The following is a 57,671-nucleotide window of genomic DNA, read 5'->3' as shown; positions in this document are numbered from 1 at the left end:
TTCGTGACGTACTGCCATCACCATATCGCCGTAGCGGGCGTTGACGGTCAGTCCCTCAGGGATCTGGCTGCCGACCAGCGAGTGATAACGCGCCACCGGCAGTGGATTGTTCATACCGGCGAACATCGCTTCGTTGTCATGCGTAATAGAAGAGGCTTTGCCGTGCAGGATTTCACCGGCCTGGCCGACGAAACCGCCGTAGGTTTCCACAATTGCCTGATGACCGAGACAGATACCGATAATCGGCAACTGACCGCGCAGACGTTTGAGCAGCTCAGGCATGCAACCGGCTTCGGACGGCGTACCCGGTCCCGGAGAAAGCACCAGCACCGGTTTTTCCAGTTGGCTGAGTTTTTCGATAATCACGTCAGCCGGGATCTGATTGCGATAAATCACCACGTTATGTCCGCTCGAGCGCAACTGATCGACGAGGTTGTATGTAAAGGAATCGACGTTATCGATGAGTAAGATATCGGCCATCTTAAAATACCTCTTTCGCATTATGGGCGGTGGCGATGGCACGCAGCACTGCACGGGCTTTATTACGGGTTTCGTCGGCTTCGGCTTGCGGAACGGAATCGAGCACCACACCGCCCCCAGCCTGTACGGTGGCGATGCCGTCTTCGACATAGGCGGAGCGGATCACGATGCAGGTATCTAAATCACCGTGAGCGGTGAAGTAACCCACTGCGCCGCCGTAGCTTCCGCGACGGGTTTGCTCGGAGGCAGAAATCAGCTGCATGGCGCGCACTTTCGGTGCGCCGGTCAGTGTGCCCATGTTCATCACGGCCTGATAAGCGTGCAGTACGTCGAGGTCATGACGCAGCGTGCCAACCACGCGGGACACCAGATGCATCACGAAGGAATAGCGGTCAACTTTGGTCAGGTCGGCGACGTAACGGCTGCCCGGTTCGCAGATCCGTGCCAGATCGTTACGCGCCAAATCCACCAGCATCAGATGTTCGGCCAGCTCTTTATGGTCAGTCCGCATTTCCAGTTCGATGCGGCTGTCGAGATCCAAATCCAGTGAACCGTCAGCGCGGCGACCACGAGGGCGTGTACCGGCAATCGGATAGATTTCAATCTGACGGTTTGTCGCGTCGTATTTCAGCGCACTTTCCGGCGACGCGCCGAACAACGTGAAATCGTTATCCTGCATGAAGAACATATACGGGCTCGGGTTGTTGTTTTTCAGCGTTTCATAAGCGGCCAGCGGAGCAGGGCACGGCAGTGAGAAACGACGTGAAGGCACCACCTGGAAAATTTCACCGGCGCGGATCGCCACTTTCATCTTCTCTACCACGGCACCAAACTCTTCATCGCTCTGATTTACGCTCAGTTGCATTTCCGGCACGCTCTGGTGCGGAATGGCGTGCGGCGGTAGCTGTAACTGGTGCTGCAGTTGTTCAAGGCGGGCTTGCAGACGCTGTTTCTCTTCCGGCGACGGCGTAAACAGGCTGGCCTGCAAACGACATGAACGGTTCTGATGGTCGAGTACCAGCAGAGTTTCTGCCAGATAGAAGCAGAAATCCGGGCAACGCTGGTCAGACTCTAATGCCGGTAAATCTTCAAAACCGGCGACCAGATCGTAGGCAAACAGACCGCCGAGGAACATCGCTTCGCGCTCATCGGCAGGCGCTTCAACTGAGGTCAGGATGCTGCGTAACGCATCAAACACGGAGCGCGAACGCAGGCGGGCGTCTTCATCCTGCATCTGGTCGATGGACGGGAAACTCAGCTCGCGGCCATTCGGACGCACGTCGTTACGCATTTCAGCCGGTAACGCGGCGTCAATCAGTGAGAGTAATGACGCGCCGTTTGGCGTGAGTGCCTGAATCGAAACCCGGGAACCCAGCGCCGTGATGCGCAGGGCGCTGTCGACAATCAACAGGCTCTTCAGGTTTTCTTTGCTGGTCACTTCGGAGGACTCCAGCAGCAGGGTCGCCGGACGGGCGCCGCACAACTGATGGAAAATGGCCGTCGGGTCGCCGCGGTAACATCCTTCTGCGGTCAGCAATTCTAAACGTGGTTTCTGAATAGTCATTTTGCTTCCTGAAATTTTCTCAACGTTTGTATTAAACGGATTTCAAATTAGACGGCCACAAAAAAGCCCGCATTATGCGGGCTTCGGAAATCTTGCAGCGTCTGATGACAGCTATGCGTGATTACTCCGCCCGACAAGGGGAAGTACGCCACCAGCTGAGAACCGCCATCATGTAAGTTTTCATCATCAGACACTCTTGTTTGTTTATGAAGCTATCGTTTTTAAAACGTAAGCTTTCTGAATCGGTTTGTCACGGTGTTCATTACTGAGTTATTCCGTGAACTTGCGTACTAGTAAACTAGTTCAGAGATGTAAAGTCAACCCTCTTTTAGCGCAATTTCCCCCTTTGGTGCGGCGACGTTGTGCAAACAGTGTTGTTATAGCACTGTAACAGTGCGTAACGGCCGGGTGAAATCATCCCTAACGTGCAACGCACTAACGCGTTATGATATGTGCTGCATTCAGAAACAGGTTAATTCCCCACGTGACGATGACTTTACCAACAAACACTTCGCCTTCAGCAGACGACCAGATAACCCGCAACGCATTTACCCTTTACGATCTCCACAGCCATACCACGGCATCTGACGGCTATTTAACACCGGAAGCGCTGGTGGCGCGTGCAGTAGAAATGCGTGTCGGCGTACTGGCGATCACCGATCACGACAGCACGGAAGGGCTGGCGCGGGCAGCGCGGGCGATTGCTGACAATCAGCTGCCACTGCAACTGGTAAACGGTGTCGAGATTTCTACGCTGTGGGAAAATCATGAGATCCATATTGTCGGGCTGGGTATCGACCCGGGGCATCCGGCGATGGTGGAATTACTGAAAGTGCAGGCCGATTTGCGTCAGCAGCGTGCGCAGGAAATGGGCCGTCGTCTGGCGAAAGCGCGCATCGAAGGCGCGTGGGAAGGTGCGTTACGTCTGGCCGATGGCGGAGCCGTCACCCGTGCACATTTTGCCCGTTATCTGGTGGAATTCGGCGCGGCTGACAACATTGCGCAGGTATTCAAAAAATACCTCGCCAAGGGCAAGACCGGCTACGTTCCGCCACAGTGGTGTACAATAGAACAAGCGATTGATGCAATTCATCAGTCTGGCGGACAGGCGGTTGTCGCCCATCCGGGACGTTATGAACTGTCCACAAAATGGCTGAAACGCTTACTGGCGTTCTTTGCTGAACAGGGTGGCGACGCGATGGAAGTCGCGCAATGTCAGCAGGCACCCAATGAGCGTGCACAACTGGCGGCTTACGCCCGTGATTATCAGTTGCTCGCCTCACAGGGATCTGATTTCCATCAGCCTTGTTCGTGGATTGAGCTGGGGCGCAAACTTTGGCTTCCCGCAGGCGTAGAACCGGTATGGCAACACTGGCCGGTCGCCGGGAAACAGCCTGAAATTGAACCGGTCTGAAGCCCGACCGCAGAAGAAGAATTAAGAGGGAAAAATGAGTCAATATTTTTATATTCATCCGGAAAACCCGCAACCCCGCCTGATTAATCAGGCCGTAGAATTGCTGCGCAAAGGCCAGGTTATCGTGTATCCGACAGATTCCGGTTATGCACTGGGTTGCCGTCTGGAAGAGAAAAACGCCATGGAGCGTATTTGCCGGATTCGTCAGCTGGACAGCAACCATAACTTCACCCTGGTGTGCCGTGATTTGTCTGAGCTGTCGACTTACGCCTATGTGGATAACGCGGCTTTCCGCCTGATGAAAAACAACACGCCGGGCAATTACACGTTCATCCTGAAAGCGACCAAAGAAGTGCCGCGCCGTCTGATGAGCGAGAAACGTAAAACGATCGGCCTGCGCGTGCCGTCCAATCCGATTGCGATTGCCTTGCTGGAGGCGTTGGGCGAGCCGCTGATGTCGACCACGCTGATGCTGCCGGGCAATGACTTTGCAGAATCCGATCCGGAAGATATCAAAGATCATTTGGGCAAGGTGGTGGATCTGGTGATTGACGGCGGGTCTATTGGTCAGCAGCCTACCACGGTGGTTGATCTGACAGAGGCTGCGCCCGAAGTGGTGCGTGAAGGCGCGGGCGATCCGACACCGTTCCTCTGAGGCTTGTTTGAAAAATAACCGGACTGCAACGTTTTTTGCAGGATACAAATTGCATATAAATGTGTATAATGGCAGGCTGACTTTTTTCTAAGTCATTGTAATGATACGCAATAACTGAATTTTTGCGGGCAGATGACAAATCAGGTCATGCTGCCGGCTCCCCCCGACGCCTGTGAAGGCGACAAATGAGGCTGCTCAATGAGCGAGAAGTATAATTCCCAGAAGCACACCAGCGACAAATCCAAAGCATCACGTCCATCTGGTGACAAGCCAAAAAGTGGCAGGAATTCCGGCGCAGCAAAAAGCCGTCCGGAACCGTCGCGGGCTGAAAAGCGCGGCGAAAAGCCACGTACTGACAAACCACGCAGCGACAAACCGCGCAGCGACAAGCCACGTTCAGACAAACCACGTTCTGACGCAGGCCGCAGCGATTCGCGTTCTGAATCCCGTATCGACAATTCACGTATAGAAAAAGCACGCAGCGGCAAACCGGGTCGTCCGGAACATGCACGCGGTGAAAAGCCACGTACGTTGAAACCTCGCGGAACCAAACCTAAAGCTGAAGCACTGTTTGATGAAAACGGTGACGAAGAAGAAGTGAAATACCAGAAGCCGAAGAACGCACTGGACAGCACCGAAGGTCAAAGCGAAAAACTGCAAAAAGTCCTCGCCCGCGCAGGTCATGGTTCACGTCGTGAAGTTGAAGCGATGATCCAGGCTGGCCGCGTCAGCGTTGACGGTAAAATTTCTACGCTGGGCGACCGCGTGGAAGTCACCGGCGGTACCAAAATTCGTCTTGATGGACACGTTCTGTCAGTGATGGAATCTCAGGACACCGTTTGCCGCGTACTGGCGTACTACAAGCCTGAAGGCGAGTTGTGTACACGCAATGATCCGGAAGGCCGTCCGACCGTCTTTGACCGTCTGCCAAAAATGCGCGGTTCCCGCTGGATCGCCGTAGGTCGTCTGGACGTTAACACGTCAGGCCTGCTGTTATTCACCACCGACGGTGAACTGGCTAATCGCCTGATGCACCCGAGTCGTGAAGTTGAGCGTGAATATGCCGTACGTGTTTTCGGTCAGGTTGATGATGAAAAAATCAAACAACTGAGCCGTGGCGTGCAGCTGGAAGACGGTCCTGCGGCGTTCCGCTCGATCAAATTCCAGGGCGGTGAAGGTTTGAACCAGTGGTACAACGTGACCCTGACAGAAGGACGTAACCGCGAGGTTCGTCGTCTGTGGGAAGCTGTTGGCGTACAGGTAAGCCGTCTGATCCGCGTGCGTTACGGTGATCTGAATCTGCCTAAAGGCCTGCCTCGCGGTGGCTATAAAGAGCTGGATCTGCCAGACATCAACTATCTGCGCACACTGGTCGACATGACGGAAGAAACTGTCAGCAAACTGCCGGTTGAGCGTGATCGTCGTCGCGTAAAAGCCAACCAGATCCGTCGTGCTGTGAAGCGCCATACTCAGGTTGCACCGACGCGCCGCACTACCGGCCCGGCAAAACGGGGTTAATCGCTGACAAGCGAGGCACTTGCGTCTATGCTCATAAACCGCAGTCAGTGACTGCGGTTTTTTTTTGCTCAAAATTCAGGGCATAACATTATTCTGCATCCACCCTGTTCATGAATACTCTTCAGTAATACAACGCAAGGAGCTGATTATGATGCTAATCACCGGAGGTGCCCGCAGTGGTAAAAGCCATTTTGCTGAGCAGATAGCAGAGAAACGTGGCGGCGAGGTGCTGTATATCGCCACCTCGGTCGTTACTGATGCCGAAATGGCGGATCGCATCCGTTATCACCAGCAACAACGTCCTGCTCACTGGCATACGTTTGAAAGCTATCGTGATCTGGGGGATGTCGTACTCGCGCATCAGGCGCAGTTTCCGACCATTATTATCGAGTGCATCACGACGTTGATTACCAATCTTCTGTTTGATCTGGCCGGTGAAACACCGCCGGAACACATGGATTTTGACGCAATAGAACAGCATATTTTTGCGCAAACCACGAAACTGATGGAAGCTGCGCAACATCCTGAATCTGAAGTGATTATTGTCACTAATGAAGTGGGGATGGGCATTGTGCCGGATAACCTGCTGGCGCGGCGTTTTCGTGATATTGCGGGGCGGGTGAATCAGCAACTGGCTGCCGCGGCGGATGATGTGTACCTGATCGTATCCGGCATTCCGGTACCGGTGAAAACATCGGAATAAAACGACTCAGAACAGGGTGTTTATTATGGCTTTATGGCGGCTGTTTCTCGCGACATTGCAGTTTCTCACCCGCATCCCGGTCAGGGATCGCTGGTGCGATGGCATTGAACTGAAAGAGTATGCACGCGGCATTGTCTGTTTTCCGCTGGTCGGGCTGGTTATCGGTTTACTGACCGCGCTGGTGTGGCAGATTTTAATGCCGCATATCGGTGTGCTTCCGGCGGCGATTGCCGTTGTCATTGCACATATTATGCTGACCGGCGGTTTACATCTCGACGGGCTGGCCGACAGTTGCGACGGTTTATTTTCGGTGCGCAGCCGGGAGCGTATTCTCGAGATTATGCGCGACAGCCGGATCGGCACCAACGGCGCGCTGGCGCTGATTGTGGCTGTTCTGTTACGAACCGCACTGGTTTATCAGATGAACGCCGACGGATTGCCGGTGCTGGCGTTTCTTATCGTCACGCCGGTTGTCGGGCGGAGCATGATGGCGGTGATGATGTACCGTCAGGCTTATGCCCGCGAGTCAGGAATGGGCAATTTGTTTATTGGTAAGATCAGCGAAGGGCGCTTTGGTATCACATTACTGTTGATGGCAACGCTGGTGCTGCTCATCGGCGGGTTATTCTCCCTGTTTGCATTACTGGTGACGTTGCTGTTTGTTCTCGGTTTCCGGCGTTTTGTCGCCACGCGCATTGGCGGCCAGACCGGCGATACGCTGGGCGCGGCATGCGAATTGAGTGAACTGGTCTTTCTGTTTTTCCTGTTATGGCACTGAGACAAGGGACAAAATTATGAAACTGTATCTGATACGGCACGGACAAACTCAGGCTAACGTTAACGGCGTTTTTTGCGGCAGCAGCGACATTGCGCTGACCGCCGAGGGTGAGCGACAGGCGCAGCATGTGGCGCGTCAGCTGGCTTCTACTTCGCTTGATGCACTGATTCACACGGATATGCGCCGCAGCCGCGATACGGCGGGCATTATTGCTTACGGGCGCGAACTGGCAATGGAAACTCAGCCGCTGTTGCAGGAAATGGGGTTTGGTGAGTGGGAAATGCGTCATCACAAAGAACTCGAAGCCTCGCATGCAGAAGGCTATCAGGCCTGGTGTCAGGACTGGCAAAAGGCCGACGTACCGCAAGGTGAGTCATTTACAGATTTCACTCAGCGTATCCGGCAGGCGTTGCAGCAGTTGCATTTGCGTCCGCAGGAAAGCAGGCTGGCAATAGTCGCGCATCAGGGTTCACTCAGCCTGCTGCTGGCGATGATGCTGAAACTGGCACCGGCTGACATGTGGCGTTTTCCGTTTAAGCAAGGCTGCCTGTGTGAAATTGATCTCAGCCCCGGCGCTTGTGTCATTCAGCGTTTTAATGACAGCGGTATTTAACTTTTAAACTGGTAAGGACAACCCGATGGCTTCTCTGGCCAATATTATCCGTCAGATTGCTGAACCCGATGCACAGGCCGCACAAACGGCTGCTGCGCGGCTCGACAGTCTGGTAAAACCTTTAGGCAGTCTTGGCCGCCTGGAACAACTGGCGATTCAGCTGTCATCCATCCGGGGTGATCAGCCTTTGCATTTTCCGAGCAAAGAAGTGCTGGTGATGGCGGCCGATCATGGCGTGTGGCAGGAAGGCGTCACACCCTCCCCGCAGGAGGTAACGGCGATTCAGGCGGTGAACATCGTGCAGGGCAAAGCCGGGGTTTCTGTGCTGGCTCGGGTGGCCGGGGCGCAGGTGACGCTGATTGACTGCGGAATCATTGGGCCGGATATTCCCGGCACGCTGAATCACAAAGTTGCGCAGGGAACCGGCAATATTGCCACCGGCCCGGCGATGACGCGCGAACAGGCGGAATCTTTACTGATCTGGTGTGCGGAACGGGTGATCGCGAAAGCGGAAAACGGTTTATCCCTGCTGGCTGTCGGTGAGCTCGGGATGGCAAACACCACGCCGGCGGCGGCGATGGTGGCGGTGCTGACCGGCGCTGCGCCAGCGCAAACCGTCGGGCTGGGTGCGAATCTTCCGCCGGACAGACTGGCGCATAAAATCAGCGTGGTCGAAAAAGCCATTGCGGTAAATCAGCCGGATCCGTCAGATGCACTGGATGTGATGGCGAAAGTCGGGGGATTCGAACTGGTAGCCATGGCGGGTGCGATGATTGGCGCGGCGGCGGCGGGAATTCCGCTGGTGCTGGATGGCTTCCTTTCTTACGCGTCGGCGCTGGCGGCGTGTCAGTTAGCACCTGCGCTGAAACCCTATCTTATCCCTTCGCATATTTCAGCAGAGCAGGGCGCAACGCTGGCGCTTGAAGCGCTGGGCCTGCAACCGTATTTCGATCTGAATTTACGACTGGGCGAGGGCAGCGGCGCGGCGCTGGCGTTACCGCTGATTGATGCTGCCTGTGCTGTCCATAACGAAATGGCGACGCTGGCGGAGTGTCAGATAGCGCTTTAAAAGTAAAAGCAGGGCGTTACCAGTCAATGCCCTGCTGCGCCATAATTCCGGCGTCAAACGCATGTTTCACCGGACGGAGTTCGCTGACGGTATCGGCCATTTCCAGCAGATCACGATGGCAGCCGCGCCCGGTGATAATCACGGTCTGGTGCGCGGGACGGGCTTTCAGCGCATCCACCACGTCCTGCAAATCCAGATAGCCAAAACTGACCATATACGTCAGTTCATCAAGCACCACGAGATCTAATGATGCATCAGCCAGCATCCGTTTACCGTGCTGCCAGACAGCCTGGCAGGCTTCGGTATCCGTTTCTTTATTCTGCGTTTCCCAGGTAAAACCGGTCGCCATCACCTGAAATTCCACGCCATGAGGCTCGAGCAGATTTTTCTCGCCGTTAGGCCATTCACCTTTAATAAACTGGATCACTGCCGCGCGCATGCCATGGCCGACAGCGCGGGTCACCGTGCCAAATGCCGCCGTGGTTTTGCCCTTACCGTTACCGGTAAATACAATCAGTATTCCGCGCTGTTCTTTGGCGGCGTCAATGCGCGCATCAACCTGTTCTTTCAGCTTTTGCTGGCGCTGTTTATGGCGATCTTCAGTCATCAGAGACTCCGTGATTATTTATTCTGCCGGACCGGCTTTGCGCCCTGGCTGGGCATCAAAACTGATACCTGTTTTACGGCGGCTGTCATCGCCCATCAGATACAGATACAGCGGCATAATATCAGCCGGTGTCTTGAGTTTATCTTTGTTTTCATCGGGGAACGCGGAGGCGCGCATGCTGGTGCGTGTGCCGCCAGGATTGATGCAGTTGACGCGCAGGCCGGTATGCTTATGTTCTTCGGCCAGCACCTGCATCATACCTTCGGTGGCGAATTTTGACACGGCGTAAGCACCCCAGCCGCTGCGGCCTTCGCGTCCGACGCTGGACGTGGTGAACACCAGCGAAGAACTGGCGGATTTCAGCATCAGCGGCAGTAACGACTGAGTCAGCATAAACGTGGCGTTCACATTGACCTGCATGACGTTCATCCAGTCCTGCAACTTAATCTCAGCCATTGGCGTGATGTCAGTCAGCAATCCGGCGTTGTGCAAAACGCCGTCCAGATGCGGCACCCATGCAGCGATTTGATCTGCGACGCGCTGGCAGTCCTGCTGACTGGCGGTCTGTAAATCCAGTGCATAAATGAAAGCCGGTCGCAGATTACGTGCGGCAATTTCCTGCTGCACACTGGCCAGTTTACTCTCAGTACGGCCCAGTAAAATCACCTGCGCGCCGAAACGGGCATACGTCAGTGCGGCTTCACGGCCGATGCCGTCGCCGGCGCCAGTGACCAGAATGATACGGTTATTGAGCAAATCGGATTTAGGATGATAATGCACGGTCAGTCCTCTTAAGGGGGGCGGCGATGTGGCGGTAAATGACGTCATCACATCAGGCGCTCTTCATATCAAAAATGGCGGAAACGGGAGATATTGCGCTCAACCAGAGTCCGGCATTTTGGTGAAAATTTTAGCTTTTTCGGGTGCAATCACCGCTTATATGCCTCAAATGGGCATGAGTTTCAATGATTAACCGAAAAGCGGGCAGCTCTTTTGTAACAAAATTGGAACACAGACGCACTCTGTTTTACGTCTGAGTCATGATGTCATCTTCGAACAAGACGTCAGTGCGGCGATTGTTTAGAATGTTTAACATCTTTCTTACCACGGTTTTATTACCACGTTGAAAAGGCGGTATGTGTGGATTTACTTTCTCTTTATGGGCTATTTTTGGCCAAAGTCGTGACCGTTGTGATCGCCATCGGCGCGCTGGTCGTGTTGTTTGTCGGCCTTCGTCAGCGTAAATCTCACGGCAAAGGTGAGTTACACCTGGTCGATTTAGGTGAACAGTATCGCGAAATGCAACGTGAAATGCGCAGTGCGCGCATGAACCCTGCCGAACTTAAAATTCGCAGCAAGGAACTGAAGAAAAAGGATAAAGCGGAAGCAAAACAGAAAAAACTGCAAGCCAAAACCGGCAGTTCGAAAAGCAAACCTTGCCTGTATGTACTCGATTTCAAAGGCAGTATGGATGCCCACGAAGTCACCTCACTGCGGGAAGAAATCTCGGCGGTGCTGGCCGTTGCAACCCCGGAAGACGAAGTGTTGTTGCGCCTCGAAAGCCCGGGCGGTGTGGTGCACGGTTACGGCCTGGCGGCATCACAACTTGTGCGTCTGCGTCAGAGTGGTATTCGTCTGACGGTTGCGGTAGATAAAGTCGCAGCCAGTGGCGGTTACATGATGGCCTGTGTGGCGGACAGGATTGTCGCCGCGCCGTTTGCCATCATCGGTTCGATCGGCGTGGTGGCGCAGATCCCAAACTTTAACCGTTTGCTCAAACGAAATGACATTGATATTGAGTTGCACACGGCGGGCGAGTTTAAACGTACCCTGACGTTGCTGGGTGAAAATACCGAAGAAGGTCGTGAAAAGTTCCGTGAAGATCTGAATGAAACGCATGTGCTGTTTAAAGAGTTTGTTCATCAGAACCGGCCGTCGCTGGACATTGATGCGGTAGCCACCGGTGAGCACTGGTTTGGTACCCAGGCGCGTGAAAATGGCCTGATTGATGCTATTGGTACCAGTGATGATTTACTGATTGCAGAAATGAAAAATCATGAAGTGATTGCGGTGCGTTACAGCCGTCGTAAACGCATGATGGACCGTTTCACCGGCAGCGCGGCAGAGAGTGCTGATCGCCTGTTCCTGCGCTGGTTACAACGCAGTCAGAAACCGCTGCTGTAATCTATTTTTTTCGCAAGGCATAAAATAAAAAGGGACGAATGTCCCTTTTTAATCCTGCGGATTAAGCCCCGCCGTTTACCGGTTGTGTATACCTTTATTAGCGATTGTTTTATCTCAATCTTCGAGATGGTATTTTTCTGAAAAAAGATGAGCCAGGTGTTTAAACATATTAAATACCGCAGTGGTTTTTCTGGTCGGTAAACCGTCTTCATCCATGAAAAACTCCCCGCGGAAAACCAGCACATTGCCTTTCTGCTCAACCTCTGTCGCCAGCATTCCATGCATGTAATCTTCGTGCTCACGGATAACCTTATTCGCTTCGACCAGTAAAGCTTCGCGACTAATTGCCGATGTATTTTCGTGCATGATATTTACTCCCCACTATAATTGCTGACGTTATTGTAATCCTGACGCTGATAAAACCGCAAATCTGCTGGGGGTAATCTGCTTAATCGCTCTGGTTATAATTTGAGCGTCTTTATAAAAAACGGGCGCGTATTGGCGAAAAGGGCCTTTCCGTGTTAATTAGTTTGCGTGACGATTTTTATCAGGTAGAGTGTGGGATTTTGTGGCTTCAGGTGGAATGTTTTGTTTACGCTTGGTCATTATTTGACTTAAAAATGGGCGCATTCTGCTGAGCCCTGTCTGGTTAATCCCTCGCAGAATCAGTGTTTTGAACCTCTGGAAGTCAGTTCGCTCCTTCTTTTAAAGAAATCAGTTGACGTTCTGACTCACTGCCGCAATATAAAAAAAGACGTGATATTGTGCCGCGGCATAACTAGACAAAATCTTCTTCAGATGATGAAGAATCATTCAGGTAAAGGTAATTATGGGCAAAGCTCTCGTAATAGTTGAGTCCCCGGCAAAAGCCAAAACGATTAATAAATATTTAGGAAATGACTACGTTGTTAAGTCCAGCGTTGGTCATATCCGTGATTTACCGACCAGTGGATCCGCTGCTAAAAAGACCGCCGACTCAACCGAAGAAAAAACAAAGAAAAAAGTAAAAAAGGATGAGAAAACCGCGCTGGTTAATCGCATGGGCGTCGATCCGTATCACGGTTGGGAAGCACAATACGAAATACTTCCGGGTAAAGAAAAAGTTGTTGCTGAGTTAAAAGCGTTAGCGGAAAAAGCTGACCACATCTATCTCGCAACCGACCTTGACCGCGAAGGAGAGGCGATTGCCTGGCATTTGCGGGAAGTGATTGGTGGTGATGACAAACGTTTCAGCCGTGTCGTTTTTAACGAAATTACCAAGAACGCGATTCAAAACGCCTTTAAAGAACCGGGCGAACTGAATATTGATCGTGTGAATGCTCAGCAGGCGCGTCGTTTCATGGACCGCGTGGTGGGTTACATGGTTTCTCCGCTGCTGTGGAAGAAAATTGCCCGTGGTTTATCCGCAGGTCGTGTTCAGTCCGTTGCGGTGCGTCTGGTCGTCGAGCGTGAGAAAGAAATCAAAGCGTTCGTGCCGGAAGAATACTGGGAATTGCATGCGGATTTGCTGGCGAAGAAAGAAACCGCGCTGCAAATGGAAGTCACGCATCATCTCGAAAAACCGTTCAAACCGGTCAATAAAGAACAAACTCACGCGGCCGTTTCGCTGCTTGAAAAAGCGCGTTACACCGTGGTGGATCGTGAAGACAAACCGACCAGCAGCAAGCCGGGTGCGCCTTTCATTACTTCCACACTGCAACAGGCGGCCAGTACGCGTCTGAGCTTCGGTGTGAAGAAAACCATGATGATGGCCCAGCGTCTTTACGAAGCCGGTCATATTACCTATATGCGTACGGACTCCACTAACCTGAGTCAGGACGCCGTGGAAATGGTGCGCGGCTATATTGGCGAGAATTTTGGTGATAAATACCTGCCGAAAGCGCCGCTGCAATACAGCAATAAAGAGAATTCTCAGGAAGCGCACGAAGCGATTCGTCCTTCTGACGTGGCCGTGATTTCAGAACAACTGAAAGATATGGAAGCGGATGCTCAACGTCTGTATCAGCTAATCTGGCGTCAGTTTGTGGCCTGTCAGATGACACCGGCTCAGTACGACTCCACTACGCTGACGGTGAAAGCGGGCGATTACTCTCTGCGCGCCAAAGGTCGTACGCTGCGTTTTGATGGCTGGACCAAAGTCATGCCGGCGTTGCGTAAAGGCGACGAAGACAGAACCTTGCCGGCGATCGAAGTGGGTACGGATCTGGAGCTGCAACAACTGCTGCCCACCCAGCATTTCACCAAGCCGCCTGCGCGTTTCAGCGAAGCGTCTCTGGTTAAAGAACTGGAAAAACGTGGCATTGGCCGTCCGTCTACCTATGCGTCGATCATTTCGACCATTCAGGACAGGGGTTACGTTCACGTTGAAAACCGTCGCTTCTACGCAGAAAAAATGGGGGAAATCGTTACCGATCGTCTGGAAGATAACTTCCGTGAATTGATGAACTACGATTTCACCGCACGTATGGAAGACGGGCTGGATCAGGTCGCCAACAACAAGGCGGAATGGAAAGCCGTTCTGGATGAATTCTTCAGTGAATTCAGTAAGCAGCTGGAAACTGCTGAGAAAGACCCGGAAGAAGGCGGTATGCGCCCGAATCAGATGGTGTTGACCAGCATTGAATGCCCGACCTGCGGACGTCCGATGGGGATCCGTACCGCCAGCACTGGCGTGTTCCTCGGTTGTTCCGGCTACGCCTTGCCGCCGAAAGAGCGCTGCAAAACCACCATCAACCTGATTGCTGATGCCGAAGTGCTGAACATTCTGGAAGGTGATGAAGCCGAAGCCAACGCGCTGCGTGCGAAGCGTCGTTGCGTCAAATGCGGCACGGCGATGGACAGCTATCTCATCGATAATCAGCGCAAATTGCATGTTTGTGGTAACAACCCGGAATGTGATGGCTATGAAATCGAAGAGGGTGAGTTCCGCATCAAGGGTTATGACGGCCCGATTGTTGAGTGCGAAAAATGTGGCTCTGAAATGCACCTGAAAATGGGACGTTTCGGTAAGTACATGGGCTGTACCAACGACGAATGCAAAAACACCCGTAAGATTTTGCGAAACGGTGACGTTGCGCCGCCGAAAGAAGATCCGGTTCCGCTACCGGAATTGCCGTGTGAGAAATCAGACGCCTATTTCGTGCTGCGTGACGGTGCGGCAGGGGTATTCCTGGCTGCCAACACGTTCCCTAAATCGCGCGAAACCCGTGCGCCGCTGGTGGAAGAACTGAAGCGCTTCAAAGACCGCTTGCCGGAAAAACTCAGCTATCTGGCCGATGCGCCGGTGGCCGATCCGGAAGGCAATAAATCAATGGTGCGTTTCAGCCGTAAAACCAAGCAGCAGTATGTATCTTCAGAAAAAGACGGCAAAGCCACTGGCTGGACGGCGTTTTTTGTCGACGGTAAGTGGGTCGAAGGCAAAAAATAATTATCGCCGTCATACCTTAAGCTGTTAAGCCGTTGTAAAAAACCAGTCTTCCGGACTGGTTTTTTTATTGCATTAAGATCTATCATCGCGGAGTTATGCGTGTTTTTATTATCAGTCTGCGACAGTCCTCGATTATCGTTATGTTCTTCGGGTATACATGACGCTAATAATGGATATAATTGTTATATAAAATTTATTCTTATGCACTTAAGTAATAAGTTAATGCGTCTGGGGCATAAAAACGGTGCGTTCACAGACTTCCGGTAGTCGATAAAAAATCATTTCCAGACTGTTCAGCCAACGGATGAACAGGGATGGCGACAGGGTTTGAAACCAGGGTGGTATGAGATATGAAATTGCAGCAACTGCGCTACATCGTAGAGGTTGTTAATCACAATCTGAACGTCAGTTCGACGGCAGAAGGCCTGTACACGTCGCAGCCTGGGATCAGCAAACAAGTGCGGATGCTGGAAGATGAACTCGGGATCCAGATTTTTTCCCGCAGCGGTAAACATCTGACACAGGTCACGCCGGCAGGGCAGGAAATCATCCGTATTGCCCGTGAAGTATTGTCTAAAGTGGATGCGATCAAAGCTGTTGCTGGTGAGCATACCTATCCGGACAAAGGTTCGCTGTATGTCGCGACGACGCATACGCAGGCGCGTTATGCCTTACCGAATGTGATTAAAGGCTTTATCGAGCGTTATCCGCGCGTTTCATTGCATATGCATCAGGGGTCGCCGACGCAGATTGCTGAAGCAGTTTCAAAGGGCAATGCGGATTTTGCTATCGCCACCGAAGCGCTCCATCTGTATGACGATCTGATCATGCTGCCTTGCTACCACTGGAACCGTGCCGTGGTGGTTCAGCCTGATCATCCGCTGGCAGGTAAAGAGAAAGTCACCATTGAGGAACTGGCAGCTTATCCGATTGTGACCTATACCTTCGGCTTCACTGGTCGTTCAGAACTGGATACCGCGTTTAACCGCGCCGGTCTGACGCCACGCATTGTATTCACCGCCACCGATGCTGACGTCATCAAAACCTATGTCCGCCTGGGGCTGGGCGTCGGTGTCATCGCCAGCATGGCAGTGGATCCGGTTCAGGATCCGGATCTGGTGACCGTGGATGCGAGTGATATTTTCACCTACAGCACCACCAAAATCGGTTTCCGTCGCAGTACATTCCTGCGCAGCTATATGTACGATTTTATCCAGCGCTTTGCGCCGCACCTGACACGTGATGTGGTTGATACCGCTATTTCCCTGCGCTCCAACGAAGACATTGAAGAAATGTTCAAAGACATTAAGCTGCCGACAAAATAAGTCGTCATCCTCTATTTTTATCTCCCTGAGATCCCGCCGCATCCTCACCGAAGCGGCGGGATTTTTTTGCCTGATGATCAGTTTGAGCTGTTATCAAAATGTTAACGATAATTTGTGTTATCTTTAACTATGCACTTATAAGCCAGCGGGTTATTACTCATGGCCACGCTGAGCGCTAAAGGAGAAGCTATGTCGTCTATTCGCAAGAACAGTCTGGATAAGCTGGCAGTCCGGGAGAAAGAATTTTACTACTACAGCCTGCCACTCGCTGCCAAAACGTTGGGTGATGTTCAGCGCCTGCCAAAATCCCTCAAAGTTTTACTCGAAAATTTACTGCGCCACGTTGATGGTGACACTGTCACAGAAAGCGATCTACAGGAACTGGTCGAATGGCAGAAAACCGGTCATGCCGACCGCGAAATTGCTTATCGTCCGGCGCGCGTACTGATGCAGGATTTTACGGGTGTACCTGCCGTGGTGGATCTGGCCGCGATGCGCCAGGCGGTAAAACGCCTCGGCGGGAATGTCGAACAGGTAAACCCGTTGTCGCCTGTTGATCTGGTCATCGACCACTCCGTCACAGTGGATGAATTCGGTGATGATGAGGCGTTTGGTGAGAACGTTCGTCTCGAAATGGAGCGCAACAACGAGCGCTATCAGTTCCTGCGCTGGGGGCAAAAAGCCTTTAACCGTTTCCGCGTAGTGCCGCCTGGCACGGGTATTTGTCATCAGGTCAACCTGGAATATCTTGGACAAACCGTCTGGTACGAAGAGCAGGATGGCAAAACGATGGCCTATCCCGACACGCTGGTCGGAACGGATTCACATACCACGATGATTAACGGTCTGGGGATTCTGGGCTGGGGTTGCGGCGGTATCGAAGCCGAAGCCGCAATGCTCGGACAGCCGGTTTCCATGCTGATCCCGGACGTTGTGGGTTTCAAACTGACCGGTAAATTACGCGAAGGCATTACCGCGACGGACCTGGTGTTAACGGTCACCCAGATGCTGCGCAAACACGGCGTGGTGGGAAAATTTGTCGAGTTCTATGGTGATGGCCTTGCCGATTTGCCGCTGGCTGACCGCGCGACCATCGCTAATATGTCGCCGGAATTCGGCGCGACCTGCGGCTTCTTCCCGGTGGATGATGTGACACTGAGTTACATGAAGCTCAGTGGCCGCAGCGACGAACAAATCGATCTGGTAAAAGCCTATTCGCAGGCCCAGGGTTTATGGCGTAACGCCGGTGACGAGCCGGTCTTCACCAGTACACTTGCGCTGGACATGGGAGACGTTGAGCCGAGCCTCGCGGGGCCGAAACGTCCCCAGGATCGCGTTGCGTTGCCTGATGTGCCGAAAGCGTTCAAAGCGGCGACTGAACTGGAGTTGGGTAACAGCAAGCCGGGGCGCAGCGATAAAGAAAGTTTCACGCTGGAAGGGCAGCATTATGCGCTGACCACCGGCGCGGTAGTGATTGCGGCAATCACCTCTTGTACCAACACGTCAAACCCAAGCGTGCTGATGGCCGCTGGTCTGCTGGCGAAGAATGCCGCCGAAAAAGGTCTGGCCAGTAAGCCGTGGGTGAAAACCTCACTGGCACCAGGTTCCAAAGTGGTGACCGATTATCTTAATGCCGCCGGTCTCATGCCGCATCTGGAGAAGCTGGGCTTTAATCTGGTGGGCTATGGCTGTACGACCTGTATCGGTAACTCCGGGCCGTTGCCGGAACCGATTGAGTCGGCGATCAAGGCCGGTGATTTAACCGTCGGGGCCGTGCTTTCCGGCAACCGTAACTTCGAAGGGCGTATTCATCCGCTGATTAAAACCAACTGGCTAGCCTCACCACCTCTGGTGGTGGCCTATGCGCTGGCGGGTAATATGAACGTTGATCTGACGACGGATCCGTTGGGTGAAGGTGCTGATGGCAAACCGGTTTACCTGAGAGATATCTGGCCGTCGGCTAACGATATCGCCAATGCGGTTGCGCAGGTGACCACGGAAATGTTCCATAAAGAGTACGCCGAGGTGTTTAACGGCGATGCCAGCTGGCAGGCGATTCAGGTTGAAGGCACGCCGACCTATACCTGGCAGGAAGACTCCACCTATATCCGCCACCCGCCGTTCTTCAGTGATATGAAGGCGGAACCTGATGCGCTGGAAGACATCAAAGATGCGCGAATTCTGGCGATTCTGGCGGATTCAGTGACCACCGACCACATTTCACCTGCCGGGAATATCAAGGCCGAAAGTCCGGCTGGTTTGTATCTGACCCAGCACGGCGTCGAGCCCAAAGCGTTCAACTCCTACGGCTCGCGGCGCGGTAACCATGAAGTGATGATGCGCGGGACGTTCGCCAATATTCGCATCAAAAATGAAATGGTGCCGGGCGTGGAGGGCGGATATACGCGTCATATTCCGTCGCAGGACCAACTGGCGATTTACGATGCGGCGATGCGCTATCAGCATGAAAGTGTGCCGACCGCGGTGATTGCCGGTAAAGAATACGGTTCAGGTTCAAGCCGTGACTGGGCGGCGAAAGGGCCGCGTCTGCTTGGGGTACGTGTGGTTATCGCAGAATCATTCGAACGTATTCACCGCTCGAATCTGATCGGGATGGGGATTTTACCGCTCGAGTTCCCGCAGGGTGTGACGCGCAAAACGCTGAAACTCACGGGCGATGAACAGATCAGCATCAGCGGGTTACAAACCCTGACGCCGGGGCAGGATGTTGCAGTGCATATCACGTTTGCTGATGGTCATACTGAAACAATTGATGCACATTGCCGTATCGATACCGGCAACGAACTGACCTATTTCCAGAACGGCGGCATTCTGCATTATGTGATCCGCAAAATGCTGTAAAACCGCTTCTCCGGCCAATAAAAAAGGTTCATCGCGGTTAAGCGTGAACCAATAGAAAAGGGCGCCTTCTTAAGGTGCCCTTAATATTTGGATCGGACTATAAATCCTTACTTGTCGAGCAGATGGCCCATTTTGGCGGCTTTGGTCGACAGGTAGCGTTCGTTTTCCGGATTACGGCCGACGATCAGCGGGACGCGTTCTGTAATGTTAATACCGGCTTCAGTCAGAATTTCGACTTTCTTCGGATTGTTGGTCAGCAGGCGTACGGAATCGACACCCAGCAATTTGAACATGTCGGCGCACAGCGTGAAGTCGCGTTCGTCTGCGGCGAACCCAAGCTGATGGTTGGCTTCGACGGTGTCGTAACCTTTGTCTTGTAAGGCATATGCGCGGATCTTATTCAGCAAACCGATGTTACGGCCTTCCTGACGGTGATACATCAGGATGCCACGACCTTCTTCGGCGATATGATTCAGTGCGGCTTCGAGCTGGAAACCGCAGTCACAGCGCAGGCTGAATAAGGCATCACCGGTCAGACATTCGGAGTGAACGCGCGCAAGAACCGGCGTTTCACCGGTGATGTCGCCAAAAACTAACGCCAGGTGGTCGTGCCCGGTGGCCAATTCTTCAAAACCCACCATCAGGAAATCGCCCCAAGGTGTTGGCAGATTGGCTTCTGCCACCCGTTTCAGCTGCATTTTATGCTCCAAAAAAACCACAAATAGTCTTTATTTACAGTAAGTATTTTACTTGTTGATGCGCATCCTACTTTCTGATGCGGCCTCTGGATAGGGAATCGGTGCCTTTCCATCACGACAGGGCATCATTTTGCCACAGTTTGGGTCACATTTTAGCGGGAATATTTGAACGATTAGTTCATAACTTATGAATTATAACCGCTTCTTCAACAACTCACGCTAAAGGAATGTTAAGCAATCACAACGTTGATACACTCCAACTCTTTTTACGCATGACTGAAGGGACGACTATGTTTGATATCGCCAGGCGCACCGCTCTCGGGGCTGTTCTTTTGTTACTGATGCCCGCAGCGGTGTGGATAAGCGGCTGGACGTGGACACCGGGTGGTAATCCCGCCGTGCTGCGTCCGCTTTATTGGGTCACGGAAACGGTGAGTGAACCATGGGGAATCATGACGACTGTGATCCTCTGTGGCTGGTTTCTGTGGTGCCTGCGATTTCGGCTTAAACCGGCCATCGGGCTGGTGGTGATCATTACCTTGTCAGTGTTGGCCGGTCAGTATGTTAAAGACTTTATCAAAGCCGAAGTCCGCGAACCCAGGCCGTATGTCGCATGGCTGGGGACGGATCATCAGATGAACGTCGATGAATTTTATGCCCGGAAAAGTAAAGCGCGTGCCCGGCAGGTGAAAGAGGTGCTGGGCGACAACGTGCAAATCCCGCACTGGCTGAATAAAAGCTGGCAGAACGACACGGGATACGCATTCCCTTCTGGCCACACGATGTTTGCCGCAACCTGGGCTTTACTCGGTGTCGGGTTATTGTGGCGGCGTAAACACTATAAAACGGTCACCGTGCTGATGGTGTGGGCGGTGGTGGTGATGGGCAGCAGACTGATGCTCGGCATGCACTGGCCACGCGACCTGATGGCATCTGTGGGCATCAGCTGGATCCTGGTAATGCTGGCCTGCTGGCTGACGGAGCGCTATGTCGGGCCGCTAACGCCACCACCAGCAGAAAACCAGGAAATCAGCGAGCGTGAATAATCCCGGTTTTTTGATTTCTTACCGTCTGAAATCTCAGGGGGTTCCTGGTGAACCCTTTAATTCATGGTTTTCATCCCCATATACATTCCATAGCCTTAATTGTCGTGGTGGTCACGACACCACACTAAAGTCGAATGAAGTTGCTACAGACGGCATTTAAACCCTCCGCAATGTTTCCCTGCTTTGTTCGGAAATGCTAACTTATTAGGTCGGGACGCGAGTTTTTGGCATAATTCATCCGGTACACCCGGCATTACAGGAATGAATGTGAAATATCTGCTGATTTTTTTATTTTTGCTGGTCATCGTTGTGATTTCTATCACTCTGGGTGCCCATAACGATCAGACTGTGACCTTCAATTATTTGCTGGCACAGGGTGACTATCGTGTTTCTACACTGCTTGCTGTGCTGTTCGCTACCGGTTTTATTCTTGGCTGGATAATCTGTGGTTTGTTCTACCTGCGTGTACGTCTGTCACTGGGGCGCGCCCAGCGTAAAATCAAACGCCTGGAGCAGCAAATTGAACCCGCGGCTGTCGTTACGCCGCCAGCAGCATCTTACGATGTCAGCAAGGAATAACCCTCTATGTTAGAACTGCTGTTTCTGTTGTTGCCCGTTGCGGCCGCCTACGGCTGGTACATGGGGCGCAGAAGTTCTCAGCAGGACAAACAGGAAAATGCTAACCGCCTGTCGCGTGAATACGTCGCGGGGGTTAACTTCCTGCTTTCCAATCAGCAGGATAAAGCGGTCGATCTGTTCCTCGAAATGTTGAAAGAGGACAGCAGTACAGTCGAAGCGCACCTGACTCTGGGCAACCTGTTCCGCTCCCGTGGTGAAGTCGATCGTGCGATCCGTATCCACCAGTCGCTGATGGAAAGTGCTTCGCTGACTTTCGAACAGCGCCTGCTCGCCGTACAGCAACTGGGTCGTGATTACATGGCTGCCGGTTTCTATGATCGTGCGGAAGACATGTTCAACCAGCTGGTGAAAGAGCAGGATTTCCAGTTGTTTGCGCTGGAACAGTTGTTGATTATTCATCAGGCCACCAGCGACTGGCAGAACGCCATTGATGTGGCGGAACGTCTGGTCAAGCTCGGCAAAGAAAACCGCCGTAAAGAAATTGCGCATTTCTGGTGTGAACTGGCATTGCAGGCAATGGTGTCTGAAGATTTCGATAAGGCGACCGGCTTGCTGAAAAAGGCGGCGGCAGCGGACAAACTCTGTGCCCGTGTCTCCATTATGCAGGGGCGGATTTTACTGGCGCAGGGCGATTACCGCAAAGCGACAGAGGCCTTACAGCGGGTGCTGGAGCAGGATAAAGAGCTGGTCAGCGAAGCGTTGCCGATGCTGCAGGAGTGTTACCAGAATCTTGACGATACGCTGGCATGGGCCGAGTTTCTCAGGCGTTGTGTGGATGAAAATACCGGCGCCACAGCAGAACTGATGCTGGCCGAAATCATCCAGGATGAAGAAGGGCGTGAGACCGCGCAAAACTATATCAACCGTCAGTTGCAACGCCATCCGACCATGCGCGTGTTTCATCACCTGATGGATTACCATCTGGCGGATGCGGAAGAAGGCCGTGCAAAAGAGAGCCTGGTGTTGCTGCGGGATATGGTGGGTGAACAGATCCGGACGAAGCCACGCTATCGCTGTCACAAATGCGGCTTTACCGCGCATTCACTTTACTGGCATTGCCCGTCATGCCGTGGCTGGGCGACGATAAAGCCAATCCGGGGCCTGGATGGCCAATAAGTTTCCCCGTCATACTTCGGGTTGCAGATGCGTTTGTCGCCTTCCTGCAACGTGAATTATTTAGGGGAAACCGCAGGATATTTTAAATCGACTCTTACTTCTTCTTGCTGCTCGCCTTGCGGGCATTAAGCAACGTCCGCAATTTCTTGATTTCTTTGGTGGTCAGCGCGGGTTCAGTCTCTTCTGCAAGATGCTGATTATCAATTTCGTGTTCTGTGGCTTTAGCGGCTTTTTTACCTTTGGGCGCAGCAGGGTTAAAACTCTCTTCCAGGCGTGCCGCAACTTCTGCACTTAATGAATGTTCTGCTTCCGCAGCGGCGTTTTTGATCAGTTCTTTCAATTCAACCGGAATTTTAACGGTCAGGGTTGTTATCTCACTCATTTTTCTGCCTTTCCTTAGAGTAAAAGTAACAAGCTAAGCCAGCCTTGTTGCATCGTCTAGTGCATCACAAAAATTTAATAAAAATGTCACATTAGGTGTAGCTGTGAATTCAGTGGTTTGCCATGTAAAATATCGGCGGCAAAAATTATATTATTTCTTCCTGACGTAAAAACTGACAAGAGGCTGACGAGATGAAGTCCGAAAATAACACTAACAACAAAGACTTAAATACTTCACCGATTGTTGTCGCTCTCGATTATGCCGATAAATCCTCCGCACTGGCGTTTGCTGACAAAATCGATCCGCGTGATTGCCGTCTGAAAATTGGCAAAGAGATGTTCACTCATTTTGGTCCGCAGATGGTCAAAGATCTGCAGACCCGCGGTTTCGACGTCTTTCTGGATCTGAAATTCCACGACATCCCTAACACTACTGCGCGCGCTGTGGCTGCTGCGGCAGATTTGGGTGTCTGGATGGTGAATGTGCATGCCAGCGGCGGTGCGCGCATGATGACGGCGGCCCGGGAAGCGCTGGCACCGTTTGGAAAAGATGCCCCCTTACTGATTGCCGTCACGGTGCTGACCAGCCTGGAAGACAATGACCTGGCGGATTTAGGTATTGAACTTTCTCCGGCTGATTATGCTGAACGTCTGGCGCGCCTGACACGCGACTGCGGCCTCGATGGCGTAGTGTGTTCCGCGCAGGAAGCGACCCGTTTTAAATCTGCTCTCGGGCAGGCGTTCAAACTGGTGACGCCGGGTATCCGCCCGGCTGGTAGCCAAGCCGATGATCAGCGTCGCATCATGACGCCACAGGAAGCGCTGGCGGCGGGCGTGGATTACATGGTGATTGGCCGGCCGATCACGCAATCTGCCGATCCGGCGCAGACCCTGCGTGAAATTCTGGCATCACTGCGCTAAGAAGGAAAAACCATGAGCAATGACAGCAACAGCCGTTTAGTGTATTCGACCGACAGCGGCAGAATCGATGAGCCCAAAGTCGTGGCTGAGCGTCCGAAAGGTGACGGCATTGTGCGTATTCAGCGCCAGACCAGCGGGCGCAAAGGGAAGGGCGTGTGCCTGATCACCGGTGTCAGTCTTGATGATATTGAACTGGAAAAACTCGCTGCCGAACTGAAAAAGAAATGCGGTTGTGGCGGTGCAGTGAAAGACGGCGTGATTGAGATCCAGGGTGACAAACGCGATCTGCTTAAACAACTGCTGGAAGCGAAAGGCATGAAAGTGAAACTGGCGGGGGGCTGACCTGTCTGTAAACGATCACTGACCGTTAATAATAAGATGCTGCATCCGCAAAGGTGCAGCATCTTGCTTTAGCTTTTAGAGATATCACAACGCGAAAGCACGTTGTTTGTCATCCATCTGATGACAATAAAGTTGACCTGAAAAACAACCCAATCCTATTTTTAGCTTTATTCGTTGCTTAACGCTTACGTTTTTGATGCCAGTTAAATAGAACTTATCTCCCGGTTGTTTTACTTACTGACCTGATGTCCGATGATACCACCCACTGCAGCGCCACCTAATGTCCCTAGGGTACTGCCGTCAGTCAGAACTGCACCACCCAGCGCACCTGCACCCGCACCGATTGCGGTGTTGCGGTCACGCTTAGACCAGTTACCACAAGCGCTGACAGACATTGCCAGAGTCAGAACCAGTGCGATACTGGCAACACGTTTATTCACGAGCATCATAATTTTTCTCCTATCCAGACGCAGTTGTGCATCCGTTAATTAAAAATAGTGAAATTGATATACATTCACTAGGTGAATAATCTTAATTCACCAAGGATGCTCTTTCTCACCACACAAAAGACTAAAAAGCTGGACAAACATTCAACGGTTTGTGGAACAAATGGGCACTTTTACGTTTGCAGCAGATCTGTACGCACTCTTTAGCGATTTCCCCCATACCTGCACACACCCGTCACCCAGACAATAAAGCCTCGTAATAAGAGGAAACCAAGATGCTAAAGCAACTGAAAGAGCAGGTATTAGAGGCCAATCTGGCACTGCCTCGCCATAATCTGGTGACCTTTACCTGGGGAAATGTCAGCGCCGTTGACCGTAAACTTGGGCTGGTCGTGATTAAACCGTCGGGAGTGGAATACGACCACATGGGCGTGGACGACATGGTGGTGGTGGAACTGGAGACCGGCAAAATCGTCGAGGGCAGCAAAAAGCCTTCTTCCGATACCGATACCCACCGGGTACTGTACCTGAATTTCCCGGAAGCAGGGGGTATTGTTCATACGCATTCGCGCCACGCAACCATCTGGGCGCAGGCCGGTTTGGATATTCCCGCCTGGGGCACCACGCACGCGGATTATTTCTACGGCAACATTCCCTGCACGCGGCTGATGACCGAAGAGGAAATCGCCGGACGTTATGAATGGGAGACCGGTGAAGTCATCGTTAAAACCTTCGCGGAAAGACATCTGTCGCCGGCAGACATTCCGGCTGTACTGGTGCATTCGCACGGGCCGTTTGCCTGGGGGAAAGATGCCGATAATGCCGTGCATAACGCCGTCGTGCTGGAAGAGGTCGCCTACATGGGCATTTTCTCCCGCCAGTTAACGCCGCAGTTGCCGGATATGCAGCCGCAATTACTGGATAAGCATTACCTGCGTAAACATGGCAAGAATGCCTACTACGGCCAATAATCCCCTGAAACCCGAATTATCGGGGAGACAGATAAGGATAGGTCAGCCGACCAGGCTGACCTTAATCCCGGCAGCGGAAAGTTGCTGCTGATATTCAGGGGATAATTTGTCGTCAGTGATGACCCGGCTGAAGGCGCTGACCGGCCCCAGCGGGTTAAGATTTATTTGACCGAATTTCGATGAATCCGTTAGCACGATATTTTCCGCACCTTTAGCCACGACCGCATTCACCACATCAGCACGTAACATGTCCCGGCCGGTAAAGCCGGTGGTATCGGTGAAGCCGTCGATGCCCATGAACGCTTTACTGAAATTCATTTGTTGCAGACACATTCTGGTCAGCGGGCCGACCACCGTCTGACTGGTTTTCTGATACATCCCGCCGAGCAGAACCACGTCACAGGGCATACTTTTCAGCAAAGAGGCGACATAACCGCTGACGGTAATCACCGTCAGGTTCTTCTTATCGGCAAGATATTGCGCCAGCAAGGCGATGCTGCTGCCACTTTCGAAAAATACCGTTTCGCCGTCCTGGATCAGGGATGCCGCAAACTTCGCCAGTTTCTGCTTCTGGGCAAAATTCGACATCATGCGGGTATCCACGTCATCGGTCTGGATAGCGACGGCAAAACCGTGCGCACGGCGCAGATAATGTCGCTGTTCCAGTAGCGTAAGATCGTGGCGGATCGTCACTTCTGACACCTGACAAATCTGTGACAACGCACTGACGCTGATGCGCTGCTTATCGTTTACCCATTGCAGAATAACTTGTTGTCTGTCGTTCATAACCGCCCAAAATACGGGCAGCCTGCGCCGCCCGTTGAAAGTTAAATTCAGATGCGAATTTTAAAGTGAATGTTCTGTACGGGCGATAATATCATCCTGAGCCTCAGGCGATAAGGCCGTAAAGAATGCGGAGTAACCGGCGACACGGACAACCAGGTCGCGATAGTTCTGCGGTTCCTCACGCGCTTTCAGCAATGTCTCGCGGGAAACAATATTGTACTGAACATGCCAGCCGCGATGTTCCTCAAAGAATGTCCGCAGCATTAGCATTAACGTCTCGCGTTCGCTTTCATTTTCCAGCGATGCCGGATTCAGTTTCTGATTGAGCAGTACGCCGCCGAGAATCGCTTCTGTCGGTAATTTGCTCAGCGAATTAAAGACCGCTGTCGGCCCGAGATGATCGGTACCGGATGCCGGGCTGGCCCCTTCCGCCAGCGGCGTAAAGGCTTTACGTCCATCCGGCGTGGCGGTAGTTGCGGCACCAAACGGCACGTTGGCCGAAATAGACGATGTACCCGCGTAATACGTGCCACCGACCGGGCCGCGTCCGAAGCGGGTATTGTGATAATTCGACAGTTCATCGATATAGCACTGATACGCACGCACCAGCAGATTATCGACCTCGTCTTGATCATTGCCGTATTTCTCTGCGCCGTTAATCAGCCGCTGACGCAGTCGTTCACCGTCCAGTCCCTCATAATCTGAAGCCAGCGCGTTGGCCAGTTCCTGCTGGCCAATCACGCCCTGATCGAATACCAGCTTTTTCACTGCCGCCAGGCTGTTACCCAGATTGGCGATCCCGACCTGCAATCCTGAAACCCAGTCGTATTTCGCACCGCCTTGCTTGATGGTTTTCCCGCGTTCTATACAGTCATCGACCAGCGCCGAACACAAAATATCCTGCGCATTCTCTTCCAGAACCGTATCGACCACGCATTCGATTTCGATGGATTTGCGGGTGTAATAACGGATTTGTTCATCCCACTGCGCAAAGACCTGATCGAAATTATCGAAATTCCCCTGCGACAAACCGCGTTCCTGCGGCAGGAAGCGGGTATGACTTTTCGCGTCGTGCCCCTGTTCAAGCGCGGCGAGCATCACGCGGGCAAAGTTGATGAAACTCATGCCGGTACAACGATAGCCCCACTTGCCGCCGACTGCCGTTTCGATGCAGCCAATGGCGGCATAATCATAAGCATCCTGTTTTTCGACGCCCAGTTTGATGAATTCTGGAATAACAATTTCATCGTTATTAAAGGCGGGCATGCCAAAACCACAGCGGATCACCTGTACGCAGGCATCAAGGAAGTCACGGCTCATTCCGGCGTGATAGCGCACGCTCAGATTCGGCTGGGTGGATCGCAATTGTCCGCAGGATTCCAGAATGGCGTATGACAGCGGATTTACCGCATCGGATGCCACGTCATTATGCAAATTCTGACCGCCGATGGTGACGTTCTGGTACAACGGGCTGCCCGCCGACGCTTTGGAATGCGTACCGGAGCGGATCTTGTTCACTTCCAGCAATTTCAGCCAGCAGCTTTGCAGCAGTTCGATGGACTGATCACGCTCCAGCGTTTGTTCCAGCTCAACGTCACGACGATAAAACGGATACAAATACTGATCCATGCGGCCAAACGACACGGAGTGGCCGTTGGATTCAATCTGCAAAATAAGCTGAATGAAGTAACACAGTTGCAGCGCCTGCCAGAAGTTTTGCGGTGGCTGATGAGCAATGACGTCGCAGTTGGCGGCGATGGTCAGTAACTCGCTACGGCGCTGCTCGCGGGTTTCCGTGGCGGCCATTTCCCGTGCCAGTTGTGAGAAACGCATGACGTGGTCGCTGACCGCTGCCAGCGTGATATCAATGGCTTTCAGCAATTGCTCTTTATGCAAATCTTCCCAGTCAGTCAGCCGAATGCGGCTGCGACGCTCGCCCACTTTACTGCTTAATCCGTCCAGACCCAGTTCCAGCAGCAGCGGGAAATTCACCGCAAGATGGGCATCGCCGGAAGTCATATTGCCTTCGGCTTTTACGATACCGCTGTCGAGCAACGCTTTCTGCTCATCGGTAAACATACCGTAGCAGCGGTCCTGCACGGTCTGCCCGCGCCACCACGGGCAGAGTTCATGCAGGATTTTTTTGTTGGCTTCGCTGACGGCAAAACCTGCGCCCGGCCGGTCAGCAAGCGCGTCAATTTCACTTTCGATCCAGCCCACGGTGTATTCCGGGAAAATCGGTGCAGCGCGCACTTCGCTGGCCTGATTACCGACGATCAGCTCGTCATGTTTGATCCAGATAGTGCGTTTGCTCAGATGTTCAGCCAGCGCCAGCGCGCGGCGTACCGCCAGCGGTTTGTCAGCATGTTGCTGATAAACCTGCGTGTAATGCTGTGCGCGCTCGGTACATACCGGTGGCTTGACGATGTGGATCAGGGCTTCTTTATGAGACCGGATACGGGCGGAAAGGGTGTTCAGATTCAGTTGGGTCATTTTTCTTATCCTCTTAACTGTGCACAAAGTCCTTTTTCTGCGGCGTATTGTTCAGCGAACGTCAGCAGGTCAGGGTCATTTAACGGCTGGCGTGGCGCCAGATAAGGTTGCCCCAGCAGGACATACTTATTGATGCCCAGCGTGTGGTACGGCAAAAAGTGAATGGCTTCGCAGCCGGTTTCATCCGCCGCAAAATCAACGATCTGGCGGATGGATGCCCGGTCAGCATTAAAATCAGGAATTAACGGCACACGGACGATGAGCTTTTGTCCGGCCGCAGCCAGACGACGGAAATTATCCTTCACTCTTTTGGCGGAACCGCCGGTCAATCGGCGGAAAGGTTCATCGGCCACATGCTTGAGATCCGCCAGCAATAAATCCAGCGCCCCCAGCGAAGGCTCAATGTATTTCCACGGCACATGCAGACAACTTTCCACGGCGGTGTGCAGCCCTTCGTGACGGCAACGTTGCAGCAGTGTCAGCGCAATTTGTGGCTGCAGGAAAGGTTCGCCGCCGGAAAGCGTCACACCGCCGCCGGTACGGGTATAAAAAGGTTTATCCCGCAGGATTTGCTGCATCAGCGCGTCAATATCCGCGTCATTTCCACACACACTCAGCGCGCCGGAGGGGCAAACCTGTTCGATCAGACAGCGATCTTCTGCCTGAAATTGTTCATGCCGAATCCCGATGCGGTCATGTTCTATGCTGACAGCATGTGGAAAAGTCTTTGCGCAGTGCTGACATCCTGCGCTGCATACACGTGAATCGAACAGCACGTCAGGTGCCGCCGAACGACTTTCCGGATTCTGGCACCAGGTACAGCTCAGGGAACAGCCTTTCAGAAAAACCACCGTCCGGATCCCCGGGCCATCATGTGTGGAATAACGCTGCACATTGAAAATCATCTCGACGCTCCCTGGTGCTAAAAATCTTCTTTCGCAATTTAATAACTTTCATTCGAAAGTGATTTTGATGATGATCAACAAACCTTCTGCTTGCTGACGTACACTCTCTGAACTTTGCATTCACTCACAAGTTTCAGGGAGAAAGTTATGGAGCTGTATCTCGATACTGCCGATGTCACTGCGGTAAAACGTTTGTCGCGCATCCTGCCGTTGCAGGGGGTCACCACGAATCCGAGCATCGTGGCGAAAGAAGGTAAATCGCTGTGGGAAGTGCTGCCTGCCTTGCGCGATGCGCTGGGGGGTAACGGTAAATTGTTCGCACAGGTGATTGCTGCCGACGCCGAACAAATGGTTGCAGAAGCGTTGTTGTTGACGCAGCGGGTGTCCGGTTTGGTCGTGAAAGTGCCGGTAAACCGTGAAGGTCTGGCGGCCATTAAAAAGCTGAAGGGCATGAATATCCCGACGCTGGGCACGGCGGTGTATGGCGCAGGTCAGGGATTACTGGCGGCACTGGCGGGGGCGGAATACGTTGCGCCTTATGTGAACCGTCTGGATGCACAGGGCGGTGACGGCATCGCGATGGTCAAAGAGTTGCAGACCTTGCTCAGCCTGCACGCGCCGCAATCGAAGGTGCTGGCCGCCAGTTTCCGAACCCCACGTCAGGCGATGGATTGCCTGCTGGCGGGATGTCAGTCAATCACCTTACCGGTGGATGTGGCCGAACAGTTACTCAATACACCTGCCGTCGAAGCGGCGATTGAAAAGTTTGATACTGACTGGCGTCAGGCGTTCGGCACTTTATCGCTGAGCTGACATTTTTGTGTGATACCCGGCCCGCACAGGCAACTGTTGCGGGCTTTTTTGTTTTTGTGTGTTAAGTATTTTCGTACAAATAATTCGAAAATGTGATTTCTCTCCGAAATTAAATATTGACGGAGTAAATTATTAAAACTACAGATCTAAAAAATAGAAACATCGTTTCAATTTATGAGTTGAATCACTTTTATCACCCTGAGAAATGGATAACGTAGCGGCATCAGGTAGTCCGTGACTTTTAAATCAGGTGAAAATTATGCACATTAAACGAGCGATAGAAAAAATCCCCGGCGGGATGATGTTGGTGCCTCTCTTCATTGGTGCGCTGTGCCATACCTTCGCGCCTGATTCGGGCAAATATTTTGGTTCCTTCACCAACGGGCTGATGACCGGCACTGTACCTATTCTGGCGGTGTGGTTCTTCTGCATGGGAGCCTCCATCAAACTCAGCGCGACCGGCACGGTGTTGCGTAAATCCGGCACGTTGGTGGTCACCAAAATCGCGGTGGCGTGGATTGTGGCGGCGATAGCATCACGGTTCATGCCGGAAAATGGTGTGGAATTCGGCTTCTTCGCCGGACTTTCCGTGCTGGCACTGGTGGCTGCAATGGACATGACCAACGGCGGCCTGTATGCCTCGGTAATGCAGCAATACGGCACGAAAGAAGAAGCGGGCGCATTTGTGCTGATGTCTCTGGAATCCGGCCCGCTGATGACTATGGTGATCCTCGGCACCGCAGGCATCGCGTCTTTTGAACCGCACGTCTTCGTTGGCGCCGTGTTGCCGTTCCTGGTCGGTTTCAGCCTGGGCAATCTCGACCCGGAACTGCGCGAATTCTTCAGCAAAGCGGTACAAACCCTGATCCCGTTCTTCGCCTTCGCACTCGGTAACACCATCAACCTGAACGTCATCGCACAAACCGGTCTGTTAGGTGTGTTGCTGGGGATGTCGGTTATCGTCATCACCGGTATTCCGCTGATCCTCGCCGACAAATTCATCGGAGGTGGCGATGGTACCGCCGGTCTCGCTGCCTCCAGTTCTGCGGGGGCCGCGGTGGCAACCCCGGTCCTGATTGCTGAAATGGTGCCGCAGTTCAAACCGATTGCCCCGGCTGCAACCGCGCTGGTTGCTACCTCGGTTATCGTCACCTCAATTCTGGTGCCGATCCTGACCGCAATGTGGTCGAGAAGAGTGAAGAACAAAGCAGTGAAAGGCAAAGTGGCGATGGATCCGCCGATGGCGAGTATCAAATAACGCCAGATTTGGATTACTCCTCCCCTTCGCAGGGGAGGAAGCAGTCCGGAATTATCCTCACAGTCCTGGCGCTTTCCACATCGATGTTGTCAGTTGCCGGTCCACCAGCCCCAGTTGATCCGCATACACTTCCTGCCAGTTGGCTTTCTGCACCAGATATTTTGCGTGGTTCGCCACATCCGGCTGATATTCCCGTTCCCAGCGCACCAGCGCTTCACCGGTGTCTGCAAGCGACGAATACACGCCTGCCGCGACACCCGCTGCAATCGCACAGCCCAGCGCGGTGGCTTCTTTGACCACCGGCACATTGACCGGAACACCCGTCACATCACTTAAAATCTGACACCATAATTTGCCCTTCGAACCGCCGCCGGAGAACACCAGCGACCTGGCGCGTACACCGGAAAATCGGGCGATCATATCCAGATTACACGCCGATACGATGGCGGCGTTTTCTTCTAACGCGCGGAACAGCACCGGTTTGTTGCATTTTTCCGGGTCGATGGACAGATTGATGAACGACGGGGCGGCGTGATACCAGTTCTTGAAATGCATCGCATCCGAGAATACCGGCGTGACGCCCCAGGCCCCCACAGGCACGCGGGCGGCCATGTCTTCCAGCAAGCTGTAAGCATCCACGCCAAGACGCTGCGCCATGGTTTTCTCTTCGGTACAGAATGCGTCACGGAACCAGCGCATGGTCAGTCCGGTAAAGAAACTGATGGATTCGGCCTGTGCCATACCGGGGATGACGTGCGGATTGACGCGGATATTCATTTCGGGGTCGGTGACCGCTTCCGGCAGGTTGACGATTTGCTGCCAGAATGTGCCGCCAAGGACGGCGGTCTGGCCGGGACGCACCAGACCCAGGCCGAGCGTGCCAAGTTGCGCGTCGCCGCCACCCATGCCGACCGGCGTTCCGGCTTTCAGTCCACAGGCATCGGCCGCGCTGGCCGTGACATAACCGAGGCGTGTACCCGTTTCAGCCACCGGAGAAAGCATATCGGCGCGCAGCCCTGCCATATCCAGCAACTCAGGTCGCCAGTTGCGGGTGGTTAAATCCAGCATGCCGGTGGTACCGGCGTTGGACGGATCCACCGCCAGTTCGCCGCTGAGCATGTAGGCCAGCCAGTCGCTGATCATGGTAATAGTGGCAGCCTGACGGTAAATATCGGGGCGGTGATGGGCCAGCCATAGCAGGCGCGGCATGGCGCTGAGGGCCAGTGTCTGACCGGAGCATTCATAGACTTCGCGTTCAAATTCGAAATCGTGGATCTCTTTTAATTCGGAAACTTCACGGCTGGCGCGGGCATCGACGTTGGCGCAGGCCCAGACAGGTTCGCCGGATTTGTCGTACAGCACGATCCCTTCGCGCATGGAACAGGCCGCCACTGCGCGGATCGCAGAAGCGGGGAGATGTGCTTCCTGCAATGCCTGACGAATACACTGACAGGCCAGTTGCCAGTTTTTTTGCAGATCAAATTCCATTGAACCGGGCACATCCGGCACCGCCAGATGGATCCATTCGGCCTGTCCGGCGGCTATCTGCTCGCCTTCGAGATTGAAAATCACCGCGCGGATACTGCCGGTACCAGCATCCAGCGCCATCAGATAGTTGCGGTCGCGGTCAGAGTTCAGGGTAGAGGTCATCGCAATGTTCTCTCGTGCCAGTTTATCGGGCACCGTGTACCTGACCGCCACGCCCCTTACACCCTGCGGGTCAGTCGAGCAGCGCCAGCATGGCTCTTGCTGTGCTCTCTTCAGTTACCAGTGCATTAATTCGTCTGCCTTTCAGCGCCGCGACGATGGCTTCAGCTTTCTCGACCCCACCTGCGACGCCTAACACGGTCGGAATGCTGGCCAGTTCGTCCGGCGCGACGGCAATCAGCTCATCGTGGATTGCCATGTTTTCTGCCAGCTCGCCGTTGCGCTGCATAAAGAAACCGAGAATGTCGCCGACTGCGCCTTTACGGCCAAACAGCAGCTGCTCACCTTCGCTGATATAACCGGAACGCAAAATAGTCGCGTCCTGTTTCTGGTTCAGCGAGCCAATGCCGACGACCGCAATATCTGCCGCGCAGGCGGCCAGCATGACATCGTGTACATTACGTTCCTGACGGAAAATAGCCGCTACGCTGGCTGATGACGCCCGCAGCGGAGCCGGAATAATGCTCACTCCGCAGGCTGCATCAAGCTGACCAATCCCGGTCATATAGGGCCCGACGCCGCCGGAAAGCGTGACCATGCGGATTTGTTGTGAGGAGATGAATCCGCTCAGATGTTGCAACGTACTCATCGCTGTTTCGCCAAAACCCACAGCCAGCAGTTGTTCCGGCCTGAGCAATGTCATCAGCATGTGTGCTGCGCCGACCCCCAGCCGTGTGCTCAGCGAGCCGTCGGCCAGCTGTGGAAGCACGCGGATCTGCTGTAAACCAAAGCGTTCGAGCAGGGTATTTTCCAGCGTCAAACAACCCTCAAAACGCGAGTTAATTTGTACGCGGATCACTCCTGACTGCCGGCCTTTTTCCAGCAGGCGTGACACTTTCAGCCGCGTCAAACCAAGCCGTTCACCAATTTCATTCTGGGTCAGGCCGTCGTGGTAATAGAACCACGCGGTGCGCGCCAGCAGTTCCTCTTCGCCCATGCTGAATTCCGGATGGTTAGTCAAATCGGAAAGCGTTGTCTTCTCATTCATAGTGAACACTTATCAAAATGTAGATCAATTGTTCGTTAACAAAATGTTGTTAACTGTGATGTGTTTTGCAAATTTCAAATGATTACTGCCTGAATCATAACGCAGAGTATATGAGTTGAACAAACTGTGATCAGCACAAAAGTTTTCCCTGCCACCTCGGTCTAGTTTTATGAACAATGTTAAATGATAAATACATTTGTTCAATTAATGTATCAAGCCAGAGGCCGGTGTATGCAGAGCAGCAAACAGTTATCAGCAGACCTGCAAACCACGAACCTGCTGTTGCAGGTCAGCGGTGTCAGTAAAAGCTTTTCCGGCGTGGCGGTGCTGAAAGACATCGATTTCAGCCTGCAAGGCGGAGAAGTCCACGCGCTGCTTGGCGGCAATGGAGCGGGTAAATCGACACTGATGAAAATCATTGCCGGTGTCGAAATAGCCGACAGCGGCACGTTACTGCTCGGCGGCGAGCCTTTACTGGCGCTGTCACCAGCAAAAGCGCACCAGGCGGGGATTTATCTGGTACCGCAGGAGCCGATGCTGTTTCCCAGCCTGACCGTGCGCGAAAACATCCTGTTCCGCCTGCCTGCACATCAGGCCGGCGAAAAAAAATTGCAGCAAACGCTGGCTGATCTGGGGTGCAATTTACCGCTGGGTGCCCTGGCCGGAACCCTGGAAGTGGCCGATCAGCAACTGGTGGAAATCCTGCGCGGTCTGATGCGCGATGCGCGGCTGCTGATCCTCGATGAACCGACCGCCTCGCTGACCCCGGCGGAATCCGCCCGCCTGTTTACACAAGTCCGTCATCTCACCGGGCAGGGCGTCGGGGTGGTATTCATCTCGCACAAACTGCCGGAAATACGTGCGATTGCCGACCGGGTCAGTGTGATGCGTGATGGCAAAATTGCGCTCAGCGGCAGGCTCGCCGAACTGGATAACGATGCGCTGATCCGCGCCATCACCCCGCATTCCCAGGACACCGCGCTGCCCGCAGAACAAAAGTTGTGGCTGGATTTACCCGGCACACGGCGCAACCCGGCAGGCAGCGAACCGGTCTTGCAGGTGCAAAACCTGACCGGTGAGGGCTTTATTAATATTTCATTCAGCGCCCGCGCCGGGGAAATCGTCGGGCTGGCAGGCGTGGTGGGGGCAGGGCGCACCGAACTGGCAGAAACCCTGTATGGCCTGCGCGACGCCCGACGTGGTCAGGTGCTTTTGCAGCAACAAGACATCAGCGGCCTGACGACCTTACAGCGGCTGAAAAAAGGGCTGGTGTATTTGCCGGAAGACCGGCAGGCATCCGGCCTGTATCTCGACGCGCCGCTGAGCTGGAACACCACCTCACTCACCTTCAACCGTCAGGGCTGGTGGCTGAACATCAAACGCGAAGCGGCGGTGCTCGAACGCTATCACCGTGCGCTCGGCATTCAATACCGCGACGGGTCACAAACTGCCCGTACGCTTTCCGGCGGTAATCAGCAAAAACTGTTGATCGCCAAATGTCTTGAGGCACAGCCCGCGGTGCTGATTGTCGATGAACCTACGCGCGGCGTGGATGTGTCCGCGCGTGCTGACATTTACCAGTTGCTGCGCGAAGTGGTGCAACAGAACGTGGCGGTGATCCTGATTTCATCTGATCTGGATGAAATTGAAGGACTGGCGGATCGGGTATTCGTTATGCATCAGGGGGAAATGAGCGGCGAATTGCAGGGCAGCGACATCAACGTCAGCAACATTATGCATATCGCATTTGGTAATCATGCCAAAACCCCCGCCACCGGAGGAACCTCATGCTAAAGCGGATACAAAACAATCGTGAACTGACCGCGCTGATGGCGATTATTGCGCTGTTTGCCTTGCTCGGTGCGATGGACCGGCAGTCGTTCAGCTTTCAGACACTGAGCATGATTTTTGGCAGCGCGCAGATCCTGATGTTGCTGGCGATGGGGGCCACCGTGGTGATGCTGACCCGCAACATCGACGTGTCGGTCGGTTCCGTTACCGGCCTGTGCGCCGTGACGCTGGGGGTTTTGCTCAACGGCGGCGTGAACCTGCCGCTGGCCTGTCTGCTGACTCTCGGCACCGGTTTACTGGCCGGAATATTTAACGGTGTGCTTGTCGCCTGGCTGCGTATTCCGGCGATTGTCGCCACGCTCGGTACGCTGGGGTTATACCGCGGGCTGATGCTGCTGATGACTGGCGGCAAATGGATTGAAGGCTTACCGGCCGGGCTGAAATCTCTGTCAGAACCGGTTTTCCTCAATGTCTCCCCGCTCGGCTGGCTGGTGATCGTCCTGCTGGCTGTGATGTTCTGGATGCTGGGTCGCACGGCGTTTGGCCGCAGTTTCTACGCTGTCGGCGACAACTTGCAGGGCGCCAGACAACTTGGCGTGGCCGTCAACCGCGTACGCATTCTGGCATTTGGCATTAACGGCATGATGGCCGCCATTGCCGGAATTGTCTTCGCTTCACAAATCGGCTTCGTGCCCAATCAGACCGGCAGCGGGCTGGAAATGAAAGCCATCGCCGCCTGCGTGCTGGGCGGCATCAGCCTGCTCGGCGGCACTGGCTCCATTCTCGGCGCGGTGCTTGGCGCGTATTTCCTGACCCAAATTGACAGCGTGCTGGTGCTGTTACGCCTTCCGGCGTGGTGGAACGATTTTATCGCCGGGCTGGTGCTGCTGGCGGTGCTGATATTTGACGGCAGATTGCGGCAGGCGCTGGAGAAAAACCTGCGGCGGCAGAAGTATTCACGCTTTCTGGCGGCCACGCCACCGCCTCAGAAGAAACCCGTTGAACGCAAATCTCAGCAACCGAAAAATACAAGCCGCCGGCTAAGTACCGGCAAAAAGAGCGGGGTAGTGTGATGAACAAACTCCAACAATATGGCTGGGAAATCGCGCTGCTGGCGTTGCTGGTCATCGAAATCTTACTGTTCGGTTTCGCCAATCCGCGCATGCTGGACGCCAGTACGCTGCTGTTCAGCACCAGTGATTTCATCACCATCGGGATTGTGGCGTTGCCACTGACACTGGTGATTGTCAGCGGCGGTATCGACATTTCCTTTGGTTCCACCATCGGACTGTGCGCCATCGCGCTCGGTGTACTGTGTCAGGCCGGTGTGCCGCTGGCACTGGCCATTATGCTTACGCTGGCACTGGGCGCTGCCTGTGGTTTGCTCAATGCGGCGCTGATTCTTTATACCGGCGTGAATCCGCTGGTCATCACACTGGGGACGCTCTACCTGTTCGGCGGCAGCGCCTTACTGCTTTCCGGGCTGGCGGGCGCGACGGGTTTTGAGGGTATCGGTAATTTCCCCGATGCGTTCACCAACTTTGCCAATCAGATTGTGCTGGGCCTGCCCATGCCGCTGGTGATCTTCCTGCTGGCGACACTGTTTTTCTGGCTGCTGATGCACCGCAGTCGCACCGGTCGCAACGTCTTCCTCATCGGTCAGAATGCCCGAGTGGCGCGTTATGGCGCATTGCCGGTCAGCCGCACGGTGTTTGCGCTCTACGGCATGACCGGGCTGGCGTCGGCCGTGGCCGCCATTCTGATGACTTCGTATTTCGGCTCGGCGCGTTCTGATCTCGGTAATGCGCTGCTGATGCCCGCTATCACCGCGGTCGTGCTGGGCGGTGCCAATATCTACGGCGGTTCAGGTTCCATTCTCGGTACAGCGCTGGCGACACTGCTGATCGGGTATCTCCAGCAGGGTTTGCAGATGGTTGGCGTCTCCAGTCAGGTTTCCAGTGCGCTGTCCGGCGCGCTGCTGATCCTGGTGGTGATTGGCCGCTCTGCCAGCCTCAACCGTGGTCTTATCCGCAGTGTTTTCCAGCGCTATCGCCGGCGCGGGTCTGCGCCTTCTCCTTCCTTGACGTCTTCTCAATAAGCCGGGGTTAATGATGAAAGCCAACACAATGAAAATCTTGTTAATTGCCAGTGCCGTGAGCCTCGCGTGTCTGAGCGCACAGGCGGCTGAACGTATCGCCTTTATCCCAAAACTGGTGGGCGTCGGTTATTTCACCAGCGGCGGCAACGGCGCAATGGCCGCCGGTAAAGCGCTGGGCGCGGACGTGACCTACGACGGTCCGACCGAGCCGAGCGTTTCCGGTCAGGTGCAGATGATCAACAACTTCGTCAATCAGGGATACAACGCGATTGTGGTGGCGGCGGTATCACCCGACGGCCTGTGTCCGGCGCTTAAACGCGCGATGCAACGCGGCGTGAAAGTGCTGACCTGGGATTCCGATACCAAACCGGAATGCCGCTCGATTTACATCAATCAGGGCACACCACAACAACTGGGTTCGATGCTGGTTGAGATGACCTCCAGCCAGGTGAAAAAAGAGAAAGCGAAAGTGGCGTTCTTCTATTCCAGCCCGACAGTGACCGACCAGAATCAGTGGGTGAAAGAGGCGAAAGCCAAAATCGCCAAAGAGCATCCGGGCTGGGAAATCGTGACTACGCAATACGGTTATAACGATGCCACTAAATCCCTGCAAACCGCCGAAGGGATCCTGAAATCTTATGGCGATCTGGATGCGATTATTGCCCCTGATGCCAACGCATTACCGGCAGCGGCTCAGGCGGCGGAAAACCTCAAACGTACCAACGTGACCATCGTCGGTTTCAGTACGCCAAACGTCATGCGCCCGTATGTCGAACGCGGCACGGTGAAACAGTTCGGTCTGTGGGACGTGGTCAGCCAGGGCAAAATTTCGGTTTATGTCGCCGATCAGTTATTGAAAAAAGGCGCGCTTAACGTGGGTGACAAACTGGATGTGCCGGACGTCGGAACGGTGGAAGTGGTGCCGAACAGCGTGCAGGGCTACCAGTATGAGGCCAAAGGTAACGGCATCGTTTTACTGCCGGAACGCGTGGTCTTCACCAAAGACAACATCGGCAAATACGATTTCTGATCAGTAAGGAGAAAAGAAAATGGCAGATCTGGACGATATCAGAGACGGCAAAAATTTCGGCATCGGCACGCCGCAGGATAATCACGCGTTCTTCCTCAAGGGCAGCGGTCAGCTTGACTGGGGAATGCAGTCGCGGCTGGCGCGGATTTTCAATCCGCAGTCTGGCCGTACGGTGATGCTGGCGTTTGACCACGGTTATTTTCAGGGGCCGACGACCGGCCTTGAACGCATCGACATCAACATTGCGCCTTTGTTTTCGCATACCGACGTGCTGATGTGTACCCGTGGCGTGCTGCGCAGCGTGGTGCCTGCGGCGGTGAACAAACCGGTGGTGATGCGGGCTTCCGGTGGTAACTCGATCCTGACTGAACTCTCTAACGAAACGGTGGCGGTGGCGATTGAAGATGCGCTGCGCCTGAATGTCGCCGCGATGGCAGCGCAGGTGTATATCGGCAGTGAATACGAACATCAGTCGATCAAAAACATTATTCAACTGGTCGATCAGGGGATGCGTTACGGCATGCCGACCATGGCGGTGACCGGCGTCGGCAAAGACATGGCGCGGGATCAGCGTTACTTCTCGCTGGCAACCCGCATTGCCGCTGAAATGGGCGCGAACATTATCAAAACCTACTATGTCGATGAAGGTTTCGAACGCGTCGCGGCGGGATGTCCGGTGCCGATAGTGATTGCTGGCGGCAAAAAATTGCCGGAACGCGAGGCGCTGGAAATGTGCTTCAAAGCCATCGATCAGGGCGCATCCGGTGTGGACATGGGGCGCAACATCTTCCAGTCCGAATCGCCGGTTGCCATGCTGAAAGCGGTGAAAGCGGTGGTGCATGAAAACGCCAGCGTGGCGCATGCTTATGAACTGTTCCTGAGTGAAAAGGGGTGAATCATGGAAGTGACACTGGTCGAAATTAATGTTCAGCCGGAAAAGGTGGATGAGTTCCTGGCGGTATTTCACGCTAACCATTTGGGCGCGGTGAAGGAACCGGGAAATCTCAGATTTGATGTGTTGCAGGACGAGGCGGTACCGACGCGCTTCTTTATCTACGAAGCCTATCAGGATAACGACGCTGTGCTGGCACACAAGAAAACACCGCACTATTTGAAATGCGTCGAGGCGCTGGAGGGGATTATGTCGGAGCCGAGGAAGAAGACGGTGTTTAAAGGGGTATATCCGTAAGGTAAAAACGGGTTTGCTCCACCTTTAGTGAGGACCATAGCGGAGCATTATTAGTCTTGGCTCCTCCCCCTGCGAAGGGGGAGGCTGGGAGGGGGTTTTAGGGGCTAACACTTAGTCAAAGCTGACTTTAACTGTCTGGTTTTTCTTTAATACCCCACCCCAACCCTCCCCTTCGCAGGGGAGGGAGCAGTCTTGTATTACATCAACCCCTCAAGCCTCACATATAACTCCCTGAACACTTCACGCCGCTCTGCATACGCAGTATGCCGTTCTGCGTCCGGCTGATGCACTTGCTCAAGTGGCAGTTCCGGCAGGAACCGCTCCAGCGGTTGCCCCGGATTCATGGCGATTTGTGCTAAACGTGCAGCACCGAGCGCCGGGCCGACATCGCCGCCGGTGCGGTATTCCAGCGTTTTACCGCTGATGTCGGCCAGCATTTGCCGCCAGTAAGGGCTGCGGGCGCCGCCGCCAATCAGCGTGATGCTGTGCGGTTTCAGACCGGTTGCGTGCAGCACGTCCATTCCGTCTGCCAGAGCAAACCCCACACCTTCAAGTACGGCGCGGGCGATATCAGCCGGGCCATGCTGATGGGTCAGGCCGAACAATACACCTTTGGCATTCGGGTTATTATGCGGGGTGCGTTCGCCGGAGAGATACGGCAGGAACCAGACCGGTGAATCTGCAGGCGGGGTCTTTTCTGCCAGACTGATCAGTTCGCCAACCGATGCGGTGCCGGTCAGTTTTGCAGCCCAGTCCAGACAAGAGGCGGCGCTGAGCATGACGGACATCAGATGCCAGGTGTCAGGCAGGGCATGGCAGAAGCTGTGTACCGCCTGTTGCGGATTACTCAGAAAACCGTCGCTTACCGCGAAATACACGCCGGACGTACCCAGAGATAGCATCGCTTGTCCGGTTTTATACAACCCGACACCGACGGCCCCGGCGGCATTATCACCGCCACCGGCAATCACCGGCACGGAATCCATGTTCCAGCGTGAGGCGAGTTCCGGCAACAGGTGTCCGGTAATCTGATTACCTTCGAAAAGCGCGGGCATCTGCTGGCGTGTCAGGCCGGTGGCATGCAGTAATTCGTCATTCCAGTCGCGCTTAGCGACATCCAGCCACAGGGTGCCAGCGGCATCAGACATATCGCTGGCGAACACGCCGGTCATCAGCCAGCGAAGATAATCTTTAGGCAGCAGGACTTTGTCGATTTTGGCAAACAGATCCGGTTCGTTTTCGCGTAGCCAGAGCAACTTCGGTGCAGTAAAACCAGGCATCATCAGGTTGCCGGTGATCTGCCGGGAATTCGGGACGTCCGTTTCCAGTTGCTGACACTGGCTGAAGCTCCGACCATCGTTCCACAAAATGGCCGGACGTAATACCTGCTGCTGTGCGTCCAGCACGGTGGCGCCATGCATCTGACCCGTCAGGCCAATCGCTTTTACGCCCTGCAGAGAGTGTTGTTGTGACAGTACGCAAACCGCACGGTCTGTTGCATCCCACCAGTCGGCAGGATTTTGCTCAGACCACAACGGATGCGGGCGGGAAAGGGTTAACGCCTCACTGTGGCTGGCGACCACCCGACCTTCTTCGCTGAGTAAAATGGCTTTCACGCCAGATGTGCCAAGATCTATTCCGAGATACATAGTTTTCCCTTATCTGTTAACCCGAATCTGTAACGATTAACGCCCTGCAATTCCGCGCGCAGCGGGCAGGGCGTCAACTTATTTTAGCCGGTTAACCAAACAGATAGCGGTTAACCAGATTCTCCAGACGCTCCTGCTGACCGCTCTGGTGCTGAGGGGACAGCGCGTTGTGTTGCGCATAGTTGCTCAGGGATTCCAGTGACATTTTGCCTTGCAGGATCTGCTGGCCCAATTCTGTGTTCCAGCCAGCGTAACGTTGGGCAACATGCTTATCCAGTTCACGGCTTTCAATCATACGGGCTGCCACTTTCAGCGCCAGCGCCATGGTGTCCATTCCACCGATATGGCCGTAGAACAGGTCATATTTATCGGTGCTCTGGCGACGAACTTTTGAGTCAAAGTTCAGGCCTCCGGTGGTGAAACCGCCCGCTTTGATGATTTCATACATCACCAACGCATTTTCTTCCACGCTGTTCGGGAACTGATCGGTGTCCCAGCCACACTGCGGGTCGCCACGGTTTGCATCGACGGAACCGAAGATACCCAGAGCAATTGCGTTAGCAATTTCATGGTGGAATGAGTGACCCGCCAGCGTGGCGTGGTTGGCCTCGATATTCACTTTGATCTCTTTTTCCAGGCCAAACTGTTTCAGGAAGCCATAGACGGAAGCAACATCATAATCATATTGATGCTTGGTCGGTTCCTGCGGTTTAGGTTCGATCAGCAGGGTGCCCTGGAAGCCAATTTTGTGTTTGTGCTCAACGACCATCTGCATGAAGCGACCCAGTTGTTCGCGTTCCTGACGAAGATCAGTATTGAGCAGGGTTTCGTAGCCTTCACGGCCGCCCCACAGCACGTAATTTTCTCCCCCCAGTTGTTTGGTGGCATTCATGGCGTGCACAACCTGCGTTGCGGCCCAGGTATAAATTTCTGGATTAGGATTGGTCGCCGCGCCTGCGCCGTAACGTGGATTGGTGAAGCAGTTAGCTGTACCCCACAACAATTTTACACCGCTGGCTTCCTGCTTTTGCGCCAGTACATCAGTCATGATGGCAAAATTATTGACGTATTCTTTAATTGATGCCCCTTCCGGCGATACGTCAACGTCATGGAAGCAATAGTAAGGCACGTTCAGCTTCTGGAAGAATTCGAAAGCGACATCCGCTTTACTTTTAGCCAGCTCCAGCGCGTCACCGGGATGTTGCCACGGGCGGTCAAAGGCGCCCACACCGAACATGTCATTACCATTCCAGCAGAAGGTGTGCCAGTAACAAGCCGCGAAACGCAGATGCTCAGCCATCGTTTTGCCGAGGATCACTTCTTCAGGGTTGTAATGACGGAATGCCAGCGGATTAGTGCTGTTAGCACCTTCGTAGCGAACTGCGTCGAGCTTGTCGAAATATGCGTGCATTGATAACTCCTTGAAAACGGGCCCAGCGGGACTGGGAGGCTGAGGCTCTATCTTCGGAGTTGACGTGACATCCCACAATTACGTTATTTCACACTCAATTTAATAGAATTATTAAGTGTGCGGCAGATCGCATAAATAACCTTTTTCCTTGTCATTTTTATTCGTCTTCCACGATATCTCGATAATAAAAGTATCTGGCTTGTGCGTATTACAATCAAACCATGATCCCCATCATAATTCCTAAAATAAACAAAAAATCGTAATGCAGTGATTAAAATCTGCAATTGCCGATTAATTACCCAGCGACAACAATCCTTGTGTCATTGCTGTACGCACTTCTCTGTATCTGCCTCTACTTATTCTTATAAAAGGTCTGACATGATGAAAATGAATAAAGTAATTCTTTCTGCCTGTGCCGCATTAGTGCTTTTTAGCCAGTCAGGGTTAGCGAAAGAAATTAAAATTGGTATGGCTATTGATGACTTACGTTTAGAGCGCTGGCAAAAAGACCGTGATATTTTTGTGGCTAAAGCCAAAACGCTGGGTGCGGATGTTTTTGTGCAATCCGCAAACGGCAATGAAGAAACACAAATGGCGCAGATTGAAAATATGATCAACCGTGGCGTCGATGTGCTGGTCATCATCCCGTATAACGGCGAAGTGCTCAGCAACGTGATCGCCGAAGCGAAGCAGGAAGGCATCAAGGTGCTGGCCTATGACCGCATGATTAACAACGCGGACATTGATTTTTATATCTCTTTCGACAATGAAAAGGTCGGGGAGCTGCAGGCACAAAGCCTGGTTGAGCGTGTGCCGCAGGGGAATTATTTCCTGATGGGCGGCTCGCCGGTGGATAACAACGCTAAGCTGTTCCGCGCAGGACAAATGAAAGTGCTGAACCCGCTGATCAAAGACGGGAAGATTAAAGTTGTGGGAGATCAGTGGGCCGATGGCTGGTTGCCGGAAAACGCCCTGAAAATTATGGAAAATGCCCTGACGGCCAACAACAATAAAATTGATGCCGTGGTGGCGTCTAACGATGCGACGGCCGGTGGTGCAGTACAGGCTCTGTCAGCGCAAGGGCTGGCAGGGAAAGTGGCGATCTCGGGTCAGGATGCCGATCTCGCGGCGATCAAACGTATCGAAGCCGGTACTCAAACCATGACCGTTTATAAACCGATTACCAAACTGGCCAATGACGCTGCCGAAATCGCGGTGCAGTTAGGCAAAGGGGAAACCCCGAAATCCAATGCCACATTAAATAATGGCAAAAAAGACGTGCCGTCTTATTTATTAACACCGATCCCGGTGGATAAAAATAATATTGAAAGCACCGTGGTGGCCGACGGATTCCACAAAAAATCAGACCTTTAATTTTTCAATATTTTCTATAGAAACAACACTTCCCCCCGGAAGTGTTGTTTCTGCTGGAGGTGAAAGTGCCAGAACAATATGAAAAATTACCGTTGCTGGATATGCGCAATATCACCAAGCGGTTTGGTGCAGTAAAAGCCGTTGATAATATTAGTCTGACGTTATCTGCGGGTGAAGTGCTATCGCTGTGTGGCGAAAATGGATCGGGTAAATCCACGTTAATGAAAGTGTTGTGCGGTATTTATCCGCAAGGAACGTTTGAAGGTGAAATTTATTTTTCAGGAGAACGTCTTACTGCGAAAGGTATCCGTGATACCGAGCAAAAAGGGATCGCCATTATTCATCAGGAACTTGCGCTGGTTAAGCAACTGAGTGTGCTGGAAAACATGTTTCTGGGTAATGAATGGGGCAGTTATGGGCTGCTGGATACCGACAAAATGTATCTGCGTTGTCAGCGCATGCTGGCGCAGGTCAAACTCAATATTGATCCGCATACGCTGGTCGGGGAACTGGGGCTCGGGCAGCGGCAACTGGTTGAAATTGCCAAAGCGCTGAACAAGCAGGTCCGTTTGCTGGTGCTGGACGAACCGACGGCATCATTGACCGAAAGTGAAACCGCGATTTTGCTCGATATCATTCGTGACCTGCGCCATCACGACATCGCCTGTATTTATATTTCCCACAAACTCAATGAAGTCAAAGCCATATCGGACAAACTGTGCGTGATCCGCGATGGTCGTCATATCGCCACCTGCAATGCCGCCGGAACGTCGGAGAAAGAAATTATCGCCATGATGGTGGGGCGTGAACTGACGGAACTCTTTCCGCCGCGTGAACGCCAGATCGGTAAGGAAATATTAAGGGTGGAAAATCTTACTGCCTGGCATCCGGTTAACCGGCATATCAAACGGGTGGATAACGCCGGTTTTACGTTGCGTGAGGGCGAGGTGCTGGGTGTCGCCGGACTGGTGGGGGCCGGAAGAACCGAAATGATGGAGTGTTTATTTGGTGTTTATCCGGGACGCTGGTCTGGCGATATCTGGCTGCAAGGCGAGAAAGTGCAGATCACCGATTGCCGCGATGCCATGCGGCGCGGGCTGGCGATGGTGCCTGAAGACCGTAAACGTGACGGCATCGTGCCGGTTATGGCCGTTGGCAGCAACATTACACTGGCGGCGTTAAGCCAGTTCAGCGCTGGCGGTGTTCTGCGCGAAGCCGAAGAACAGCACAGCATCAGTGAGTCAGTGAAACAACTCAAAATCAAAACCTCTTCTCCCGAACTGGCTATCGGGCGTCTCAGCGGTGGCAATCAGCAAAAAGCCATTCTGGCACGGTGCCTGCTGCTAAAACCTAAAATCCTCATTCTTGATGAACCGACGCGCGGGATCGACGTCGGGGCAAAACATGAAATCTACAAACTGATCGGCCAGCTGGCGGCGCAGGGCATGGCAATTATCGTCATCTCATCAGAGTTACCCGAAGTGCTGGGACTCAGCGACCGCGTGGTAGTCATGCATCTCGGACAGGTCAAAGCCTGTCTGGATAACAATAATTTAAGTCAGGAACAGGTCATGGAAGCCGCATTGAGGAGTGAATCTTATGTCTAAATTTCCCCAACCAGGAACCCCGTCTGCGCCTGCAACTCAGGGTGGGGCCGACGCGTTATTTTCGATGCAGAAACTGAAGAGTATTAACCTGCAGGTGTTCGTCATGCTGGCGGCCATTGCGGTGATTATTGTCTTCTTTAGCGTCACCACTGACGGCGCGTATATCAGCGCACGTAACGTGTCCAACCTGCTGCGTCAGACCGCCATCACCGGCATTCTGGCTGTAGGCATGGTCTTTGTGATCATCTCAGCGGAGATCGACTTGTCCGTCGGTTCCATGATGGGGTTACTGGGTGGAGCGGCGGCGATTTTCGATGTCTGGCTCGGCTGGCCTTTGCCGCTCACCATTGTGGTGACCCTGGCATTAGGGCTGCTGTTGGGCGCATGGAATGGCTGGTGGGTAGCATATCGTAAAGTCCCGTCATTCATTGTCACACTGGCCGGAATGCTGGCGTTTCGCGGCATCCTGATTGGTATCACCAGCGGCACCACGGTATCACCGACGACACCTGCAATGTCGTTAATAGGTCAGAGTTATCTGCCGGATTCTTTCGGTTTTGGTATTGGTGCGATTGCGCTGGCCCTGTTTATTGGCTGGCAGTGGCGCAGGCGCAAACAGCGGGCGGTGCTGGGTTTGCCGCTGACCGCAGCAAAAAGTGATGTGACCCGCCAGGCACTCACTGCGGTTATCGCGCTGGGCGCTATTTACCTGCTCAACGATTATCGCGGCGTGCCGACGCCGGTGTTGATTCTGGTGGCGCTGATGTTGGGTGGCATGTTTATGGCCTCCCGCACCGCATTTGGCCGTCGTATTTACGCTATTGGCGGCAACATTGAAGCGGCGCGGTTATCCGGTGTTAATGTCGAGCGCAGCAAGCTGGCGGTGTTTGCGATAAACGGTCTGATGGTAGCGATTGCCGGTTTGATCCTCAGTTCGCGGTTGGGGGCAGGTTCGCCTTCGGCGGGGAATATCGCGGAACTGGATGCCATTGCAGCCTGCGTTATTGGCGGAACGAGCCTGGCGGGTGGTGTCGGCAGCGTAGCCGGTGCGGTTATGGGGGCTTTCATTATGGCTTCGCTGGATAACGGCATGAGCATGCTGGATGTACCAACGTTCTGGCAGTACATCGTTAAAGGCGGGATTTTACTGCTGGCGGTCTGGATGGATTCGGCGACCAAACGACGTGCATAAAGTCAGCAGAGATGGCAGTGATGACGGGCGGTCACTTAGGAAAGTCTGAGCAACCTCACAAATTCACTAAGCTAAATCTACGTAAGCCATGGCGTTGTGCTATTGACCAACCCAATCAGCCTCATTCATGAGTACAAATGAATGAGGCTTTAGTCTATGAGAAAACCGGTGAGAGACAGGCATGTTTGAAAAACGTTATCGGATCACGTTGTTATTTAACGCCAACAAAGTCTATGACCGTCAGGTCGTCGAAGGCGTGGGTGAATACCTTCAGGCCTCACAAAGCGACTGGGATATCTTCATTGAGGAGGATTTCCGCTGTCGCATAGACAACATTAAAGACTGGCTTGGTGATGGTGTGATCGCCGATTTTGATGACCGTGAAATTGAAACGTTGCTTGAAGGTCTCAATGTGCCGATTGTCGGGGTGGGCGGGTCTTATCATCAGGAAGAAGATTATCCGCCGGTGCATTATATCGCTACCGACAACTACGCACTGGTTGAAGCGGCCTTTATGCACCTGAAAGAGAAGGGGATTAACCGCTTCGCGTTTTACGGTTTGCCTGATGCCGGGGGAAAGCGCTGGGCGCAGGAACGCGAGCACGCGTTCAGAAAACTGGTGTCTGCTGAACAGTATCAGGGTGTGGTCTATCAGGGGATGGAGACAGCACCGGAAAACTGGCAACACGCTCAGAACCGGCTGGCGGACTGGATCCAGACACTGCCGCAGCAAACTGGCATTATTGCGGTTACCGACGCCCGCGCACGTCATCTGTTGCAGGTGTGCGAGCATCTGAATATTCCTGTACCAGAAAAGCTTAGCGTCATTGGTATCGATAATGAGGAACTGACGCGCTACCTGTCGCGTGTCGCCTTGTCATCCGTAGTACAGGGCACGCGCCAGATGGGCTATCGCGCCGCGAAACTTCTGCATCAGTTGCTGGATCAGCGTGATTTACCGTTACAGCGTATTCTGGTACCGCCGGTAAAAGTGGTAGAACGCCGCTCAACGGATTTCCGATCACTGCGTGATCCGGCCGTCATTCAGGCGATGCATTACATCCGTTACCATGCATGCAAAGGGATTAAGGTTGAACAGGTTCTCGATGCCATCGGCATGTCGCGTTCTAATCTTGAGAAACGGTTTAAGGATGAAACCGGACAGACGATTCACGGCGTGATCCACGAAGAAAAACTCGACCGCGCCCGCAACCTGCTGGCCGCTACCTCGATTTCCATCAATGAGATCTCGCAGATGTGCGGATATCCGTCGCTGCAATATTTCTATTCGGTATTCAAAAAAGGCTATGAAATGACCCCTAAAGAGTACCGCAGCATTCATGGCGATAGCGTGTATCAGGATGTCTGAAAGCCGCATAAAAAAATGCCCCGTTCAGTGACGAACGGGGCATGAACACATCGATACCAGAGAATAAATTACAGTGTTATCACCACCGGACCTGCACCGGCAGCCGGGGTCAGCAATATCCCCAGCGCCCCTTCTTTCTGCGCAGCACCGCTCACTTCCCTGACCGATTTCTGATTGCGCAGGCACAGTGTCCAGCCTGATGCCTGGCCTTCCCGGGTTACTGTAATTACGCCATCCCGCCGTTCGGCTTTCAGGATGAAGACGGTTCTCCCGCTCAGATCGGTGATCACGCTTTCTGCCACCGCGCCGTCTTCCAGCTCGAACAGATGGAATTCAGGCTGCTGGCTGTAATCATAATCCGGCTTCTGATTATTACTGCCAAGCGCCAGCAAGGTATTCGGACGAACATATAACGGCAGGCTGTCGAAGCCATGCTGCTGACGATGCCAGCGCGAACCTTCGGCCACGTCGTTGCTCAGAAGGTGCGTCCAGCGGCCTTCTGGCAGATAGAAATTGACATCGCCTTCTTCGCTGAAAACGGGGGCGACCAGCAGATCATCACCAAGCATATATTGGCGGTCAAGATAATCGCATGCCGGATCGTCAGGGAACTCCAGCACCATGGCGCGCATCACCGGTGTTCCGTGGCTGGCAGCCTGGGCTGAAGCGGGGTAGAGATACGGCATCAGGCGGCATTTTAGCTGCGTGAACTGGCGCACCACATCGCAGGCTTCATCGTCATACACCCACGGCACCCGATAGGATTTGCTGCCATGCAGGCGGCTGTGGCTTGAGAGCAGGCCGAACGCGCACCAGCGTTTGTAGATGTGCGCCGGTGCAGTATTTTCGAAACCGCCAATGTCGTGGCTCCAGAAACCAAAGCCGGATAATCCGATGGATAACCCGCCACGCAGGCTTTCAGCCATCGACTCGTAAGTGGCGTAGCAGTCACCGCCCCAGTGAACCGGGAATTGCTGCGCCCCCACCGAGGCGGAACGGGCGAACAGCACGGCTTCGTCTGCGCCGAGTTTATCCTGCAACGTTTCGTATACCAGTTTGTTGTACACAAACGCGTAATGATTATGCATTTTTTGCGGGTCACTGCCGTCGTGCCAGACGACGTCGGTTGGGATACGTTCGCCGAAGTCGGTTTTGAAGCAATCGACGCCCATATCCACCAGACGTTTCAGATGGCCCGCGTACCATTCAGCGGCCTGCGGATGAGTGAAATCCACGATGCCCATACCAGCCTGCCATTTATCCCACTGCCAGACACGGCCGTCAGGGCGTTTGAGCAGATAACCTTTTTCTTTACCTTCACGGAAAAGCGGTGATTTCTGGCCGATGTACGGGTTGATCCACACACAAATTTTCAGACCGCGCGCTTTCAGGCGCTGCAACATACCCTGAGGATCAGGGAAAGTTTGCGGATCCCATTCAAAATCACACCACTGGAAAGCTTTCATCCAAAAGCAGTCGAAGTGGAAAACATGCAGTGGCAATTCACGTTCCGCCATGCCGTCAATAAAGCTGTTGACGGTCGCTTCATCATAGTTGGTGGTAAACGAGGTGGTCAGCCACAGGCCAAACGACCAGGCGGGTGGCAGTGCAGGGCGGCCGGTCAGACGGGTATAACGATCGAGCACTTTTTTCGGCGTCGGGCCATCGATAACGAAATACTCGAGATATTCGCCTTCCACGCTGAATTGCACTTTGGAGACTTTTTCTGAGCCGACTTCAAAAGACACACATTCAGGATGATTTACCAGCACGCCGTAGCCGCGGTTTGTCAGGTAGAACGGAATGTTTTTGTAAGACTGCTCAGTGCTGGTGCCGCCATCGCGGTTCCAGGTTTCGACAGTCTGGCCATTTTTGACCAGCGCGGTGAAACGCTCACCCAGACCATAAACCGTTTCGCCAACGCCCAGATCCAGGCGTTCCATCATGTAGGTTTTATGCGAGTTCGCATCCTGAACATAGCCATTAGATTTCGCGACACTGCCGGTGATCCGGCGGCCATGGCGCAGGAAGTCCAGCGTCCAGTTATTACCTTTGGTGACGCGAACACTCAGATCACCGCTGTGCAGCGCGGCGAATTCATCGTTGTCTTCAAAGCGCAGTTCGGGGGTGTCGGTTTGCATTAACGGATAATGCGGGCCTTTATCCATTTCGCCATCAAAATGAGTAATACGTACACCCATCACGCCGGTCTGCGGCGAGAAGAAACGCAGCGTAAACAGTGGCGAGTCCAGTTGGCTGGCGCGTTCCGAGGCATCTTTCGGCGCAGCATAAATCACCATCTCATTACCGGAGCGTTGTACTTCAAACACCTGAAGCGGGTGTGTGAGTGACAATCCTTCCTGGATCAACCAGTTACCATCACTGATCTTCATAATGTCTCTTCCTTTTAAACTTCATCCAATTTATTTCATAAATTCTTGCTGATTGCGGCGGATGCCTTGTGCGACTTCATCAAGAATGCGGCGTAGCAGCGGGGTACGAAGAATGTAATAGCGTTTACAGATGATGGCGCTCAACAGGTAGCAAACTGCCGGAACCAGGGTGAACAGCGCGATAATGCTGGTCATGGTGGCTGCATTTTGGGTGGCGGCACCGGACTGATAACCAGCACCGGCCAGCATCCAGCCGATCATCGCACCGGCCAGGGCCAGACCGAGTTTCAGAACAAACAGGGTACCGGCGAAGCTGATACCGGTCAGGCGTTTGCCATCGTTCCATTCACCGTAATCTACGGTGTCGGACATCATTACCCACTGAATTGGCGTGACCAACTGATGCAGAACGCCGATAACGAAGATGAAGATAAACATCAGCACGCTGCCGTTCACCGGCAGGAAGAACATGCCGAGGCTCAGAACCGCCAGAATGGCGTTGGTCCACCAGAAAACACTGACCTTACATTTCCAGTCGGTCAGCGGTTTTGCCAGCGCACTGCCTAACAGGTTACCGACGGAATAGACGCCAAGGAACCAGGCGAACAGCACCGGATTGCCGAGAATGTACGTCACGTAATACATCATGGCGCCGCCGCGAACCGCGACCGCAATGATGTTGAGGATGGTCAGCAGGCCGACAATACGCCACTGGTCGTTGTGCCAGATATCACGCAAATCTTCGCGCATGGTGCCGGTCGGTTTGCCCGGATCGATACGTTCTTTGGTGGTGGCAAAACAAATCGCCAGCATCACGGCCGCGACAATCGCCAGCACCGCAATCCCGCCCTGATAACCGAGCGCCTGATTTTCTCCGCCGATCAGTTTAACCAGCGGCATCATCAGCACGGTACTTAACATGCCGCCAGCAGTGGCCAGCACGAAGCGATAGGATTGCAGTGAAATACGTTGCGTCGGGTTAGAGGTAATCACACCGCCAAGGGCGCAGTAAGGAATGTTGACCACGGTATACATCAGCGTCAGCAGGGTATAAGTGATAGCGGCGTAAATCATTTTGCCGGTCATGCTCAGCTCTGGCGTGGTGTAAGTGAATACGCAGACGATGCCGAAAGGAATGGCGCCAAACAGCACATAAGGGCGGAATTTCCCCCAGCGCGTTCGGGTGCGGTCTGCCAGTAATCCCATGCAGGGGTCTGAGATCGCGTCCAGTGCGCGGGCCAGCAGGAACATCGTACCGACATAACCCGCAGGAATGCCGAAAATATCGGTATAGAAAAACATCATGTAGAGCATGACGTTATCGAAAATGATATGACTGGCGGCGTCGCCTAATCCGTATCCAATCTTTTCCTTGACCGAAAGGATTTCTGTACTCATTGCTTCAATGTCCATATGAAAAGGGTGAGTACGTTTTTAACGGTTGGCGGGGGCCTGAGGCTATTGAGATTTTTGTTTCTGAAATTATGTTTCTTTATTTCTGTGATCGCACAGCGCAAACGGAGGAAAGTTGAGCGGGAAAAGTGTGGAGGAAGAGCCTGATACGGGGCGGATACATGCGGAAAAAACCTCCCGTTTCCGGGAGGCTCCGATGTTTATTTTTTATATTTTGCTTCCAGCGTCGCAAACCACGGTGCGGTGAAATCTTCAGATTTACCCCAGCCAGGAATGATTTTGCTCAGACCGGTCACGTTGATGCCGTCCGGTTGGCTGAGAAGCAGAGATTGCGGAATGGTCTGTGCCGGGAATTCATAGGTTGCAGGGGTTTTCTCACCGGCAATTTTAAGCGCCACAATTCGCAGGTTAACCGCGCCAATCAGCTGTGTATCCACTGCAGCGGTCATCTGCCACGGGCTGCCTTTTTCGCGCATCAGTTGTAAATCCTGATTCGATACATCAATGCTGTAGAGTTTGATCTCGGTACGGCCATTTTCTTTCAGTGCTTTATACGCGCCCTGACTGAAGGCGTCCCATGCGCCCCAGATGGCATCAATCTGACCTTTCGGGTATTTCGCGAGAATTGCACCGACTTTGTTAGCTGTGTCGCCCTGCACGTCAGAAGACACTGCGCCGATCGATTCCAGCTGATGAATGCCCGGATTCTCTTTCAAAATAGCTTCGTAGGTTTTCTGGCGTCGTTCCATTGGCGGGAAACCGGCTACCCACAGTTTGACGATATTAGCCTTACCGTTGAAGTCTTTCACCAGCTGACCGACAGACGCTTTCGCCAGTGAGGCATCGTCCTGACGGGTGACGGTCACGCCTGGAATGTTTTCCGGCACCTCGGTATCAAATGCGGAAACCGCAATACCCGCTGCCGCAATGCGTTTTGCCAGCGCTTCGGAATACGGGCCGCGTCCCTGGGACAGGATAATGCCGTCGTATTTCTGGCTGATGGCCTGATTCACGAAATCCTGAAATTTGGCGTCATCGCCATTACTCAGAAAGGTATCCACTTTAAAGCCAAGTGCGCGGCCTTGTTTAATGGCACCGGCCAGGAACTGCGTGGTGTTATCGTCGGAGCCAAGATTACGGATAACTGCGATGCGCACGGGACCGTTGTGCTGGGCGATAGCCGCCGGAACGGGCGCAGGTGTTTCACCGGCAGCGAAGGCCGGTACAGTGGAAAACAGGCTTAATGCCAGCAGGGATGCGGATATTTTTTTCATTATTGAACAGCTCCGTCGGACGCGATGTTTTTTCTGGTGTTTTTTTTGGTAAATCCGGGAAGGCAATGCGGCTTTCCAGATTGAGGATGTACAGAAGTCTGTCTGTCTGGACGTCTATTCTGTCGGAGCAGTTTACCGGTATGTTACGAAAGAAGGAATGCTTTGTTGTTATTATATTTAACAGTGTTGTTATTCCTGTGGGTTATAGCGGATGCGCAGCCTCTGAGCAAAATCAGGCACATGGCCTAAACTGAATTTTTGTCTGCGATTTTTACATTGATTGTTCATTCCTCTAATACAGCCTCCGGGAGAAGCCTTATGCCATTTTCTTTCCGCGACACCTTATTGCCTGCTTTTGCGCTGGTGATGTTAACCACCAACGTCTCTGCTGCGCCGAAATCCCCCGTCCCGCCGCCACTTGTCAGCGCGCAGGTCACTGAACTGGCAAAAGGGCTGGATCACCCGTGGTCACTGGCTTTTTTGCCTGATAATCAAGGGGCGCTGATTACCGAACGCAGCGGGCAACTGCGACTTTGGAAGCAGGACGTTGGATTATCCGCACCGCTGAAAGGTGTACCGGCCGTGTGGGTCGCCGGGCAGGCCGGTTTGTGGGATGTCCGTTTGTCGCCAGATTTTGCCAGTAACCGCCGGGTGTATCTCACCTTTGCGCAGCCGGGTGAAAAAGGTGAACCGCATGCTGCGCTGGGCTATGGCACGTTGACGGCGGACAATAAAATCCTGACGAATTTTAAGGTCATTTTCGTACAGCAACCGGCGTTGCAAAGCGGTATTAATCTCGGCGGGCGCATCGCCTTCGATCAGAAGGGAAATATTTTCCTGACGACCGGTGACAATAATCAGCGCATCAACGCCCAGCATCTGAATCAGTTGCAGGGCAAGATTTTGCGTCTGACACCGGAAGGCGGCGTGCCGCAGGATAATCCGTTTGTTCAGGACAAAAGTGCGAAGCCGGAAATCTGGACTTTCGGCAACCGTAATCCGCAGGGACTGGCAGTTAATCCGTGGAGCGGGGTGTTGTGGGAAACCGAACACGGTCCGCGTGGCGGCGATGAAGTGAATCTGCTGAAAGCGGGTAAAAACTACGGCTGGCCGCTGGCAACCTTCGGGATTAACTATTCCGGGCAGCCGATCCCCGAAGCCAAAGGCACCACATTAGCGGGGGCGGAAGATCCGATTTATTACTGGGAAGTTTCACCGGCATTAAGCGGCATGGCGTTCTATAACGTGCAAAAATTCCCGCAATGGAAAAACTCGCTGTTTATCGGTGCGCTGGCAGGAGAATCGCTGATCCGCCTGACGCTCGACGGCGAAAAAGTCACGCATGAAGAGCGTTTACTCAGTGACCGTAAGGAACGGATCCGCGAAGTGCAGGTGGGTGCAGACGGATTTGTGTATGTGCTGACCGACGATCGCGATGGCAAGTTGCTGAAGGTGGCACCGCAGGGTTAAGTCCTGAAGGGTTAACTCAATAAAAAGGCGGGCTATTTCAGCCCGCCTCAGTTTCAGTCAGCGCAATCAGCGTTGCGTTCTTTGCGCCTTGAACAGGGCCCAGACGCTGAGCAACCCGACCATCATCAGGTAGTAGCCCGGTGCCAGACTGCTGCCGGTGGCGGAAATCAGCAATGTACAGATGAATGGCGCGAAGCCACCAAACACGGTTACGGCGACGTTGTAGCTGATCGCCATCCCGCTGGCGCGGGTGGTGATCGGGAACAGGTCAGCCATCATCGACGGCACGGTGGAGAAATACACCGATTTCAGTAGTGCCAGCCAGCTTATCAGCAACAACAAGGACATCGCCGAAGTGTGTTGCAGCATCAGCCAGAATGCCGGATACACGGTCAGCAACAGCAGAATAAGCGATCCCCACATCAGCGGCAGACGGCCAATTTTCTCCGCCCACAGGCCCATAACGGGCGTTACTACCGTCAGGATAATCCCGGCTGCCAGTGTGGCGCTGAACCCCGCCGAAGCAGGCAGATGCAGTGTTTTGGTGGCATATGTCGGTACGTAGTTCAGCATATAGTTGATGGCAGTAGACACCACCATCAGGCCAATCGCGGTAAAGAACAGGCCTTTTTGCGCACGCACGATTTCTTTCAGTGGAGACGCGGTTTTCTCGGCCTTGCTGAAACTTTCCGATTCCCGGATATGACGGCGGATGTATAAACCGACCGGCCCGATCAGCAGCCCGAAGATAAACGGAATACGCCATCCCCAGTCCTGCAGTTGTGTTTCACTCAGCACTGCCGATAAGCCCAGCCCGAATGCCGATGCCAGCAGCGTACTCGCACCCTGTGTCGCGAACTGCCAGCTGGCGATAAACGCTTTGCGTTCCGGGAAGTGTTCGACCAGAAAGGCCGTCGAACTGCCGAATTCACCGCCTGCCGAGAAGCCCTGAATCAGACGAGCTGCCAGGATTAACAACGGAGCCGCCATGCCGATGGTTCCGTAAGACGGCGTGATAACGATAATCAGGCCGCCGATCATCATCAGGCTGATGGACAGCAACAGTGAGGCTTTGCGTCCGTGTTTGTCGGCATACGCACCCAGCACAACCGCGCCGAGCGGGCGGATCAGGAATGACACGCCGAAACTGCCAAACGTCAGTAACAGGGAAACGGTCGGATCGGATGTCGGAAAATAGGCGTGAGCAATGTAGCTGGCGAAAAAACCGTAAATCGCGATATCAAACCATTCCAGCGCGTTACCGATACAGGTCGCAAAGAGGGTTTTCATCAGGTTTGGCTTTTCTGTCGCGTTGCCGGTTGTATGGGATGACGCCGTTAACTGGCTCATTTGGCACCTCCGGCGTGATCAATATGCTGAGCGAGCAGGGCGGTACCATGCTCGCCGAAATCCCATAACAGACGGGTCATGATCGCCAGCCCCTCGCGGGCGACGGAAATCAACATGTGCTCGTTGACGCCATGCTGACCGCAGGCCGGATACGAATGCGGAACCCACAACGTCGGCAGGCCGAGAATATCGGCAAAAACGTCATTGGGCAGTGAACCGCCGAGGTTCGGTAGCAGCGCCGGTTTTTTGCCGGTAGTTTGCTGCATGATGTTCAGCGCCCAGCCGACCAGCGGGTCGGTCGGGTCGAAACGGGTGGCCGGTGAACCGCGCATAAATTCCACTTCAACCTGTG

50 protein-coding genes, 1 pseudogene and 1 other annotated feature (2 of these 52 cut by a window edge) are annotated in these 57,671 nt (G+C 53.6%); of the genes and pseudogenes, 31 read left to right on the top strand and 20 right to left on the bottom strand.

The features are described from left to right. Together trpD and HGO41_RS07315 are read right to left on the bottom strand one after the other, a co-directional pair. Positions 1-480: pseudogene (gene trpD / locus HGO41_RS07320) on the bottom strand (bifunctional anthranilate synthase glutamate amidotransferase component TrpG/anthranilate phosphoribosyltransferase TrpD) (it extends 1,124 nt beyond the left edge of the window). Position 481: 1 nt separating this feature from the next. Then, complete coding sequence (locus HGO41_RS07315; RefSeq protein ID WP_112197966.1) at positions 482-2,044, bottom strand: anthranilate synthase component 1; 1,563 nt, start codon at positions 2,042-2,044, stop codon at positions 482-484. A gap of 57 nt (positions 2,045-2,101) precedes the next feature. Continuing rightward, positions 2,102-2,204: a sequence feature (Trp leader region), on the bottom strand. 330 nt (positions 2,205-2,534) lie between these two features. On the opposite strand from HGO41_RS07315, the gene rnm reads away from it, so the two are divergent. The 7 genes from rnm (at position 2,535) to cobT (ending at position 8,794) form a co-directional block, all read left to right on the top strand. Further along, entirely contained in the window at positions 2,535-3,458 is a 924-nt protein-coding gene (rnm, locus tag HGO41_RS07310) for an RNase RNM (protein ID WP_013575923.1), read from the top strand. A gap of 34 nt (positions 3,459-3,492) precedes the next feature. Continuing rightward, positions 3,493-4,113, top strand: coding sequence for an L-threonylcarbamoyladenylate synthase (locus tag HGO41_RS07305; RefSeq protein ID WP_013575922.1), 621 nt, complete (start codon positions 3,493-3,495; stop codon positions 4,111-4,113). A gap of 597 nt (positions 4,114-4,710) precedes the next feature. After that, positions 4,711-5,631, top strand: coding sequence for a 23S rRNA pseudouridine(2605) synthase RluB (gene rluB, locus HGO41_RS07300; RefSeq protein WP_223509797.1), 921 nt, complete (start codon positions 4,711-4,713; stop codon positions 5,629-5,631). Between the two features lie 148 nt (positions 5,632-5,779). Next, complete coding sequence (gene cobU / locus HGO41_RS07295; RefSeq protein WP_013575920.1) at positions 5,780-6,334, top strand: bifunctional adenosylcobinamide kinase/adenosylcobinamide-phosphate guanylyltransferase; 555 nt, start codon at positions 5,780-5,782, stop codon at positions 6,332-6,334. A gap of 25 nt (positions 6,335-6,359) precedes the next feature. Beyond that, the gene (gene cobS, locus HGO41_RS07290; RefSeq protein WP_037034472.1) at positions 6,360-7,112 is read left to right on the top strand and encodes an adenosylcobinamide-GDP ribazoletransferase; all 753 of its coding nucleotides are present in this window, start codon (positions 6,360-6,362) and stop codon (positions 7,110-7,112) included. A gap of 16 nt (positions 7,113-7,128) precedes the next feature. Further along, the gene (gene cobC, locus HGO41_RS07285; RefSeq protein ID WP_250980904.1) at positions 7,129-7,725 is read left to right on the top strand and encodes an alpha-ribazole phosphatase; all 597 of its coding nucleotides are present in this window, start codon (positions 7,129-7,131) and stop codon (positions 7,723-7,725) included. Positions 7,726-7,750: 25 nt separating this feature from the next. Next, the gene (gene cobT / locus HGO41_RS07280; protein ID WP_037034471.1) at positions 7,751-8,794 is read left to right on the top strand and encodes a nicotinate-nucleotide--dimethylbenzimidazole phosphoribosyltransferase; all 1,044 of its coding nucleotides are present in this window, start codon (positions 7,751-7,753) and stop codon (positions 8,792-8,794) included. Between the two features lie 16 nt (positions 8,795-8,810). Here cobT and cobO read toward each other — a convergent pair whose 3' ends face one another. Continuing rightward, positions 8,811-9,401, bottom strand: coding sequence for a cob(I)yrinic acid a,c-diamide adenosyltransferase (gene cobO, locus HGO41_RS07275; RefSeq protein ID WP_013575916.1), 591 nt, complete (start codon positions 9,399-9,401; stop codon positions 8,811-8,813). An 18-nt stretch (positions 9,402-9,419) separates the two neighbouring features. After that, positions 9,420-10,181, bottom strand: a complete 762-nt coding sequence (locus HGO41_RS07270) for a YciK family oxidoreductase (RefSeq protein WP_015690068.1) — start codon at positions 10,179-10,181, stop codon at positions 9,420-9,422. 28 nt (positions 10,182-10,209) lie between these two features. On the opposite strand from HGO41_RS07270, the gene HGO41_RS07265 reads away from it, so the two are divergent. Together HGO41_RS07265 and sohB are read left to right on the top strand one after the other, a co-directional pair. Further along, complete coding sequence (locus HGO41_RS07265; protein WP_157962111.1) at positions 10,210-10,374, top strand: hypothetical protein; 165 nt, start codon at positions 10,210-10,212, stop codon at positions 10,372-10,374. A gap of 167 nt (positions 10,375-10,541) precedes the next feature. Beyond that, on the top strand, positions 10,542-11,585 hold the full coding sequence (sohB, locus tag HGO41_RS07260; protein ID WP_013575914.1) for a protease SohB: 1,044 nt from the start codon (positions 10,542-10,544) through the stop codon (positions 11,583-11,585). A 114-nt stretch (positions 11,586-11,699) separates the two neighbouring features. Here sohB and HGO41_RS07255 read toward each other — a convergent pair whose 3' ends face one another. Beyond that, positions 11,700-11,951: a YciN family protein gene (locus HGO41_RS07255; RefSeq protein ID WP_013575913.1), complete on the bottom strand. Its 252-nt coding sequence runs from the start codon at positions 11,949-11,951 to the stop codon at positions 11,700-11,702. Positions 11,952-12,414: 463 nt separating this feature from the next. Here HGO41_RS07255 and topA point away from each other — a divergent pair, with 463 nt between their 5' ends. The 3 genes from topA (at position 12,415) to acnA (ending at position 19,199) form a co-directional block, all read left to right on the top strand. Further along, positions 12,415-15,012, top strand: a complete 2,598-nt coding sequence (gene topA / locus HGO41_RS07250) for a type I DNA topoisomerase (RefSeq protein WP_217147387.1) — start codon at positions 12,415-12,417, stop codon at positions 15,010-15,012. Positions 15,013-15,362: 350 nt separating this feature from the next. Further along, positions 15,363-16,337 carry an HTH-type transcriptional regulator CysB gene (gene cysB / locus HGO41_RS07245; RefSeq protein WP_013575911.1) on the top strand — a complete coding sequence of 325 codons (975 nt, stop codon included), beginning with the start codon at positions 15,363-15,365 and terminating at the stop codon, positions 16,335-16,337. A gap of 189 nt (positions 16,338-16,526) precedes the next feature. Further along, positions 16,527-19,199: an aconitate hydratase AcnA gene (gene acnA, locus HGO41_RS07240; protein WP_013575910.1), complete on the top strand. Its 2,673-nt coding sequence runs from the start codon at positions 16,527-16,529 to the stop codon at positions 19,197-19,199. 107 nt (positions 19,200-19,306) lie between these two features. On the opposite strand, the gene ribA is transcribed toward acnA, so the two are convergent. After that, the gene (ribA, locus tag HGO41_RS07235) at positions 19,307-19,897 is read right to left on the bottom strand and encodes a GTP cyclohydrolase II (RefSeq protein ID WP_015690066.1); all 591 of its coding nucleotides are present in this window, start codon (positions 19,895-19,897) and stop codon (positions 19,307-19,309) included. A gap of 290 nt (positions 19,898-20,187) precedes the next feature. Here ribA and pgpB point away from each other — a divergent pair, with 290 nt between their 5' ends. From pgpB to lapB, 3 genes are all read left to right on the top strand, one after another. Continuing rightward, positions 20,188-20,943, top strand: a complete 756-nt coding sequence (gene pgpB, locus HGO41_RS07230; protein ID WP_013575908.1) for a phosphatidylglycerophosphatase B — start codon at positions 20,188-20,190, stop codon at positions 20,941-20,943. A 267-nt stretch (positions 20,944-21,210) separates the two neighbouring features. Beyond that, on the top strand, positions 21,211-21,522 hold the full coding sequence (locus HGO41_RS07225) for a LapA family protein (RefSeq protein ID WP_013575907.1): 312 nt from the start codon (positions 21,211-21,213) through the stop codon (positions 21,520-21,522). Between the two features lie 6 nt (positions 21,523-21,528). After that, positions 21,529-22,698 (top strand): lipopolysaccharide assembly protein LapB, encoded by a 1,170-nt coding sequence (lapB, locus tag HGO41_RS07220; protein ID WP_013575906.1) that lies wholly within the window; start codon positions 21,529-21,531, stop codon positions 22,696-22,698. A gap of 94 nt (positions 22,699-22,792) precedes the next feature. Here the strand turns inward: lapB and HGO41_RS07215 are convergent, their stop codons facing one another. Beyond that, positions 22,793-23,080: an Arc family DNA-binding protein gene (locus HGO41_RS07215; RefSeq protein WP_015690064.1), complete on the bottom strand. Its 288-nt coding sequence runs from the start codon at positions 23,078-23,080 to the stop codon at positions 22,793-22,795. A 191-nt stretch (positions 23,081-23,271) separates the two neighbouring features. Between HGO41_RS07215 and pyrF the strand changes: the two genes are divergently transcribed. Both pyrF and yciH read left to right on the top strand, forming a co-directional pair. Continuing rightward, the gene (pyrF, locus tag HGO41_RS07210; protein WP_121019237.1) at positions 23,272-24,000 is read left to right on the top strand and encodes an orotidine-5'-phosphate decarboxylase; all 729 of its coding nucleotides are present in this window, start codon (positions 23,272-23,274) and stop codon (positions 23,998-24,000) included. 12 nt (positions 24,001-24,012) lie between these two features. Next, positions 24,013-24,342: a stress response translation initiation inhibitor YciH gene (gene yciH / locus HGO41_RS07205; RefSeq protein ID WP_013575903.1), complete on the top strand. Its 330-nt coding sequence runs from the start codon at positions 24,013-24,015 to the stop codon at positions 24,340-24,342. 230 nt (positions 24,343-24,572) lie between these two features. Here the strand turns inward: yciH and osmB are convergent, their stop codons facing one another. Further along, entirely contained in the window at positions 24,573-24,791 is a 219-nt protein-coding gene (gene osmB, locus HGO41_RS07200) for an osmotically-inducible lipoprotein OsmB (protein WP_013575902.1), read from the bottom strand. 272 nt (positions 24,792-25,063) lie between these two features. Here osmB and araD point away from each other — a divergent pair, with 272 nt between their 5' ends. Beyond that, a complete protein-coding gene (gene araD, locus HGO41_RS07195; RefSeq protein ID WP_015690062.1) occupies positions 25,064-25,759 on the top strand; it encodes an L-ribulose-5-phosphate 4-epimerase in 696 nt (231 codons plus the stop codon). Positions 25,760-25,801: 42 nt separating this feature from the next. Here araD and HGO41_RS07190 read toward each other — a convergent pair whose 3' ends face one another. The 3 genes from HGO41_RS07190 to HGO41_RS07180 are packed head-to-tail and all read right to left on the bottom strand — an operon-like array spanning position 25,802 to position 29,943. Then, the gene (locus HGO41_RS07190; protein ID WP_015690061.1) at positions 25,802-26,545 is read right to left on the bottom strand and encodes a DeoR/GlpR family DNA-binding transcription regulator; all 744 of its coding nucleotides are present in this window, start codon (positions 26,543-26,545) and stop codon (positions 25,802-25,804) included. Positions 26,546-26,605: 60 nt separating this feature from the next. Beyond that, positions 26,606-29,038, bottom strand: a complete 2,433-nt coding sequence (locus HGO41_RS07185) for a formate C-acetyltransferase/glycerol dehydratase family glycyl radical enzyme (protein WP_250980903.1) — start codon at positions 29,036-29,038, stop codon at positions 26,606-26,608. Between the two features lie 5 nt (positions 29,039-29,043). Next, complete coding sequence (locus HGO41_RS07180) at positions 29,044-29,943, bottom strand: glycyl-radical enzyme activating protein (protein WP_250980902.1); 900 nt, start codon at positions 29,941-29,943, stop codon at positions 29,044-29,046. A gap of 147 nt (positions 29,944-30,090) precedes the next feature. On the opposite strand from HGO41_RS07180, the gene fsa reads away from it, so the two are divergent. Both fsa and kdgT read left to right on the top strand, forming a co-directional pair. Further along, a complete protein-coding gene (gene fsa, locus HGO41_RS07175) occupies positions 30,091-30,756 on the top strand; it encodes a fructose-6-phosphate aldolase (protein WP_015690058.1) in 666 nt (221 codons plus the stop codon). 259 nt (positions 30,757-31,015) lie between these two features. Then, a complete protein-coding gene (gene kdgT / locus HGO41_RS07170) occupies positions 31,016-32,014 on the top strand; it encodes a 2-keto-3-deoxygluconate transporter (RefSeq protein WP_013575896.1) in 999 nt (332 codons plus the stop codon). 57 nt (positions 32,015-32,071) lie between these two features. On the opposite strand, the gene lsrK is transcribed toward kdgT, so the two are convergent. Together lsrK and lsrR are read right to left on the bottom strand one after the other, a co-directional pair. Next, the gene (gene lsrK, locus HGO41_RS07165) at positions 32,072-33,664 is read right to left on the bottom strand and encodes an autoinducer-2 kinase (RefSeq protein WP_250980905.1); all 1,593 of its coding nucleotides are present in this window, start codon (positions 33,662-33,664) and stop codon (positions 32,072-32,074) included. Between the two features lie 70 nt (positions 33,665-33,734). Then, positions 33,735-34,709 carry a transcriptional regulator LsrR gene (gene lsrR / locus HGO41_RS07160; RefSeq protein WP_013575894.1) on the bottom strand — a complete coding sequence of 325 codons (975 nt, stop codon included), beginning with the start codon at positions 34,707-34,709 and terminating at the stop codon, positions 33,735-33,737. A gap of 231 nt (positions 34,710-34,940) precedes the next feature. On the opposite strand from lsrR, the gene lsrA reads away from it, so the two are divergent. From lsrA to lsrG, 6 genes are read left to right on the top strand one after another with little or no spacing between them, the layout of a single operon-like run. Next, on the top strand, positions 34,941-36,503 hold the full coding sequence (gene lsrA, locus HGO41_RS07155) for an autoinducer 2 ABC transporter ATP-binding protein LsrA (protein ID WP_112152296.1): 1,563 nt from the start codon (positions 34,941-34,943) through the stop codon (positions 36,501-36,503). Beyond that, entirely contained in the window at positions 36,497-37,573 is a 1,077-nt protein-coding gene (lsrC, locus tag HGO41_RS07150) for an autoinducer 2 ABC transporter permease LsrC (protein WP_250980901.1), read from the top strand. The genes lsrA and lsrC overlap by 7 nt, the downstream gene beginning before the upstream one ends. Next, the gene (lsrD, locus tag HGO41_RS07145; protein WP_112152297.1) at positions 37,573-38,598 is read left to right on the top strand and encodes an autoinducer 2 ABC transporter permease LsrD; all 1,026 of its coding nucleotides are present in this window, start codon (positions 37,573-37,575) and stop codon (positions 38,596-38,598) included. The genes lsrC and lsrD overlap by 1 nt, the downstream gene beginning before the upstream one ends. A gap of 28 nt (positions 38,599-38,626) precedes the next feature. Next, on the top strand, positions 38,627-39,628 hold the full coding sequence (lsrB, locus tag HGO41_RS07140) for an autoinducer 2 ABC transporter substrate-binding protein LsrB (RefSeq protein WP_369794782.1): 1,002 nt from the start codon (positions 38,627-38,629) through the stop codon (positions 39,626-39,628). 19 nt (positions 39,629-39,647) lie between these two features. After that, the gene (gene lsrF / locus HGO41_RS07135) at positions 39,648-40,523 is read left to right on the top strand and encodes a 3-hydroxy-5-phosphonooxypentane-2,4-dione thiolase (RefSeq protein WP_013575889.1); all 876 of its coding nucleotides are present in this window, start codon (positions 39,648-39,650) and stop codon (positions 40,521-40,523) included. Positions 40,524-40,526: 3 nt separating this feature from the next. Then, positions 40,527-40,817: a (4S)-4-hydroxy-5-phosphonooxypentane-2,3-dione isomerase gene (gene lsrG, locus HGO41_RS07130; RefSeq protein WP_037034453.1), complete on the top strand. Its 291-nt coding sequence runs from the start codon at positions 40,527-40,529 to the stop codon at positions 40,815-40,817. Positions 40,818-41,014: 197 nt separating this feature from the next. On the opposite strand, the gene xylB is transcribed toward lsrG, so the two are convergent. After that, positions 41,015-42,466 (bottom strand): xylulokinase, encoded by a 1,452-nt coding sequence (gene xylB, locus HGO41_RS07125; RefSeq protein ID WP_250980900.1) that lies wholly within the window; start codon positions 42,464-42,466, stop codon positions 41,015-41,017. A gap of 91 nt (positions 42,467-42,557) precedes the next feature. Further along, positions 42,558-43,877 (bottom strand): xylose isomerase, encoded by a 1,320-nt coding sequence (gene xylA, locus HGO41_RS07120; protein ID WP_112197501.1) that lies wholly within the window; start codon positions 43,875-43,877, stop codon positions 42,558-42,560. 381 nt (positions 43,878-44,258) lie between these two features. On the opposite strand from xylA, the gene xylF reads away from it, so the two are divergent. The 4 genes from xylF to xylR all read left to right on the top strand — a co-directional run bounded on the left by xylF (position 44,259) and on the right by xylR (position 49,419). Further along, positions 44,259-45,251 (top strand): D-xylose ABC transporter substrate-binding protein, encoded by a 993-nt coding sequence (gene xylF / locus HGO41_RS07115; RefSeq protein ID WP_015690054.1) that lies wholly within the window; start codon positions 44,259-44,261, stop codon positions 45,249-45,251. A 101-nt stretch (positions 45,252-45,352) separates the two neighbouring features. After that, positions 45,353-46,858, top strand: coding sequence for a xylose ABC transporter ATP-binding protein (locus HGO41_RS07110; RefSeq protein WP_112197508.1), 1,506 nt, complete (start codon positions 45,353-45,355; stop codon positions 46,856-46,858). After that, entirely contained in the window at positions 46,851-48,050 is a 1,200-nt protein-coding gene (xylH, locus tag HGO41_RS07105) for a xylose ABC transporter permease XylH (protein ID WP_013575883.1), read from the top strand. Before HGO41_RS07110 ends, xylH begins: the two co-directional genes overlap by 8 nt. Before the next feature lie 181 nt (positions 48,051-48,231). After that, a complete protein-coding gene (gene xylR, locus HGO41_RS07100) occupies positions 48,232-49,419 on the top strand; it encodes a D-xylose utilization transcriptional activator XylR (protein ID WP_013575882.1) in 1,188 nt (395 codons plus the stop codon). 68 nt (positions 49,420-49,487) lie between these two features. Here xylR and yicI read toward each other — a convergent pair whose 3' ends face one another. The 3 genes from yicI to HGO41_RS07085 all read right to left on the bottom strand — a co-directional run bounded on the left by yicI (position 49,488) and on the right by HGO41_RS07085 (position 54,499). Next, positions 49,488-51,812: an alpha-xylosidase gene (gene yicI, locus HGO41_RS07095; RefSeq protein ID WP_015690052.1), complete on the bottom strand. Its 2,325-nt coding sequence runs from the start codon at positions 51,810-51,812 to the stop codon at positions 49,488-49,490. 30 nt (positions 51,813-51,842) lie between these two features. Further along, the gene (locus tag HGO41_RS07090) at positions 51,843-53,210 is read right to left on the bottom strand and encodes a glycoside-pentoside-hexuronide family transporter (RefSeq protein WP_013575880.1); all 1,368 of its coding nucleotides are present in this window, start codon (positions 53,208-53,210) and stop codon (positions 51,843-51,845) included. 215 nt (positions 53,211-53,425) lie between these two features. Beyond that, positions 53,426-54,499, bottom strand: a complete 1,074-nt coding sequence (locus HGO41_RS07085; RefSeq protein ID WP_013575879.1) for a sugar ABC transporter substrate-binding protein — start codon at positions 54,497-54,499, stop codon at positions 53,426-53,428. A 318-nt stretch (positions 54,500-54,817) separates the two neighbouring features. On the opposite strand from HGO41_RS07085, the gene HGO41_RS07080 reads away from it, so the two are divergent. Continuing rightward, positions 54,818-55,969, top strand: a complete 1,152-nt coding sequence (locus HGO41_RS07080; protein ID WP_250980899.1) for a PQQ-dependent sugar dehydrogenase — start codon at positions 54,818-54,820, stop codon at positions 55,967-55,969. 66 nt (positions 55,970-56,035) lie between these two features. Here HGO41_RS07080 and HGO41_RS07075 read toward each other — a convergent pair whose 3' ends face one another. Then, positions 56,036-57,319 carry an MFS transporter gene (locus HGO41_RS07075; RefSeq protein WP_013575877.1) on the bottom strand — a complete coding sequence of 428 codons (1,284 nt, stop codon included), beginning with the start codon at positions 57,317-57,319 and terminating at the stop codon, positions 56,036-56,038. Continuing rightward, on the bottom strand, positions 57,316-57,671 hold the end of the coding sequence (locus HGO41_RS07070) for a M20 family metallopeptidase (protein ID WP_013575876.1). Its footprint extends 1,066 nt past the window's final position; the window shows 356 of its 1,422 coding nt (coding positions 1,067-1,422); its start codon lies off the right edge, out of view; it ends in the stop codon at positions 57,316-57,318. The genes HGO41_RS07075 and HGO41_RS07070 overlap by 4 nt, the downstream gene beginning before the upstream one ends.

The organism is Rahnella sp. CG8 (genome assembly GCF_023701875.1).
GTDB lineage: Bacteria > Pseudomonadota > Gammaproteobacteria > Enterobacterales > Enterobacteriaceae > Rahnella > Rahnella aceris.
Note: the sequence above shows the minus strand (reverse complement) of the source record. Positions and strands in the feature narration are given on the sequence as shown.

Coding starts and splice junctions, on each gene's coding strand:
- osmB (WP_013575902.1), bottom strand. CDS start 24,791: ATGATGCTCGTGAATAAACGTGTTGCCAGTATCGCACTGGTTCTGACT.
- ribA (WP_015690066.1), bottom strand. CDS start 19,897: ATGCAGCTGAAACGGGTGGCAGAAGCCAATCTGCCAACACCTTGGGGC.
- lsrA (WP_112152296.1), top strand. CDS start 34,941: ATGCAGAGCAGCAAACAGTTATCAGCAGACCTGCAAACCACGAACCTG.
- yicI (WP_015690052.1), bottom strand. CDS start 51,812: ATGAAGATCAGTGATGGTAACTGGTTGATCCAGGAAGGATTGTCACTC.
- pgpB (WP_013575908.1), top strand. CDS start 20,188: ATGTTTGATATCGCCAGGCGCACCGCTCTCGGGGCTGTTCTTTTGTTA.
- cobU (WP_013575920.1), top strand. CDS start 5,780: ATGATGCTAATCACCGGAGGTGCCCGCAGTGGTAAAAGCCATTTTGCT.
- HGO41_RS07190 (WP_015690061.1), bottom strand. CDS start 26,545: ATGAACGACAGACAACAAGTTATTCTGCAATGGGTAAACGATAAGCAG.
- xylA (WP_112197501.1), bottom strand. CDS start 43,877: ATGCACGCATATTTCGACAAGCTCGACGCAGTTCGCTACGAAGGTGCT.
- HGO41_RS07215 (WP_015690064.1), bottom strand. CDS start 23,080: ATGAGTGAGATAACAACCCTGACCGTTAAAATTCCGGTTGAATTGAAA.
- lsrB (WP_369794782.1), top strand. CDS start 38,627: ATGAAAATCTTGTTAATTGCCAGTGCCGTGAGCCTCGCGTGTCTGAGC.
- HGO41_RS07305 (WP_013575922.1), top strand. CDS start 3,493: ATGAGTCAATATTTTTATATTCATCCGGAAAACCCGCAACCCCGCCTG.
- lsrG (WP_037034453.1), top strand. CDS start 40,527: ATGGAAGTGACACTGGTCGAAATTAATGTTCAGCCGGAAAAGGTGGAT.
- topA (WP_217147387.1), top strand. CDS start 12,415: ATGGGCAAAGCTCTCGTAATAGTTGAGTCCCCGGCAAAAGCCAAAACG.
- HGO41_RS07080 (WP_250980899.1), top strand. CDS start 54,818: ATGCCATTTTCTTTCCGCGACACCTTATTGCCTGCTTTTGCGCTGGTG.
- HGO41_RS07110 (WP_112197508.1), top strand. CDS start 45,353: ATGCGCAATATCACCAAGCGGTTTGGTGCAGTAAAAGCCGTTGATAAT.
- HGO41_RS07315 (WP_112197966.1), bottom strand. CDS start 2,044: ATGACTATTCAGAAACCACGTTTAGAATTGCTGACCGCAGAAGGATGT.
- rnm (WP_013575923.1), top strand. CDS start 2,535: ATGACTTTACCAACAAACACTTCGCCTTCAGCAGACGACCAGATAACC.
- cobO (WP_013575916.1), bottom strand. CDS start 9,401: ATGACTGAAGATCGCCATAAACAGCGCCAGCAAAAGCTGAAAGAACAG.
- HGO41_RS07185 (WP_250980903.1), bottom strand. CDS start 29,038: ATGACCCAACTGAATCTGAACACCCTTTCCGCCCGTATCCGGTCTCAT.
- xylH (WP_013575883.1), top strand. CDS start 46,851: ATGTCTAAATTTCCCCAACCAGGAACCCCGTCTGCGCCTGCAACTCAG.
- cysB (WP_013575911.1), top strand. CDS start 15,363: ATGAAATTGCAGCAACTGCGCTACATCGTAGAGGTTGTTAATCACAAT.
- cobT (WP_037034471.1), top strand. CDS start 7,751: ATGGCTTCTCTGGCCAATATTATCCGTCAGATTGCTGAACCCGATGCA.
- xylB (WP_250980900.1), bottom strand. CDS start 42,466: ATGTATCTCGGAATAGATCTTGGCACATCTGGCGTGAAAGCCATTTTA.
- pyrF (WP_121019237.1), top strand. CDS start 23,272: ATGAAGTCCGAAAATAACACTAACAACAAAGACTTAAATACTTCACCG.
- lsrC (WP_250980901.1), top strand. CDS start 36,497: ATGCTAAAGCGGATACAAAACAATCGTGAACTGACCGCGCTGATGGCG.
- yciH (WP_013575903.1), top strand. CDS start 24,013: ATGAGCAATGACAGCAACAGCCGTTTAGTGTATTCGACCGACAGCGGC.
- xylR (WP_013575882.1), top strand. CDS start 48,232: ATGTTTGAAAAACGTTATCGGATCACGTTGTTATTTAACGCCAACAAA.
- lsrK (WP_250980905.1), bottom strand. CDS start 33,664: ATGACCTCTACCCTGAACTCTGACCGCGACCGCAACTATCTGATGGCG.
- acnA (WP_013575910.1), top strand. CDS start 16,527: ATGTCGTCTATTCGCAAGAACAGTCTGGATAAGCTGGCAGTCCGGGAG.
- HGO41_RS07075 (WP_013575877.1), bottom strand. CDS start 57,319: ATGAGCCAGTTAACGGCGTCATCCCATACAACCGGCAACGCGACAGAA.
- HGO41_RS07085 (WP_013575879.1), bottom strand. CDS start 54,499: ATGAAAAAAATATCCGCATCCCTGCTGGCATTAAGCCTGTTTTCCACT.
- cobS (WP_037034472.1), top strand. CDS start 6,360: ATGGCTTTATGGCGGCTGTTTCTCGCGACATTGCAGTTTCTCACCCGC.
- cobC (WP_250980904.1), top strand. CDS start 7,129: ATGAAACTGTATCTGATACGGCACGGACAAACTCAGGCTAACGTTAAC.
- HGO41_RS07255 (WP_013575913.1), bottom strand. CDS start 11,951: ATGCACGAAAATACATCGGCAATTAGTCGCGAAGCTTTACTGGTCGAA.
- lsrD (WP_112152297.1), top strand. CDS start 37,573: ATGAACAAACTCCAACAATATGGCTGGGAAATCGCGCTGCTGGCGTTG.
- kdgT (WP_013575896.1), top strand. CDS start 31,016: ATGCACATTAAACGAGCGATAGAAAAAATCCCCGGCGGGATGATGTTG.
- xylF (WP_015690054.1), top strand. CDS start 44,259: ATGAAAATGAATAAAGTAATTCTTTCTGCCTGTGCCGCATTAGTGCTT.
- HGO41_RS07180 (WP_250980902.1), bottom strand. CDS start 29,943: ATGATTTTCAATGTGCAGCGTTATTCCACACATGATGGCCCGGGGATC.
- fsa (WP_015690058.1), top strand. CDS start 30,091: ATGGAGCTGTATCTCGATACTGCCGATGTCACTGCGGTAAAACGTTTG.
- lsrR (WP_013575894.1), bottom strand. CDS start 34,709: ATGAATGAGAAGACAACGCTTTCCGATTTGACTAACCATCCGGAATTC.
- lapB (WP_013575906.1), top strand. CDS start 21,529: ATGTTAGAACTGCTGTTTCTGTTGTTGCCCGTTGCGGCCGCCTACGGC.
- lsrF (WP_013575889.1), top strand. CDS start 39,648: ATGGCAGATCTGGACGATATCAGAGACGGCAAAAATTTCGGCATCGGC.
- araD (WP_015690062.1), top strand. CDS start 25,064: ATGCTAAAGCAACTGAAAGAGCAGGTATTAGAGGCCAATCTGGCACTG.
- HGO41_RS07090 (WP_013575880.1), bottom strand. CDS start 53,210: ATGAGTACAGAAATCCTTTCGGTCAAGGAAAAGATTGGATACGGATTA.